Origin of the sequence: Tabrizicola sp., from assembly GCF_041913445.1 — a bacterium.
In the GTDB taxonomy this organism is placed as follows: domain Bacteria; phylum Pseudomonadota; class Alphaproteobacteria; order Rhodobacterales; family Rhodobacteraceae; genus Tabrizicola.
The window spans coordinates 357615-414145 of record NZ_JAYSFG010000001.1 but is presented as its reverse complement, the minus strand read 5'-3'; the positions used below and the strand labels follow the sequence as shown (position 1 = coordinate 414145).

Genomic DNA, 56531 nt, shown 5'->3' with positions numbered 1-56531 from the left:
CCCTACCTGACGCCGAACGTCACTGCCCGGGCCCGCGCGATCCACACCCACGGTCCCGTCGCGGGCGCGTTCCGGGGGTTCGGCGTGCCGCAAGGTGCGCTCTGGCAGGAAACGCTCTACGACCGGCTTGCCGACAAGGTCGGGATCGATCGGCTGGAATTCCGCCTGCGGAATGCGCTGCGCGATGGCGATCCTTCGGCCACCAGCCAGGTCCTGCGCGCGGTCGGCATCCATGACTGCCTCTCGGCCCTGAAACCACACTGGACCCGCGCCTTGGCCGAGGCGGCTGCGCAAAAGGGCAGGGGCGTCGGCGTCGCCTCCTGCTGGTACGGCTGCGGTAACACCGCGCTGCCCAACCCCTCGACCATCCGCATCGGCCTATCGCAGGCCGGAGAGGTTGTCCTCCACCAGGGCGCAACCGACATCGGCCAGGGGTCGAACACCGTCATCGCCCAGATCGCGGCCGAGGCTTTGGGCCTGCCGCTGACCGCCTTCCGCCTCATCGGCCCGGACACCGCTTTGACCCCGGATGCGGGCAAGACCTCGGCCAGCCGCCAGACCTTTGTCACCGGTCGCGCCGCCAAGGCCGCTGCCGAGGGACTGCGCGCCGAAATCCTGCGCCGCGCCAATGCGGGCGAGGGTGCAGTTCTGGCGCTGGAGGGTGCAGTGCTGACCGTCCGCGACCGGGGGACCCTGGCGCGGATCGATCTGTCCACACTGCCGCTGGACGCCCACGGCCATGCGCTGACCGCCGAGGCGAGCTATGACCCTCCGACCTCTCCGCTGGATGCGAACGGCCAGGGGGCGCCCTATGCCGTCTACGGCTACGGCGCGCAGATGGTGGAGGTGGAGGTGGACCGGGCCTTCGGCACCGTCCGCCTTCTGAAGATCACCGCCGCACACGACGTGGGCCGCGCGATCAACCCGCTGCTCGCCCGCGGCCAGATCGAGGGCGGCATCGCACAGGGTATCGGCATGGCGCTGATGGAGGAGTACCTTCCGGGCCGGACCGAAAACCTGCACGACTACCTGATCCCGACCTTCGGCGATGTGCCCCCCATCGAAAGCCTGCTGATCGAGGTTCCGGACCCCGAGGGCCCCTTCGGTGCCAAGGGCCTGGGCGAGCATGTCCTGATCCCGACCGCCCCCGCGATCCTGAACGCGATCCGCCACGCGACTGGGGCCGAGATCACCCGCGTTCCCGCGCTCCCGCACCGGGTACGGGAGGCGCTGGGATGACCCAGGACCCCGAGAAGATCCGCTGCGATGCCTGTCCGGTGATGTGCTACATCGCGCCGGGCCAGACCGGGGCCTGCGACCGCTATGCCAATGACGCAGGCCGGATCGTGCGGACCGATCCGGTGGTCATGCTGTCCCACACGGTCGAGGCCGGGGGCCGCATCGTCCCCTTCGCCGCGCGGGACTGGGACGGCTCTCCGGTCCCCGCCGACGCTTTCGTGACCGGTATCGGGTCCGGAACAACCTACCCCGACTACAAGCCCGCGCCCTTCATCGTGTCCTCACGGGTCGAAGGCGCCGACATGGTCACGGTGGTCACCGAGGCGATCTTTTCCTACTGCGGCGTCAAGGTGAAGATCGACACCGACCGCTTTCTCGGCCCCGAGGGGGCGGTGGTCCGCGCCGAGGGCGAACCCATCGGCCACGTCACGACCGCGGAATACGGGTCGCAGATGCTGTCCCTTGGCGGCGTCCACCACCTGACCGGCGGCAGCAAGGCCGAGGGCCGGGTCACCTGCGCGGCGATGCTGGCCTTGTGCAACGGTGAGGCGGTGGAACTGGCCATCGATGGCGGCTCCACGGTCGTCGTGCAGGCGGGCCAGGCCCCCATCGTCGACGGAGTTCGGGAACGGCGGATGCGGGTCGGCTGCGGCTCGGCCACCATCGGGATGTTCGCGGTGCAGTGGCAGGGCCTGGTGGACGAGGTGGTGGTGGTAGACGACCACATCACCGGCGTCGTCAGCGAACATCAGGCGGGCAAGGTGATCGGTTGGCAGCCGACCGGCATCAAGATCAAGGGCCACCGCTCGACCCCCGGCCGCTATTTCCGCGTGTCCGAGCCCGGGCAGGGCTGGGGCGGCACGCGGCTGACCGACCCGCTGGAGATCCTGGGCGAGTGGAACCCGAAGAAGGGCGCACGGCCCGGCCTGAGGCTCCTCATGGTCTCCACCACGGGCGAGCAATACGCCTACTATGTGCTGGATGACGCCCTGCGGCCCATCGTGCAAGAGTTGCCGCAGAACCTGAAGAAAACCGTCGAACTCATTGACGAGAATTGCGAACCTTCTCTTTGCACCGTGCTGTTCGTCGGTGGCGCGGGCGGTTCGCTGCGCGCCGGGGTGGCCAAGAACCCGGTGCGCCTCACGCAATCGGTGCAAGGGGGCGTGACCCGACTCACATCTGGCGGGGCAGAGACTTACGTCTGGCCCGGGGGCGGGATCACCTTCATGGTCGACGTCACCCGCCTGCCGAAAGGCGCCTTCGGCTATGTCCCGACGCCCGCGCTGGTCGCACCGTTGGAGTTCACCCTGCCGCGGTCCGATTACCTGGCGATGGGCGGGCATGAGGATGCGATCCGCACGCTGGATCAGTCGATGGCCGAGGGGGGCGAGTACCCCACGGCTGCGAGGGTAGAGCCATGGCCCTGACCGCCGCCGCCCCGACCGGAGCCATCGCGGCGCTTTTGCCGGGGAACCGCCTGCATTTGCAGCATGGCCCCATCGACATCGTGGCCGAGGCCTTTGGCGACCCACCGGCCGTCCGCGCCGCCTATGCCCGCGCGGCCCGGCGCTTTGCCACGGTGCTGGACGAGCTGGTCGCCGAACTTCCCGCGCTACGGTCGCCGAAAGCGGAAGTGACGGGAACCATTGCCTGCCGCATGACCGCCGCTGTCGCCCCGTTCCGCCCGGCCTTCATCACTCCGATGGCCGCGGTCGCAGGATCCGTGGCCGAGGAGGTCGTGAGTGTCCTGCGCGGTCCGGGCATTACCCGCGCCTATGCCAACAACGGCGGCGACATTGCGCTGTGGCTTTCTGCAGGGGATTTGACCTGCGCCCTGGCGGCCTCGGGTGGGGTGGACCGGGTGACGGTGGATACCGCCAGCCCGATCCGGGGGATTGCCACCTCGGGCTGGCGAGGCCGCAGCTTCTCGCTGGGGATCGCCGACGCGGTGACGGTGGTGGCGCGGACGGCGGCGATGGCCGATGCGGCGGCGACGATCGTGGCGAATGCGGTGGACCTGAGCCACCCCGGCATCCGCCGCCGCCCGGCGCGCGAGGTGCAGTGTGACAGCGATCTGGGCGACCAGATGGTGACTGTCGCGGTCCCGATCCTGTCAGCGGCGGACCGGACCCAGGCGCTGGAAGCGGGCTTGCGCACGGCAGAGGCGTTCCGGGCGCGCGGATTGATTGAAGGTGCGGCACTTTTCCTGCAGGGTGAGATGCGGGTGACGGGCGCGTTGGCGCTGCAACAAGGGGGCGCAAGTGGCTGATTTCGCTGTCAGGAAGATCGTGGTCCAGCTTGAGGAGATCCGCCATGAAGGCGGGCCGCTGGTCACTCCGCCCCCGGTCCGGGGTGCGATCTACGCCATCTGCGCAAACCCCTACGCCGGCCGCTACGAGCCCGACCTGCAGCCCGCGATGGAGGACCTGAAGCCGCTGGCGCTGGACCTGACGGACCGTCTGGTCGCGCTGCTTGGCGGGCGCGAGGGGATCGACGCCTATGGCAAGGGAGCCATCGTGGGTGAGGGCGGGGAAAGCGAACATGGAGCGCTCTGGCATGTCGCGGGCGGCTACGGGATGCGCGAGAGGCTGGGGGAATGCCGCGCCATCGTGCCTTCGGTGATGAAGGTGGGAGGTCTTGGCGCGACGCTTGATCTGCCGCTCGGCCACCTCAACGCGGCCTATGTCCGGTCGCGCTTCGATGCGATCACGCTATGCTGTCCGGATGGGCCACGGGCGAACGAAGTGATGTTCGCGCTTGGCATGGCGCGCGGCGGGCGGGTCCACAGCCGCATGGGCGGGCTGGAAATCCATCAGGTCAAGGGAGAGGACGGACTCAGGTGACGCGAGACCCAAAATCCTTCGAAGGATTTTGCCCAAAGTTTTCGAAAACTTTGGGGGCCAGCGGTCTGGCCGTGTTCCTCACTCCGGGTTTCGCCTTCGCTTGCGCCCTGCCGCCGTCGGTCATCCTGACCCTGCCGACGGGGCATTACATCACCGCCGCCGCCCTGACCGTCGCGCTGACCGCTCTGATGGGCGCCGCGGCCCATCGCCTGCCCGAGATGCAGGCGCGCCTTCTCTGGGACCGCCGAACCCTGATCCCGCTGGCCGCAAGCTCGTACCTGTCGTTCCTGGCCTTCCTCGGCCTGGTTTTCGTCGGCCTCTACGGCGAGCGCGACCCGATGCACAACCTGATGACGCTGGTCTTCTGGACCGTGGTCTGGATCGCCATCCCGCTTGGGTCCTTGCTTCTTGGCAACCTCTGGCGTCCGCTGAACCCCTGGACCGGCCCGGTCCGCATCGCCCGGACGCTTCTGGGCCGCACCGGCAGCGTCGGCCTGGCCCGCCTGGGGCACTGGCCTGCCGTCGCGGGCTATGCAGGCTTCGTCTGGTTCCAGATGGTCTCGCTTTACCCCGACGACCCGGCCGTCCTGGCAAAGGTCGCGCTGGCCTACTGGGTGGTGATCTTCGCCCTTGCGGTCCTGGAAGGCGACGACTGGCTCGACCAGGGCGAGTTCCTGACCGTCCTTTTCGCCTTCATCGCCAAGGTCGCGCCCCTGTGGCACGAGACGGACGGGCAAAGGACCCGCCTCATGCGCGGCTGGCCCGGCACGCAGGTCCTGGCCATGCCGCCGCTCACCCCTTCGGCCGTGGTCTTCGTCAGCCTGGCGTTGACGGCGCTTACCTTCGACGGGCTGGCCGAGACCTTCTGGTGGCAGGCGCTGATCGGAGAGAACCCGCTGGAACCCACGGGCCGGAGCGCCGTGCTGTGGGAAAATACCGCGGGCCTTGTCGCGGTCTGGGTGCTGACGCTTGGCTTGATCCTGGGCGCGATCCTTCTGGGGCGCCGGATCGGCGGAGGCTTTGCCACGGGGCCGGTGATGCTGAGTTTCCTCGCCATCGCAGCCGGCTACCATGCGGCGCATTACCTGGTCATGCTGCTGACGGCCGGGCAGTACACGCTGGCCGCACTGAACGATCCGCTGATGACCGGGGACAGCTGGCTGGGTCTGCCGCCCTTCTTCGTGTCCTACGGCTTCCTCACGGACCCGAACGTGATGCCCGTGATCTACGGCCTCCAGTTCGCCGCGATCCTCGGGGCGCATGTCCTGGCGGTCCTTCTGGGGCTGAAGCTTGCAGGGCAGGGCGCCAGACCGGTGGCGCACCTGCCGATGACGGTGTTGATGGTGGCCTATACCGTGTTGGGTCTCTGGCTTCTGTCCACGGCCAGAACCGGATGAAAAGACTGGACAATTCGGGGGCGATGGCGCCCCAATGAAACCGAAGGCCCGATGAGAGGCCGCAACAGTGGAGAGACGGACATGACGAACGGATTGCTTCACCCCACCCGCCGCGGCCTGCTGATGGCCGGGGGCGCGGGCCTTCTGACCGCCGCGCTGCCGGGCTATGTGGCCGCACAGGCCGCGCCGATCAAGATCGGCTTCCAGCTCCACCGCACAGGGATCGGCGCGGCCTATGGGCGCTGGTACGAACGCACCGCGCAAGCCGCGCTGAAGGCGATCAACGATGCGGGCGGCATCGCTGGGCGGCCCGTGGAAATCCTCTTCGAGGATGACGCGACCGATCCCAAGCGCGGGTCCGAGGTCGTCGACAAGCTGACCCAGTCCGATGGCTGCGATCTGGTGATGGGAACGCTCTTCTCGCACGTCGTCATGGGGTCGGCGCCCCGGGCGGGTGAGTTGAAGGTGCCGTATCTCGTCTGCTCGGAAGGTTACCACGTCGCGAGCGGAGCCTTGAACCGCTGGACCCTGCAGCCCGGAATCACCGACGTGCGGGCCCAGATCTCGACGATGGCGCCCTGGGTCAGCCAGAACCTGGGGAAGAAGGTCACGATGGTCTTCCCGGACTATGCCTTCGGCCACGACCACCGCGACTTCTTCACCGCCGCGATCCAGGCGCAGGGCGGCGAGGTCATCGCCCAGATCGCCGTGCCGCCGACCGAAACCAGCTTCACCCGCTACTTCCCGCAGATCCCGGCGGAAACCGAAGTGCTTTACCACGTCATGGTCGGCCCCGCCGTCCTGACCTTCGTGAAGGAGCTGGGCGAGTTCTACGGCACTGGCGCGAAACCGCAGCTCTTCGGCTTCATCGACAGCCTCGAGGCCGTGGACACCGCCACGCCGGGCCTGGAATTCCTGGAAGGCAGCCATTTCTGGGAAGCACATCCCCGGGTGAAGGCGGCGGATGCGGGCGAGCATGAGGCCGCCTACCGCGCCGCCGTGGGGGTGGACGACAACGGCGCTTCGGTCAGCGATGCGGCGGATGTGTCGACCTACAGCCACATGTTTTCGACCTGGGAGACGCTTTTTTTCATCAAGCAGGCAATGGAGGCCGCGGGCTACACTGGCCCGGCCGACCGGCAGAAATTGGTCGAGGCGATGGAGGCGATCAGCGATCTGCCCTACGGCATCGAACGGCCGCAGGGGGACAAACGCTTCAACGGCAAGACGCACCAGGTGTTCGGCAGCCAGAACATCAGCCAGGTGCAGGGCGGGAAACTCGTGAAGGTCCACACCACGACCATCGACGAGGGGCTTTACGAGGACGCGGTCGACTACACGACCATGTCCTTCTGACGGAAGCCTGCAATGATGGGGGGTGGGCGGATCGCCCACCCTGCCGCGCCGCCCCTCGTAGGGTGGGCGATCCGCGCACCTTCCTCACCCACGGACAGCCATGGCCTTCGGACCCTTCCTGCTTCTTGCCCTGATGGAGGGCCTCGTGACCGCCGCCGTCCTGGCCCTGGCGGCAGCCGGTCTGTCGCTCGTCTTCGGCGTCATGCGCGTCGTCAACGTGGCCCATGGCGAATTCTACATGCTGGGCGCTGTCCTCGCCTGGGCCGTCACCACGATGATCCCCGGGCCTCCCGCGTTTGTCTTCCTCGCCGCCGTCCTGATCGCGCCACTTCTCGTCGCGGCCCTGGCCGCCGTCGCCGACGGGCTGATCCTGAAGCGGCTCAACTACGACCCCGAGGCGACCATCGTCGCCACCATCGGCCTGCTCTACATCCTGCAGCAGGCGGCGCTGTCACTTTACGGCCCGAACGCCAACCCCGTCACGGCCCCCTTCGAGTGGCGCATCCAGCTTCCGTGGTTCGGCTATTCCGGCTACAAGCTTTTCGTCGTCCTCGCCGCTGGCCTCGTTCTTCTCGCTCTCTGGCTCTTCATGAGCCGCACCAAGGCGGGGCTCATCATGCGCGCGACGCAAGTGGACCGCACCACGGCCCGCGCCTTCGGGATCAACGTCGATCGGGTCTACATGGGCACCTTCGCGCTTGGCGCGGGACTTGCCGCACTGGCCGGAGTGCTGATCGTCCCGATCCAGCAAGCGCAGTACCTGATGGGGCATGACCCGCTCTTGCTGTCCTTCATCGTCGTCATCATCGGAGGCCTTGGGTCCTTGCGCGGCACGCTGATCGCCGCCTTGGTCATCGGCCTGTCCGACGGCGTGATCTCGATGTTCTTCACCCCCACGCTGGCGAAGATCCTGGCGACGTTGCTGGTGGCAATGGTCCTCGTCTTCCGCCCGCAGGGCCTTTTTGGGGACAGGGCGTGAAAGTCTGGACCCTGCACCTTGCGCTGATCGCGGTCCTCTTCACCGCCCAGTACTGGCTGTCGCCCTATCTCGCCACGAACCTTGCCCGCATCATGGTGCTGGCAGTCTTCGCCATGGGCTACAACCTGGCCTTCGGCTACACGGGCCTTCTCAGCCTGGGCCACGCCCTTCTGCTCGCCGCCGGTATGTATGCCGCGGGTCTTCCGGCCCAGCTTTGGGGGTGGACCGCCGGTCCCGCCTTCATCGCCGGGATTGCCGGAGGGGGCCTGGTGGCGGCCGCGCTGGGCCTTCTCGCCCTGCGCACCGCAGGCGTAAGCTTCATGATCGTGACGCTGATGTTTGCCCAGGCCGGGTTCCTGACACTCCTCTACTTCGCCCCGATCACGGGCGGAGACGACGGCTTTGCCGTGGCCGCTGCCAGCCGGACGCTTCTGGGCTTCGATCTTTCCGCCGACACCCCGCGCTTCCTGGCGGCACTCCTGATCTTCGCGGCGGGCCTTCTGGCCAGCCTGGCGCTTGTCCGTTCGTCCTTCGGCCGCACGATGGTCGCCATGCGCGAGAACGAGGAGCGGAGCCGGATGCTGGGCTACAACCCCTTCACCGTCAAGCTCATCGCCCTCACGATCTCGGGCCTTTATGCCGGGGCGGCGGGGGCTGCCTATGCCATCCTCTTCGGCTATGTCGGGGCAAGCTTCGCGACGATCCAGTATTCCATCCTGCCGATGCTTTACGTCCTGTTGGGTGGGGCAGGCACCACGCTTGGACCCTTCCTCGGGGCGCTTCTGATGTTCGCGCTGATCGAGGCCGCGACGGGGCTGACGACCGCGCACCAGTTCATCATCGGTGCGGCGCTGGTGGCGCTGGTCCTCTTTGCGCCGAAGGGCATCCTTGGCACGATCCGGGAAAGGTGGCTGCGATGGCTTCCCTGATCGAGACGCGCGGCCTGACCCGGCATTTCGGCGGTCTGAAGGCCGTGGACGGGGTGGACTTCGCCCTGACCCCTGGCGAGATCCACGGGCTCATCGGTCCGAACGGGGCCGGGAAGACCACCTTCGTCAGCCTCCTGTCCGGTCGCATTCCGACCCAGTCGGGGACCATCCTGCTGGCGGGCGAGGACATTACCCGCCTTCCCGCCCATGCCCGGGTGCGCAAGGGGATCGCCTATACCTTCCAGATCACCTCGATCTTTCCAAGGCTCAGCGTCTTCGACAACGTGGCGCTGGCTGTCCAGTCGCAGGGGGCCGCGGACCTGGCCGCCCGAACCCGCGCCGCGCTGGCTCGCGTGGGGTTGCAGGGGCTGGAGGCGCAGGAGGCGGAAACGCTGTCCTACGGCCACCAACGGCTTCTGGAACTTGCCATGGGCCTGGCGCTGAACCCGAAGCTTCTGATCCTGGACGAGCCGACCCAGGGCCTCGCGGCCTCCGAGATCGAGGGCTTCAAGACCCTGGTCCGCAGCCTTGTGCCGGAGACCACGGTGCTTCTGATCGAGCATAACATGGAGGTGGTGATGGACCTTGCCACCCGGATCACCGTCCTGACCTTCGGCCGCGTCCTTGCGACCGGCACTCCGGCCGAGATCCGGGCCAACGCCGCCGTGCAGGAGGCCTATCTTGGCGCTTGAGGTCCAGGGCCTGACCGCGGGCTACGGGCCCGTCACCGTCCTGCGCGGTGTCGATTTCCGGGCCGAGGCAGGCCAGATCACCTGCCTCATGGGCCGGAACGGCGTCGGAAAATCCACCTTCCTCAAGGCCCTCATGGGCCTCGTGCCCGCCACCGAAGGTAGAATCACGCTTGACGGAGCGGCGCTGCAGGGACTTCCCGCACACGAGGTCCCGAAACGTGGACTGGCCTATGTGCCCCAGGGCCGCCGCCTTTTCGGCCCGCTGACGGTGGCCGAAAACCTGGCCGTCGGCGGTCTTGTGCGCGGCAATGATCCGGCGCGGCTGGAACAGGTCCTGACCCTTTTCCCCCGCCTTCGCGACCGGTTGGGGCAGGTCTCGGCCACGCTTTCCGGCGGCGAGCAGCAAATGCTCGCCATCGCCCGCGCGCTTTGCCTTGATCCCCGGGTCCTGCTTCTGGACGAGCCGACCGAGGGGTTGCAGCCCTCGATCATCACGCAGATCCAGGAGGCGGTGATCACGCTGAAGGGGCAGGGGGTGGCCGTCGTGCTGGTCGAGCAGCGCGTCGACGCTGTGCTGAAGCTTGCCGACAGGGTGGCCTTCATGGTCGGCGGTCGGGTGGAAGAGACGCGGGACGTGGCGGGGCTCATGTCCGGCGATCCGGTGTTCCGGACCTATGTGGGGGTGTGAATGACGGGCCTTGTCGCCGGTGTCGACGTGGGCGGCACCTTCACCGATCTGGCGATCTTCGATCCGGCGACGGGGGCCGTCCGCCTGGCCAAGGTCCCGACGACGCTGCCTAACCAGGCGGGCGGGGTGCTGGCGGCCTTCGACGCCGCCGGCGCGGACCTGCCGCAGATCGACCTGATCGTCCATGGCACCACCACAACCACCAACGCCGTGCTGGAGCGCCAGCTGTCGAAAACCGGCCTCATCACCACGCTTGGGTTCCGCGACGTCCTGGAGCTAGGGCGCCGCACGCGGCCGCAGGCCTACGGGATGCACGGACGGTTCCTGCCGGTCATCCCGCGCGACCTGCGGCTGGAGGTGCCCGAGCGGATGGATGCCCGGGGCCGCGTCCTGACGACACTCGACGAGGATGCGCTGCGGCGCGCGATCATGCAGCTGCGGGACGAGGGCTGCGAGGCCCTGGTCATCCACTTCCTTCACGCCTATGCCAACCCGGCGCACGAGCGGCGGGCGGGTGAGATCGCCCGTGAGCTTTGGCCCAATGATTACATTACCTTGGGCCACGCTCTTCTGTCCGAATCGCGGGAGTACGAGCGGGGCGTGACCGCGGCCGTCAACGCCTCGGTCCAACCCTTGCTGGAGCGCTACGTGGCACGGTTGGCCGAGCAGTTGGCCGCGCAGGGCTACCAGCGCGAGCTTCTGGTGATGAACGGCAACGGCGGGATGGTCGCGGCAAAGGACGTGGCGAAGGAGGCCGTGAAGACGGTGATGTCCGGCCCCGCCTCGGGGGTGATGGCGGCGGTCGCCACGGGGCGCAGGGCCGGGACGCCGAACCTTCTGACCTATGACATGGGCGGGACCTCGACCGACGTGGCGATGATCCGGAACGGGGTGGCCCCGGTCTCGAACGAGATCGAGGTCGAATATGCCATGCCGATCCATGTGCCGATGGTCGACGTGCGGACCGTAGGGGCCGGGGGCGGGTCCATCGCGCGGATCGATGCGGGGGGGATGCTGCGCGTCGGGCCAGAGAGCGCGGGCTCCACGCCCGGTCCGGTCTGCTATGGGCGCGGGGGGGCGCGGGTCACGATCTCGGACGCGAACCTGATCCTGGGGCGGCTTCCGGCAAGCCGCTTCGGGCAGGCAGCAGAGGCGGCGCATCGGGCAATGGAGGAGCAGATTGCCCGGCCCTTGGGATTGTCGGTCGAGGCCGCGGCCGAGGCGGTGATCCGCATTGCCAACACGCATATGGCGGGCGCGATCCGGATGGTGTCGATCAGCATGGGGGCCGATCCGCGCGACTTTGCACTGTTCGCCTTCGGGGGCGCGGGGCCGTTGCATGCGGTGGCGCTGGCAAGAGAATTGAACGTTCCCAGGGTCTTGGTCCCGGCGAGACCAGGCATCACCAACGCCCTTGGCTGCGTGGTGGCCGACCTGCGGCACGACTTTGTCCGCACGCTGAACCGGCCCCTTGATGGCGTCGAAATGGAAGAGGTTCATCACGTTCTCGCCGCGCAGGAGGCCGAAGGCCGACGGCTGATCGGGCTGGAACGGATTGCGCTGACCACGGTCCGGGCCGAGTATTCGGCCGACATGCAGTTCGTGGGCCAGACACATCTGCTGCGGGTGCCGCTGCCCTCGGCCACCCCAAGCCGCGATGAGATGCAACGCCTTTTCGAGGCCGCCTATCACGCCCGGTTCCGGGTGGAACTGCCAACGATCCGGGCGAATCTGGTGAACCTCAACGTGTCGGTGATCGGTGAACGCCCGGCCTTGGACCTGTCGCGGCTGATCGATCCCGCGGGGCGGCAGGCGGTGGCGACACCGGCCTCGCGCCGCAAGGTGTGGTTCGACGGCTGGCACGACACGCCAGTCTATTGGCGGGATCATCTGCCGATGAAGATCGATCTCCAAGGGCCTGCGATCATTGAGCAAATGGATACGACCGTGGTTATCGACCCCGGGGCGCGCGTTCGCCAGGATGCGGATGGCAACCTGATCATCGAGGTTAACGAATGATTGATCCGGTCACGCTCGCGGTCATCCAGGCGGGCCTGCAGCAGGTCTGCGACGAGATGGACCTGACCTTTTCCCGCGCGGCCTTCAGCCCGGTGATCGCCGAGGCCGACGACCGGTCGGACGGGATCTATTCCGCCGAGGACGGGTCCCTGATCGCCCAAGGCTCGAAAGGTCTGCCGGTCTTTGTCGGCGTCATGCAGTTCTCCACGCGGACGATTCTGGAGCGGATCGCGGCCGGGGTGACGGCGGCTCCGGATCAGGGTGACATATACATCGTGAACGACCCCTATCTGGGCGGCACGCATCTGATGGATGTCCGCTTTGCCATGCCGGTCTGGCGGGGGGGCCGTATCTTCTGCTGGCTGTCGAACACCGGGCACTGGCCGGATACCGGGGGCGCGGTGCCGGGCGGGTTCTCGGCCAGCGCGATCAGTGCCGAGCAGGAAGGGCTGCGGATCCCGCCGGTGAAGCTGTTCAAGAAGGGGGTGCTCGATCAAGAGATTTACCAGATCATCTGCTCCAACATCCGGGTGGCCGAGCAGCGGATCGGCGACGTGCAGGCCCAGGCCTCGGCGCTGCTGGTGGGGGCCGAGCGGCTTTCGGCGCTTCTCGATCGATATGGCGACGACACTGTGATCGAGGCGATTGCCGAGATGCGGCGGCTGGCGGCCCGGCAGATGCGGGCGATGATCGGGCTGATCCCGGACGGGACCTACCGGGCGAAGGCCATCGTGGACAGCGACGGGGTGGTGAACGAACCGCTGACCATTGCCTTGGCCGTGACGAAGGCGGGCGAGGGGCTGCGCTTCGATTTCGCGGGGTCCTCGAAGCCTTGCATGGGGCCGATGAACTCGGTCCGGGCGACGACCTTGTCGGCGGTGTATCTGGCGATGCGGCATATCTTCCCGGATGTGCCGATTTCGGCAGGGGCGTTCGAGCCCTTGGAAGTGGTTGGCATTGAAGGCACATTCCTGGACGCGCAGTATCCGCGGCCCGTGTCGGGATGCGCGGCCGAGGTCAGCCAGCGGATCGCCGAGGCGGTCTTTGCGGCGCTGGTGCAGGCGGTGCCGGGGCATGTCACGGCCGCCCCGGCGGGGACCTCGGGCAACTTCGGTTTGGGCGGCCACGACCCCGAGAAGGGCCGCGATTACGTGATGTACCAGATTTCGGGCGGGGGGTATGGCGGGTTTGCCGGGGGTGATGGGATCGCCAACGGATGTTCCACCATCGGCATCTCCAAGGCCCCGCCGGTCGAGATCATGGAGCAGAATTTCCCGGTGCTTTACCGCCGCTATGCGCTGCACGAAGGGTCGGGCGGGGCGGGCCAGCATCGGGGTGGCTTCGGCATCGACTACGAGATCGAGCTTCTGCGGGGCGAGGCGCGGGCGAGCTTCGTGATGGATCATGGCCGCGTCGGGCCGCAGGGGGCGCTTGGCGGGCAGGACGGCGCGGTGAACCGGGTGGAGGTGGTCCGGGATGGCATCGTGATGGTGCCGGAGCATCTGTCCAAGGCGCAGGATATCGCGCTGAAGCCGGGGGACCGGGTGCGGGTTCGGACGCCGGGAGGGGGCGGCTATGGGCCGGCGGAGCGCCGCGATCCGGCGCTGGTGGCCGAGGATGTGCGGCTGGGGCGGTATTCGGCGGAGGAGGCGACGCGGTTGTGGCCAGCGGCGGCCAAGTCCTTGGGATCGCTGGATTAACGGCGCAAGGGCTGGCAAAATGGTTCGGCTACACCGCGTCTACACGGCGTATACAACCCATGCATACACGCGTGCATATGGAAGTGCGTTAACCCTGATGCCGAATCGCGGGGGGACGCCCCCCTCACCCTGACCCTCTCCCCCGAGGGGAGAGGGGACGCGGGGTGACGGGGGCACGGCGCTATTCTGCGGCGTGGGGGGTGGATTTCTTCCGACCCAGCGCCTCTTCCAGAAGCGAGATCCTGCCCTGGAGGAGCGCCACGTCGACCTGGTTGCGCGCGACGTTGTCGGCCAGGACCAGCGGGTCGGGAGTCTCGGGTTCCGCATCCTTCTTGCCGATGAAGCGGCCAAGGATCCAGGAGAAGAAGCGCGAAAGGTCGTCCATCGCCAGATACATCGACGGCACGACGACGAGGCTCAGGACCGTCGATACGATGATCCCGCCCATCACCGCGATGGCCATCGGCGCGCGGAAAGCCCCGCCTTCGCCCACGCCAAGGGCCGACGGGAGCATCCCGGCGGACATGGCGATGGAGGTCATGACTATGGGACGGGCGCGCTTGTGACCGGCCTCGATCACCGCCTCGATCCGGGACATGCCGCGGGCGCGCATCTCGATGGCAAAGTCGATCAGAAGGATCGCGTTCTTCGCCACGATCCCCATCAGCATCAGGATGCCGATCAGGACGGGCATGGAAAGCGGGTTCTGCGTGACGATCAGCGCGGTGGCCACGCCGCCGACCGAGAGGAGCAACGAGAAGATGATCGTGATCGGCTGCAGGACCGAGTGGAAGAGGAGGATCAGCACGAACATCATCAGGAGGACGCCCAGGATCATCGCGTTCTGGAAGCTGCCCAGAAGCTCGGCCTGGACCTCGGCGTCGCCCGAAGCTGTGACCTGGACCGACGCCGGAAGGTTCAGCGTGGGCAGGATCTCCTGGAACCGCGCGGTGGCCTGGTCAAGGACGAAGCCCGGGGCAATATCGGCCCCAAGGGTGGCGACGCGCAAGCGGTTCAGGCGTTTCACCACCGACGGGCCCTCGGCAACCTCGACCGTGGCGACGGCGGCCAGCGGCACGGGGCCGTTCGCCGTCATCACCTTCAGCGCCGAGATGCGGGCAAGGTTGTCGCGCGAGGCTTCGTCCAGCTGCACCCGGATCGGGACCAGCCGGTTGTCGATGGACAGCTTGCCAAGTGCCGCCGAGACATCGCCGATGGTGGCGACGCGGACGACGCTGGCGATCTGCGCCACGGTGACGCCCAGACGGGCGGCCTCGTCGGCCTTGGGCGTAATCTGGATTTCCGGGCGCGGCAGGGCGGCCTCGGTCGAGGTGTTGAGGAACATGGGCTCCTCGCGCAGCGCCTCTTCGATCTTCTGGATCGCGAGGGTCAGGTCGTCCTCGTCATCCGAGAGGATGTCGTAGGAGAAGGGACGCGCGCCTCCGCCCATCGTCGCGGCCTTGAAGGCGCGGACGTCGGGGATCTGTTTCAGCGCCTCGAAGACCTCGGCCTCGATCTCGCTTTGCGGGCGGATGCGGCCGGTGGACGGGATCTCGGGGATCAGAGCGCCGACGCCGGGGATCGCTTCGCCGAGGTCGATCAGCTTGCGCTGGAGGCCGTTGTCCAGCCGGTCAAGGATGATGGTGAAGGTGGCGCGGCGCACGTCGCGGTCGCCAAGGGGCGTTGAGCCGCCGATGACGAGGACGGACTTCACCCCGTCGATGTCCCGCACGACCTCGCGCATGGCGTCGGTGGTGGCGGCGGTGTCGTCCAGGGTGGAGCCGGGGGGCAGTTCGACCGAGACGACGATTCGGCTTTCATCCTCGGGCGGGAAAAGGCTGCCCGGGACCTGGAGCATGGCGATGACCGAGAAGATCACCACGATCACCGCGACGACGAGGGTGACGTAGTAGGTGGGCAGCGCGAGCCAGCGGCGCTTGGAGGAGCGGCGGACCTTGGTCGACGCGCGCACCATCCGCATGTATCCGCGCATGATGAGGCCGTCTTTCTCCTCATGCCCCTCGGCATCCTTGGAGCGCATCAGGTAGGCGGCCATCATCGGGGTGATGAGGCGCGCGACGAGAAGCGAGAAGAGGACGGCGATGGCGACGGTCAGGCCGAATTGTCGGAAATACTGGCCGGGGATGCCGGGCATGAAGGACACCGGCACGAAGACCGCGACGATGGTGAAGGTCGTGGCGATGACGGCCAGGCCGATCTCGTCCGCGGCGTCGATGGCGGCCCGGTAGGGGGTTTTCCCCATGCGGATGTGCCGGGCGATGTTCTCGATTTCCACGATGGCGTCGTCGACGAGGATGCCGGTGGCAAGCGTGAGGGCAAGGAAGCTGACGAGGTTCAGCGAGAAGCCCAGCATGTCCATCAGCCAGAAGGTCGGGATGGCCGAGAGGGGCAGCGCCACGGCCGAGATCAGCGTGGCACGCCAATTCCGCAGGAAGGCCAGCACGACGAGGATGGCGAGAAGGCCGCCTTCCAGCAGGGTGTGGATGGCGGATTCGTAGTTGCCGTAGGTGTAGAAGACGGAATCGTCGACCATCGTGATGCCGACGTTCGGATGCTGCTGGCGCAGGTCGTCCACGACCTCGTTCGTGAGTTCGGCGACCGAGACCTCGGAGGCACCCTTCGCGCGGAAGACGAGGAAAGTCACCCCGGTTTCGCCGTCAATGCGCGAGAAGCTTTTCAGCTCTTCATAGCTGTCGATGACCTGGCCGAGGTCGGACAGCTTCACGAAGCGGCCCGAGGGCAGCGCGATGGTGGTGTTGGCCAGGCTTTCGACGGTGCCCTGGTCGCCAAGGGTGCGGATCACCTGTTCGCTGTCACCAAGCGTGATCTTGCCCGCGCCGAGGTTGGCGTTGGTCTGGGCGATCTGGGCGCTGACGGCCTGGGCGGTGACGCCGTAGCTGTCGAGCTTCACCGGGTCGAGTTCCACCCGGATCTCGCGGTCGGCCCCGCCGATGCGGGTGACGCGGCCGATGCCGGGCTTGCCCTGCAGCGCGCGGGTCACGGTGTTGTCGACGAACCAGGAGATTTCCTCCATCGTCATGTCGGGGGCGGTGACGGCGAAGGTCATGATCGCCTGGCCCTCGACGTCGATGCGGGTGACGATGGGGGCCTCGATGCCGCCAGGCAGGTCGCCGCGGATTTGGTCGACGGCGTCCTTCACGTCCTGGACGGCCTTGTCGGTCGGCACTTCCATGCGGAATTCGATGACCGTGGTGGACACGCCGTCGGTCACCGTCGATGTGACGCGCTTGGCGCCCGTCAGGCCCGCCACCGCATCCTCGATCTCTTTCGTCACCTGGCTTTCCATCTCGGCCGGGGCGGCGCCGGACTGGGCGACGGAGACCGCGACGAGGGGGACGTCGATGTTCGGGAAGCGGGTGATGGGCAGGGCGTTGAAGCTTTGCCAGCCGAGGACCAGAAGCAGGAAGAAGGCCAGAAGCGGCGCAACCGGGTTGCGGATCGACCAGGCGGAGAAGTTCATGGCGCTCTCCTCAGTTCACGGCGGCGGGGGCGGGGACCGGGTTGATCCGGTCGCCGTCGCGGACGAAGGCGCCGGCCTTGGTGACGACGGTGTCGCCCTGAGCCAGGCCCTCGGTGATCTCCACCAAGCCGCCGTCGCGGATGCCAGTCTTGACGGCCACGCGCTCGACCACACCGTCGGTCACGCGCATGACGGTGGAGCCTTCCGGCGAGGAGCCAAGCGCGGTGACGGGGATCGCAAGGCCCTCGGTTTCGGCGGCCAGGATCTCGGCTTCGACGAACATGCCGGTGCGGAGCGAGGCGTTGTCGCTGTCGACGGTGATCCGGGCGCGGCCAAGGCGGGTGACCGGGTCGATCGAGGGTTCGACAAGGCGCACGGTGCCTTCCAGAACGCCCGCCATGCCGACGGCGCGGAGGCGGGCCTTCTGGCCGGGCGCGAGGCGGAGGAGGTCGGTCTCGGCCACGTCGGCGCGCAGTTCCAGCGCGGCGTCGCGGGTGATGACGAACATCGGCTGGCCCGCTGCCGTGGCAATGGCGCCGATCTTGGCATTGCGGGCGACGATCTTGCCGGACACGGGGGCCTTCACCTCGGTCCGCGCCAGGTTCAGTTCGACATTCTCCAGACGCGCCTCGGCAAGGGCAAGCTGGGCGCGGGCGCTTTCAAGGCCCTGGGTCGCGACCATGACGCGGGCATTGGCGGCCAGAGCATTGGCGGTGGCGGTATCGGCCTGGGCCTGCGGGGCGGTGCCCTGTTCGCGAAGCTTCGCGGTCCGGTCGGCGACGCGCTGCGCCTCGTCCCGGGCGGTCTGCGCCTCGACCAGCTGCGCCTCGGCCTGGGCGATGGTGGATTTCGCGGCGGCCAGAGAGGCGACAGCCTCGGTCTTCTGCAACGAAAGGGTGGTGTTCGAGAGGACCGCAAGCACCTGTCCCTCGGTCACCATGTCGCCCACGTCGACCAGAAGCTGGTCAAGGGGCTGACCTTCGACAAGCGGGGCGACCTGGACCTCTTCCACGGCGGCGATCAGGCCCGAGGCGATGACCCGGTCGGACAGCTTTGCCAGGCCCACGGTCGACACGGTGATCGCCGGAAGGACGGGTTCGGCGGCGGGGGCGCTTTCGGCGGCGACGGCTTCCTGCGCCTGGACCGGCAGGACGGGGGCGAAGGCCAAAAGGGCGGCGAGGAACAGGGACGAACGCATGGGTCTCAGCCTTCTGCTTTGTCGTTGGAGATATGGGCCAGGATCCCGTCGATCACGGCGACGACCTGGGCGGCAAGGGCGGGGCTGGCGGGGCCGCACTGGGCCGTGCGGGTGGCCATGGCCTTCACCAGCATGACAAGCATCTGGCATTGGCCTTCGTAACGGACCCGCGCTTCCTCGATGGGGCGGCGGGTGGTGTGGGCGAAGATCTGGGTCAGCAGGGAAACGATGGTCTCTTCCATCTGCCGGGCCGCTTCGCCGATTTCCGGCTTGCGGATCGCGGCGGCGGTGATTTCGGCCCAGAGCTGGCCGTCCTTCATCGACTCTTCCGAGAAGTGGTTCAGGATGCGTTCGCGCAGGCAGAGCATCGGTTTGTCCGAGGTCTGGATTTCCGCGAACTCGCCCTGGATCTCGGCCAGGTCGTAGCCGCACATCGCCTGGACGATGGCGGCCTTGGAGGGGAAGTAGCGGTAGAAGTTGCCGACGCTCATGCCCGCGGCACGCGCAAGGTCCTGCATCGAGGCGCCGTCGAAGCCCTTTTCGGCGAAGGCCTGGCGGATGGACGCCAGGATCTCGTGGCTTCGTTCCTCGGCGGCGGGGATGGGGTGGGGCAGGGGTGGCATGGTCATCGGGTGTGGGAATGAACGTTCATTCACTCCAGATAGAGAGAACGGCCGTAAGGTCAAGCGTCATTACGGGAGAAGGGGCGAATTGGATGGGTCGGGGTTCACTTTTTCCCGGTTTTGGCCCAAGGAAGCGGCAACCAGGGGGTAGGCGGCATGGCGACGGGCTTCGGATTCACAGTGGCGGCGACGGATGGCGCGGCGCGGACCGGGGTGATCTCGACCCCGCGCGGAGAGATTCGCACCCCGGCCTTCATGCCTGTGGGCACGGCTGCGACGGTGAAGGCGATGCTGCCGGAAAGCGTGGCGGCGACCGGGGCGGACATCCTTCTGGGCAACACCTACCACCTGATGCTGCGCCCGACGGCCGAACGGGTGGCGTCGCTCGGGGGGCTGCACAAGTTCATGAACTGGTCGAAGCCGATCCTCACCGACTCGGGCGGCTTCCAGGTCATGTCGCTAGGCGCGCTGCGCAAGTTGACCGAGGAGGGGGTGCGGTTTTCCTCGCACGTCGACGGGTCGAAGCACATGCTGACGCCGGAACGGAGCATGGAGATCCAGAAGCTTCTGGGGTCGGACATCGTGATGTGTTTCGACGAATGCCCGGCTCTGCCTGCGGACGAGGCGACGGTGGCGAAGTCGATGCGCCTGTCGATGCGCTGGGCGCAGAGGTCGCGCGATGCCTTTGGCGACCGGCCGGGCCATGCGCTGTTCGGGATCATGCAGGGCGGCGTCACGCGCGATCTGCGCGAGGAATCGGCCGAAGCGCTGAAAGCCATCGGGTTCGACGGTTATGCCGTGGGCGGCCTTGCGGTGGGTGAGGGGCAGGAGGCGATGTTCTCGGTCCTCGACTACGCGCCGGGCTTTCTGCCGGAAGACAAGCCGCGCTACCTGATGGGGGTGGGCAAGCCCGATGACATCGTGGGGGCCGTGGAACGCGGCATCGACATGATGGACTGCGTGCTGCCCTCCCGCTCGGGCCGCACGGGGCAGGCCTGGACGGCACGCGGCCAGGTGAATCTGAGGAACGCCCGGCACAAGGACGACCCCCGGCCCCTGGAAGAGGGCTGCCAGTGCCCCGCCTGCCGCGGCTATTCGCGGGCCTACCTGCATCATGTGGTGAAGGCGGACGAGATCATCGGAAGCATGCTGCTGACCTGGCACAACCTGCATTACTATCAGGTGCTGATGCAGGGCCTGCGTGACGCGATTGCAGGCGGGCGACTGTCGGATTTCGTGGCTGGCTTCCACGCCATGCGGGCCGAGGGTGACATCGAGCCTGTCTGAGGGGCGCAACAGGGCCAGCCTGTGCGCCGGTGCATAGCGGCCTCCCGCCTGGCGCAGGTTGTGCTTCCGGGTCCGGGCCTTAGGTTCTTGCGACGACTGCAAAACCGAAGGACCCGTCGATGACCGAAGCCCTGTTCACCCCGTTCACCCTTGGCGACATCTCCGTCAGGAACCGCATCGTCATGGCGCCCCTGACCCGCAACCGCGCGCGGCCCGAGGATGACACGCCCTACGCGCTGCACGCCGAATACTATGCCCAGCGGGCCGGAGCGGGCCTCATCATCACCGAGGGCACGCAGATCTCGCCCGAAGGGAAGGGCTATGCCTGGACCCCCGGCATCTATTCCGACGCGCAAGTCGCCGGGTGGAAGGCCGTGACCGAGGCGGTGCACGCCAAGGGCGGCAGGATCGCCGCGCAGCTGTGGCATGTGGGCCGGGTCAGCCACACCTCGCTGCAGGAAGGCGGGGCGGCACCCGTGGCGCCCTCGGCCATCGGGGCGGCGTCGAAGACCTTCGACGGCACCAGCTTCGTGCAGACCTCGGTCCCCCGCGCGCTGGAACTGGATGAGATCCCGCGCATCGTCGAGGACTATCGCCGTGCGGCCAGGAATGCGGATGCCGCCGGGTTCGACGGGGTCGAGATCCATGCTGCGAACGGCTACCTCATCGACCAGTTTCTGCGCGACACCTCGAACACCCGGACCGATGCCTATGGCGGGTCGGTGGAAAACCGCGTGCGCTTCCTGCGCGAAGTGGTCGAGGCGGTGACGGGCGTCCTTGGCGCGGGCCGGGTGGGCGTGCGGCTCAGCCCGTTCTCGAACGCGAACAACGTCGGCATCGACAGCGACACCCTGGCCACCTTCAGCGCGGCGATCGACGTGCTGAACGGGGCGGGCGTGGCCTTCCTGCACATGGTCGAGGGCCAGACCGGCGGCCCGCGCGACTGGCCCGAGGGTGCGCTTGAGGCGCTGCGCGACCGCTTCAAGGGGGCCTACATCGCCAACAACGGTTACACCCGCGACACGGCCATCTCGGCGGTGGCGTCGGGCAAGGTGGACCTTGTGGCGTTTGGCAAGCTCTACATCTCGAACCCCGACCTCGCCGAGCGTCTGGCGCTGGATGCGCCCCTGAACCCCCTGCCGACCGACGGGCTTTATGGCGGCGGGGCTAAGGGCTATACCGACTATCCGATGCTGGCCCGGACGGCGGCCTGACCTGTCGGCGTCGCGCTATCCGCGCGCGGCGCCTTCCGTACTTTCTCGCCTTGCACCCGGTCACGCAGAGGTTCATTCTGACGAACCAAACCGGAACTTGAATCCCCCGCCCGGGGACCACAAGTTAACAATTCTGAAGACGGAGCGGGCAGGGTTGCCGATGGTCGGGACCCCGTATCGCTGCCGCGAACGAAGGTAGACACATGAGCACCCAAAGCTATCCCGTCCTGCCCCTGCGCGACATCGTGGTCTTCCCCCACATGATCGTGCCGCTCTTCGTCGGACGCGAAAAATCGGTCCGCGCGCTGGAAGAGGTGATGCAGGATGACAAGCAGATCCTCTTGTCTTCGCAGAAGGATCCGACGGCCGATGATCCGGCCTCGGACGGCATCTTCCGCGTGGGCGTCCTGGCCAACGTGTTGCAACTCCTCAAACTTCCCGACGGCACCGTGAAGGTGCTGGTCGAAGGCAAGTCGCGCGTGAAGATCACCGGCTTCGTCGAGAACCCGGCCTTCTTCGAGGCGACGGCCGAAGTGCTGCCCGAAACCGAGGGCGATGCCACCGCGGTCGAAGCGCTAGTCCGCGCGGTCAGCGAGGAATTCGAGCGTTACTCGAAGGTCAAGAAGAACATCCCCGAAGAGGCGCTGGCCGCCGTTTCGGACACGCGTGAGCCTGCGCGGCTGGCCGACCTTGTGGCCGGGCACCTTGGCGTGGACGTGGGTCAGAAGCAGGCCATCCTCGAGACGCTGGATATCTCCGAGCGGCTGGAGAAGGTCTATGGCCACATGCAGGGCGAGCTTTCGGTCCTGCAGGTCGAGAAGAAGATCAAGTCTCGCGTCAAGACGCAGATGGAGAAGACCCAGCGCGAGTACTATCTGAATGAGCAGATGAAGGCCATTCAGAAGGAGCTTGGCGACGGCGAGGACGGCCAGAACGAGGTCGCCGAACTGGAAGAGCGGATCAAGAAGACCGAACTTTCCAAGGAAGCGCGCGAGAAGGCCGAGGCGGAGCTGAAGAAGCTGAAGTCGATGTCGCCGATGTCGGCGGAAGCGACCGTGGTGCGCAACTACCTCGACTGGCTTCTGGGCGTGCCATGGGGCGTGAAGTCGCGGGTCAAGAAGGACCTGGGCGCCGCGCAGAAGGTGCTGGACACCGACCACTATGGCCTCGAGAAGGTCAAGGAGCGGATCGTCGAATACCTGGCGGTGCAGGCACGGTCGACCAAGCTGAAGGGGCCGATCCTCTGCCTCGTCGGCCCTCCGGGCGTCGGCAAGACCTCGCTGGGGCGGTCGGTCGCCAAGGCCACGGGACGCGAGTTCATCCGTATCAGCCTTGGCGGCGTGCGGGATGAATCGGAAATCCGCGGTCACCGGCGGACCTATATCGGGTCCATGCCGGGCAAGATCATCCAGTCGCTGAAGAAGGCCAAGACGACCAACCCGCTGATCCTTCTGGATGAGATCGACAAGATGGGCCAGGACTTCCGGGGCGACCCGGCCTCGGCGCTGCTCGAGGTTCTGGACCCCGAACAGAACAACACCTTCGTCGACCACTACCTGGAGGTGGAGTACGATCTGTCGAACGTGATGTTCATCACCACGTCGAACTCGTACAACATGCCGGGGCCGCTTCTGGACCGGATGGAGATCATCCCTCTGGCCGGCTACACCGAGGATGAAAAGCGCGAGATCGCGCGTGGGCACCTGTTGCCCAAGCAGATCGCTGCGAACGGGTTGAAGAAGGGCGAATTCAGCGTCAGCGACGACGCGCTCAACCATGTCATCCGCTACTACACCCGCGAGGCCGGCGTGCGGAACCTGGAGCGCGAGATTGCCAAGCTCGCCCGGAAGGCCGTGACCGACATCCTGAAGGGCAAGACCAAGAAGGTGGCGGTCGATCCGACGGTGGTCGAGGAATACCTTGGCGTCCGCCGGCACCGCTATGGCTTGGCCGAGAAGGAGGACCAGGTCGGCGTGGTCACGGGCCTCGCCTGGACCAGCGTGGGCGGCGATCTGTTGCAGATCGAAGCGCTGAAGCTGCCGGGCAAGGGCCGGATGAAGACGACCGGGAAACTGGGCGACGTGATGAAGGAATCCATCGACGCCGCCGCCAGCTACGTCCGCTCGGTCTCGCCCCAGATCGGGGTGAAGCCGCCGAAGTTCGAGACGATGGACATCCACGTCCACGTCCCGGATGGCGCGACGCCGAAGGACGGACCCTCGGCGGGCCTGGCGATGGTGACCTCCATCGTCTCGGTCCTGACGGGGATCCCGGTGCGGAAGGACATCGCCATGACCGGCGAGGTCAGCTTGCGCGGCAACGCCATGCCGATCGGCGGGCTGAAGGAGAAGCTGCTCGCCGCGCTGCGCGGGGGGATCAAGACCGTCTTCATCCCGGAGGAAAACGCCAAGGACCTGGCGGAGATTCCGGCGAACGTGAAGGAAGGGCTGAAGATCATCCCCGTGACCCACGTCCGCGAGGTCCTGGCCCAGGCGCTGGTGCGCCAGCCCGAGCCGGTGGAATGGGACGAGGCGGCAGAGGAAGCGGCCGCGGCGGCGCGTGCCGCGCAGGCGGCGGCTCCGGTGCAGACGGCGCACTGAGCGCAGTCCAGAGAGAAGCAGCGGCGCGTCCCTTCGGGGGCGCGCCGTTTTCGTTCAGGCGACCTGTTTCAGGTCCAGGCCAAGGCGGGCATAGTCCACCGCCATGTAGCCCTGCGGCATTTGCCGGATCGCGGCGGGGTGCATCACCGCGACCTCTTGCGCCATGACGCCTTCCCAGACCCCGGACAGCCCCTTGTAGCGGAAGCGGTAGACGCCCAGGCCCAGGTGGTTGGTGCCGATGCGCTGGATGTCTTCCTTGAAGCGGATGTCGCTCGGGCCTGGAGGCGGCGTATCGTCGTCGTTTCCGCCGGCCACGGCAACGGCCACGGCGGCCAGAAGCAGGATGGGGATCAGTATACCGGCCGAGGAGGCGGGTTTCGCCTCGGCCACGACCGGTTCTTCGGCCACCACAACCGGCCCCCCGGCAAGCGCGGGGTTCATGGCGCCCAGGGTCAGGGCCGTGGACAACAGCAGGGTCTTGCGCATCGTTCCTCTCCACAACGCTGGGGGATGATCCCCGAACGTCCAGGCGAGCACCGCCGGGGCGATCTTCGGCAAGCTATCTTCGGAGAATCCTTGGCAGCGGCTTCGCGCCCGCACTAAGGTCGCGGCGCAGCAACCGTCAGTCAGAGGCATCATGGCCCCGCGCAAATCCAAGGACCCGGAGGCGAAACCCGCCGAAAAACCGAAGAGAGCCAAGCCTGCGAAGGCCATGGCAGAGAGTGCGGAGAAGCCCGCGCTCCGGGTGGTCGAGGCCGGATCGACGCCGCCTTTGGCCGGTGGCAGCCTTAAGCTGAAGGACTTGATTGACCAGGTCGCCGAGGCCACGGGCCAGAAGAAGCCCGAAGCCAAGCGGGTGATCGAGGCGACGCTTACCGCGCTGGGCGAGGCCCTTGCCACGGGCAAGTCGCTGGCCATTCCCCCCTTGGGCAAGCTGCGCGTGGTGAAGAACCGGGGTTCGGCGCTGACCTTGAAGCTTCGCCTTGCTGATGGAGCGAAAGCCACTGGATTGGCCCTTGCGGACGACGGTGAGGACGACTAAAAGCCCCCGCATCGGGCGATTAGCTCAGCGGTAGAGCGCTTCGTTCACATCGAAGATGTCAGCGGTTCAAATCCGTTATCGCCCACCATCATTCCCAAAGGCGCGCCCGACCGGCGCGCCTTTGTCATTCCGCCTTGCCAGGCGCCGGCTCTCGGGTTACGCACCGGCCAGGGGCGGTTAGCTCAGTTGGTAGAGCGTCTCGCTTACACCGAGAATGTCGGGGGTTCGAGTCCCTCACCGCCCACCAGTCCCTGCAATTGACCCGGATCAAGGCAACGTCTCCCCGCAGCGCTTAGGCTTCTCGTCCGAAAGGACCCCCGATGCCCGATGCCAGCGACACCGTCTTCCGTGCCACGGGCCTGACCAAGGTCTACCGCAACGGCGCGCTGGAGGTTCATGCGCTGAGGGGGATCGATTTCACCGCGCGCAAGGGCGAGTTCATCGTGATCCTGGGACCCTCGGGGTCGGGAAAATCCACGTTCCTGAACATCGTCGGCGGGCTGGATCGTGCCAGCGCAGGCGAGGTCTGGTTCGAGGAACACCAGCTGACGAGCCTCGACGAAGCCGGGCTGACCCAGTACCGGCGCGACCATGTGGGCTTCGTGTTCCAGTTCTACAACCTGGTGCCCAGCCTTACCGCGCGCGAGAACGTGCAGCTGGTGACCGAGATTGCCCGCCGCCCGATGCGGGCCGAGGAGGCGCTGGCACTGGTGGGCCTGCAGGACCGGGCGAACCATTTCCCGGCGCAGCTTTCGGGCGGCGAACAGCAACGCGTCGCCATCGCGCGGGCCATCGCCAAGAACCCCGAGGTTCTTCTCTGCGACGAACCCACCGGGGCGCTGGACAGTACCACCGGCATCAAGGTGCTGGAGGCGCTGACGCAGGTGAACCGGGCGGTCGGGGCCACGACGCTGGTCATCACCCACAACGCCGCCATCCGCGACATCGCCGACCGGGTGATCCGCTTCGCCGATGGGCGGATCGTCGAGGAAAGCGTCAACGCCACGAAGAAGCAGCCGTCAGAGGTGGCCTGGTGATCCCGCCGCTGCGCCGCAAGGTCCTCCGCGACCTCAGGCGCCTTTGGGCGCAGGTGCTGGCGATCGCGCTGGTGCTGGCGGCGGGCGTGGCGACGCTGATCCTGGGGAACGGGGCCTATTCCTCGCTCTATGAGACGCGGGCGCGCTACTACGAGGAGAACCGCTTTGCCGATGTCTTCGCCGACGTGACGCGCGCGCCGCGGGCGCTTCTGGGCGAGGTGCAAGCCATCGAGGGCGTCCTGGATGCCGAGGCGCGGATCGTGAAGTTGGGGCTGCTGGACCTGCCTGGAATGGTCGAACCGGGCTCGGTCCTTTTCGTGGCCCTGCCCGAGACGGGGGGTCTGAACCGCCTCTACCTGCGGCTCGGCCGCCTTCCCGACCCGCTGTCGGCCGAGGAAACGGTCATCAGCGACGGCTTCGCCAAGGCGCACAAGCTGGGGCCGGGTGACAGGCTTCCGGTCCTGATGAACGGACAGCGGCGCGAGTTGCACATCACCGGTGTCGCCCTTTCGCCCGAGTTCATCTATGCGCTCGGCCCCGGTCAGATGATGCCCGATCCACGGCGGTTCGGCGTGGTCTGGATGCCGCGCGCAGGCCTGGAGGCGGCCTATGACCTTGAGGGCGCGTTCTCCAACCTTGTCCTGAAGCTGGCGCCCGGGGCCAATCCCGACCGGGTGATCGAGGCGCTGGACCGGCTCACCGAACGCTATGGCGGGACGGGGGCCACGGGGCGGACGGACCAGATCAGCCATGCCTTCCTGGACGCCGAGTTGAAGCAGCTTTGGGCGATGGTGCGGGTCCTGCCGCCGATCTTCCTCTTGGTCGCGGCGATGCTGGTCAACATGACGCTTTCGCGCCTCATCACCCTGGAACGCGAGCAGATCGGGCTTCTGAAGGCCATCGGCTACACCTCGCGCGCGGTGGCGCAGCACTACGTCGAATTCGTTGCCCTGATCGCGGTGGTGGGGATCGGGATCGGCTTTGTCGCCGGGGCCTGGCTCGGCGTGGGTCTGGCGCAGATGTATGCGCGGTTCTTCACCTTCCCCTACCTCGTCTTCACCCGCGACCCCCAGCTTTACGGGCTCGCGGCGCTCGTCACCCTGGCCGCGGCCATTGGCGGCGCCCTTTACGCCGTGCGCTCCGTGGTGACGCTGCCTCCGGCTGTCGCGATGGCCCCGCCGGCCCCCGCGGTCTACCGAGAGCGCGGCACCTGGGCGCGGCGGCTTCTGAACCTGCGGCAAACCGGGGTCATGGTCCTGCGCCACCTGATGCGCTGGCCGTTCCGCACGGTGAGCTCGACCCTTGGCGTGGCAATGGCGGTGGCGATCCTGGTGGCCTCGCTCTGGTCCTTCGGGTCAATCGACCGGATGATCGACATCACCTTCTTCCGCACCGAACGCCACGACGCCCAGATCGTCTTCGGCACACCGGAACCGATGCCCGCCGTCTTTGCCGCCCGCAAGTTGCCGGGCGTGCTGGTGGCCGAGCCCTTCCGGCAGGTGGCCGCCAAGATCAGCCACCGGGGGCGCGAGAAGACGCTGGCGATCATGGGCCGCCCGACCGAGCCGCGGCTGTCGCGCGTTCTTGACCCCCTCTTGCGTCCCATGGCGATGCCCGAGGCGGGGCTGATCCTGTCCGAGGCGCTCGCCGAGGCGCTGGATGTCCGGCCCGGCGACCTTGTCACTGTCGCCGTTCAGGAAGGCCGCCGTCCGACCGTGACGCTGCCGGTCAGCGGGCTTTCGGTGGGCTATGTGGGTCTTGGCGCCGCGATGGAAATCGGCGCGCTGAACCGGCTGATGGGGGAGGGGGCGCTGGTGTCGGGGGTCAGTCTCTCGATTGACGAGGCGCAGTCCGCCGCCTTCTATGCCGCCGCTCGCACCACGCCGAAGACGGAAATGATCAGCGTCACCAGCCTGATGCTGACGCGCTTCCGCGAAACGCTTGCCGAGAACATCACCGTGATGATTACGGTCTATGTCGTCCTGGCGGGGATCATCGCCGTGGGTGTGGTCTACAACTTCTCGCGCATCGCACTGTCGGAACAGGGGCGCGAGCTTGCGAGCCTGCGGGTCCTGGGCTTCACCAATGCCGAGGTCTCGGGCGTGCTCTTCGGCGAGCTTGGCACCGTGGTCCTTCTGGCGCAGCCCCTGGGCTGGGCCATTGGCTACGGGATCGCGGCGGCGATGGCGGCGGCGTTCTCTTCGGACCTTTACCGCGTGCCCTTCGTCGTCCAGCGCGACGTCTATGCCATCGCAAGCCTTGTCGTCTGCGCCGCCGCCCTGATCTCGGCCTTCCTGATCCGGGGCCGGATCAACAATCTCGACATGATCGAAGTCCTGAAGACACGGGAGTAGCCCCATGCGCCGCCTCATCCCTATCGCTGCCGCCCTTGCCGTGCTGGCTTTCCTGGTCTGGGCCTTCCTGCCCCGCCCGGTGGAGATGGAACTGGCCGAGGTGGCTCTGCGCCCGCTGGAAGTGGCGGTCGAGGAAGAGGGCGAGGCCCGCATCCGCGAGGTCTTCACCGTGTCGGCCACCATCGCGGGCAAGTTGCAGCGCATCGGGTTGCACGCAGGCGACGAGATCACCGAGGGCCAGCCCGTCGCCAGCATCGGGTCGGCGGCCCCGGTGCTCCTGGACAGCCGGTCGCGGGCGGTGGCCGAGGCGACGGCGGCCGCGGCGCAGGCGGCGACGGATCTGGGGCGGGCGCAGCTGGAGCAGGCGCAGGCGACGCTGGACTTCATGACTGCCGAGGCGGCGCGTGCAAAGGAGCTGAACCGCAAGGGCACCCTGTCGCAGCGCGCCTATGACAACGCGATCCGAGAGGAACGGACGGCGCGGGCGGCGGTGTCAAGCGCGGTGGCGAACCTGGCCGTGCGGGAAAAGGAACTGGAAAGTGCGCTGGCCGTGCTTCGGTCGGACACCGGCAACGGCGCGTCCTGCTGCGTCGAGATCCTGGCGCCGGTCTCGGGCAAGGTCCTGCGGGTGCTTACCGAAAGCGAGCAGGTGGTGCAGCCCGGCACGCCGATCCTGGAACTGGGCGATCCGGGCAACCTGGAGATCGTCGTGGACCTTCTGTCCCGCGACGCGGTGCGGGTGGCCGAAGGGGCGGTGGCGACGGTCAGCGGCTGGGGCGGTCCCCCGGTGGCGGCGGTGGTGGACCGGGTGGAGCCCTCGGCGGTGACGCGCGTCTCGGCCCTGGGGATCGACGAACAGCGCGTGACGGTGGTGCTGCGGCTGACCGGTCCGGCCGAGGAGTGGCAGGGTCTGGGCCACGGCTTCCGGGTCATCGCCCGCATCGCGCTCTGGCGCGAGGAGGCGGTGCTGACGATCCCGGTGGGCGCGCTGTTCCGCGACGGATCGAACTGGGCAACCTATGTCCTGCGCGACGGACGGGCGGCGTTGCAGCACATCACGCTTGGGGAACGGAACGAGGATCACGCGCAGGTGCTGGAGGGGCTGGCTGAGGGGGACCGGGTGATCCTGCATCCGTCGGATCAGGTGGAACCGGGGGTCAGCCTGGCGGCGCTGCCAGGCTAGAGCATCGACCAGAGCGCGGCGAGACCCGCGACGACGAAGACCGCGCCGGCGCCGAAGACATAGCCCATGTAGTCCTGCAGGATCCCGCCCCGCTGGGCCGGGACGTGCCGGGTCAGGGGGCGCGTCTTGGGGGTCGGCGGTTCCTCTGTCGCCGCGCGGGGCAGGGGGCCGCCCGCTTCGATGATGCCGATCCAGTCGAGCCAGTCCTGCGCCGACTGGATGCGGTCGCGCGGCATGACGCGGACGGCCTTGTCGATCAGTTCCAGGAATCCCGGCGGATAGCCCGCGAAGCGGCCTGCAAGCGGCACATAGGGGTCTGGCTCGCCCTCGGCGACTCGGGCCAGGCGGCGCTGGCTTTCCGGCGGGGCCTCGCCCGTGATGACATGGTAGAAGGTCGCACCCAGGGAATAGAGATCGCTGGCCGGGCTTTGTTCGGCACCGGTCAGGTAGAATTCCTGCGGCGAGTAGCCTTCCTTGATGACGCGGCGGCCGGTCAGGATGCGGGTCGCGCGGGCGACCTGTTCGCTTGCCGCGCCGAAGTCGATCAGGATCGGATTGCCGCTCTTGTCCACCAGGATGTTGTCGGGGCTGATGTCGCGGTGCAGGATGCCGACCTGGTGGATGAAGTCCACCGCGCCAAGCATCTTCTTCAGCATCGCCACGATCTGGTCGGGCGTGAACGCCTGGTCGGTCGAATCCAGGATATCGTGCAGGTCGCGCCCGTCGACGAAATCGATCGCCATGTAGGCGGTGTCATTGTCCTCGAACACCTGGTGGACACCGACGATGTTCGGGTGGACCAGCCGGGCAAGGCTTTTCGCCTCGGCCAGGAAGCTCTCGACGAAGCCGCGGAAGTCTTCCTGATGCTTGCGCGACCGGGCGCGAACGACACTGGTCGACCGGCGGCAGAGCGCGTTCGGAAAGCACTCCTTGATGACCACGGTCCGGTCGAGGCTGTCCTTGGCCAGGTAGGTGATCCCGAAACCGCCCGAATTCAGGAAGCCGATGATGGTATAGTGCCCGCCCAGAAGCTTGGTGCCCGGTTTGAGGTCGTCCGCAAAGGCGTCGGGGTCGACGCGGCCCAACTCTGCCTCGAGCTGATTGCTGATCTGTGTCCGCCCCTGCGCCACGTCTCATCCCACCGTCTGGTCACTTGTCACCACGACACCGTTGCGCGGCCCTGCAACGGTCATACTTGTCAAACCGGGTTTCCCCCGGGTTAATCCGCGCCGGACGCATCCCGGCGGACCTTCCCTGCGGACAGTGTAAGGCGTCAATGCCCGCCCGCGCAAACCTGCTGCAAGCGCCGGAGCGTTCCGCCCGTCGCAACTTTGCGCATGGTGCCCGCCAGATTGGCCCGGGCGCCTGGTCTAACAAATTGATTTCAAATGCATTGAATCCACTCTGCGCAAAATTGCACAGCCGGCGCCGTCCCCCGCACTGTGATAAAAACACCAGTGATACCAGTGGGATGCGCCGTGGTATTGCCTTATTTCAACCTAGGTCTCCCCCGAGGGGACGCAGCGAAAAGGCTTTTTCAACCCTGGGTAGATAATCGCATGTGCGCAAAATCACCCTGACCGATTCGCGCCCTCATCCGGGTTGCCAGGGCTCTGCGGCCCGTCCTGGGCGCAGGATCTGGAAGCTTTGCGCGGGAAGGGTCTGCCAGTCCCCAGCGGTGCCGTCGGGCCAGATGACGCGAAGCTCGGCCTCTGCGGCGGCGCCCAGGCCGAAATGCAGCCAGCCGACCGAGCCCGAGACATGTCCCCCGCCCGAGGCGATCTCGTGCCGTTCGACCTTGTCGCCACGGCGGATCTCGATCACCGAGCCGATGGCGTCGCGGTTCGGGCCGTCCTGCTGCAGGCGGACCTGAACCCATCCGCCCGCAGCGGCACCTGTCTGCCTCCAGATCTGTGCGGGTTCCCAGCGGTTCACCACCACAAGGTCGAGAAGCCCGTCGAGGTTGAAGTCCACCACCTGCGCGCCCCGCGCGATGCCAAAGCTTGCCACGCCTGCTCGGTCACCCGCTTCCACGAACACCCCGTCGGGCTGGCCCAGAAGCAGGTTGTTCGGGTCCTTCTCGGCGAAATCCGGCATCTTCGCCACGTTGCCTTTGGCAACAAACAGGTCCAAAATCCCGTCATTGTTCACATCCGCGAATTGCGGATGCCAGGCGGTCGAGGGTTTGAGGTCCCCCCCGGTATAGGGCCGGTGCGCAGTGATCCCGGATTTGAACGCGATGTCGGCATAGTCGGGCAGGCCGGTGGCCGGGTCCTTCAGGACCTGGAGCTTGTTGTCGGCCATCGAGGTCAGGTAGTAGTCCGGGTAGCCGTCCAGGGTCACGTCGGCGCTCGCGATCCCCATCCCCCAGATCCGCAGCCGTTTCCAGCCGTCGTCCTTTTCGGTGTAAAGCCGGGGCGGCTGGCCGGGCTCCAGATGCCACATCTGCTCTTGCCCGCCCTTGTAGTATTCGCGGTCGTTCGACACCCGCAGGGACGGCGTGCCCGACCGGTTCCAGTCGGTGAAGAGCATCGACAGCGCGCAGAAGGATGGCGTGAGCGGGATCGGCGGCGCGAAGCCTTCGCCCGCAGGCCGGTGCAGCCAGTTGTCTGTGCAGGAGCCCCAGGGGAAGGCTTCTTCCTTGCGGTCGACGTAATTGCCGATGGCCAGCGTGGGCCAGGTCTGCCCGCGTTCCCAGGTCGCGGCGAAGGCGGTCGACCAGGCGTCGCCGCCGTCGAAACCCCAGGCCGCGGTCGCGTCCTCGAACCGGCACTGGCCCAGCCCGCGCAGAAGCCGGTTCTCGCCCAGCCGCAGGACGACGAGGTCCAGAATGCCGTCGCTGTCGATGTCCAGAGGATAGGCGCCGAGGACGGCGTCCAGCTCGACCGCATCGGTCTTCTGAAAGGCCAGCGCCCCGCCCAGCGGGCTGCGGTTCAGATAAAGCGCCGACGGCCTTTCGCCGCCCGACAGGAAAAGTTCGGGGAACCCGTCGCCGGAACAGTCGAAGGTCGCGGCCCCGCCTCCGACCATGTATTCCCACTCGCCGTCGAACACGGTGTCGATGCCGGAGGTTGCGGTTTCCTCGGTGAAGGTCGGCACCACAGGCTCGGCGCAGACGGGGGCCGCAAGCGCCAGGGTCAGGACAAGCGCGCGCATCAGGCTTCGGTCTTCAGCTGGGCGGCCACGGCACCGATGGCCCGGCCCTGGGCAAGGCCTGCCTCGTTCCCGAAACGGAAGTGGATGCCGCCGTAAAGGCGTGAGATCGCGGCCTCTTCCGCCGCCGCCGCAAAGGAGGGGAAGCTGCGGACGGGCAGCCCCTCATCCTCATGCGTGGCATCGTCAAAGGCGAAGTTGTCGCCGAAGATCGCGGTCAACACGGTCGAGGCCGCGCCCGACTGCGTCGAATGGCCCGAGGTGTATTCGGGGAAGGGCGGCGTGATCAGCAAAGGCTCCCAGGCCTTGTCGATGTGGCGCTTGATGTAGGTTACGGGGCGGAGAAGGTTGTATTTGAACTTCGTGGACCAGCAGGACACGAAGGCATCCGACTGCGCGCAGCCAAGCTTCGCGAGCGTGGCCGAGATCACCTCGACCGGCAGCGCATCGCGGTCGGCGATCTGCATGACGATGGAGATCCAGTGCCCGGCCGGGGTGGGGGTCAGCATCGCGTCATCCGACCAGAAGCGGGCGATCAGCTTCTGCTCGTCGGTCAGGGCCTTGCCCACGTCGTGCACTTCCTGGGCAAAGCCGTGGAAGGCCGATCCCGGCGCTTCGTCATAGGCCGGAGGCGCGGGGGCATCCATCGCGGCCATGTCCTTGACAGCAAAGGGCCGCAGCACGCCCCAGCCGGGCAGAAGCGGCGCCTGCTGCAGCCGGATCGCGCTGGTCGGGACCCAGTCCTGCGGGCGGGTGCCGGGCGTGTAGTCCATCGGGAAGCCCAGGTTCTCGATCACCGCGCCGCCGTCCCTGGAGGCCCAGTCGAGGATATGCGCCGCCACCGCCTGGCCATGCGCGACGCTGCGGCTCACCACGTCTTCGGCCATGCCTTCGCTCGCGGTGCGGCCCATGATTTCGCCCAGCTTCTGCATCGCACGTTGGCCGGTGGGACCGGTGTTGGCGAAAAGCCCGTTCACCGCGGCGTTCAGCGCGGCGTGAAGGACGCAAGGCTCATCAAACTCGCCCTCGCCGCGGGCGGGAAGGGGGGTCAGGTCGGTGAGCTGCCCCGCAAGGCTGCGCAAGGCGGGGTTGCCGGTGGCCAGCGCCTCATGCGCGGTGACGCCGATGTAGCCGAAGGCGCGGGCGGCCACGGGGGGCATGTAGGTCGCGGTGTGGCGGACCAGTTCCAGGATCAGCTTGTGCCAAGTCAGAAGCACCTCGCGCGAGACATCGGCGCGGGGCGCGGCCAGGGCGGGCTTCAGGGAAAGCGCGAACGGCGCGGCAACGGTGAACCCAAGAACCTGGCGGCGGTGAAATGGCATGGCGTTCCTCCAATGCCCGCGTTTCTGTCATGCGCTAACAGATCGCGCAAATCCTTTCAGTACCGCCCGGTGATCCAGTTCCCAACCGCCGCAAGCTTCGACGGCCCCGCGCCGGGCCGGTCCTCGCGCCGGTCGGCGGCGTTAAGGAGGGCATACATCCCGTGGACCCCCAGCCAGCGGAAGGGCTCCGGCTCCCAGTCCTTCACGCGGCGGTTGACCCAGGGCAGGTGGACAAGGTCGGTGTCCCGTCCAAGCGCAAGGTCCGCCAGCGTCCGCCCCGCGAGGTTCGAGGTCGAGACGCCGACCCCCACATAGCCCCCCGCCCAGCCGATCCCGGTCTTGGGGTCGAGGCCCACGGTCGCGCACCAGTCGCGCGGCACACCCAGGACGCCGCACCAGGCATGGTCGATCTTCGCCTTTGCGGCTGCCGGGAAGTGCCGGTGCAGGATGGCGGTTAGCCGCCGGATCGTCTCCTGGTCTGGCGCGCCGTTGGTGTCGAGGTTGGACCCGAACCGGTAGGGCACCCCCCGCGCGCCGACGGTGATGCGGCCTTCCCGTGTGCGCTGGCAGTAGCAATAGGCATTTGCGAAATCGCCAAGGATTTCATGGCCCTGCCAGCCGATCTGGTCCCAGACATCCGGCGGCAGGGGTTCCGTCGCGATCTGGGCGGAGTTCATCGGCAGCCACTCCCGCTTGCGCCCCGGCAGCCCCGCCGTGAAGCCTTCCGTGCAGCGCAGGATGACCGGCGCCTGCACCGTGCCGTGGTCGGTCGTCACCACGCCGGGCTCATAGCCGGTGACCGTCGTCCCCTCGACGATCCGGACCCCCAGCCGCTCCACCGCCTTGGCGAGCCCGCGGACCAGCTTCGCCGGCTGGATGCGCGCCACGTTGGTCACCACCATCGCCCCCAGCGCGCCGGGGATGCGGATGCGGTCCGCCAGGTCGCGGGCGGACATCTCGAACACCCGGTCCTCCTCGCCCCAGAAGCGGCGATGCCGGACCTCGGCCTGCATCCGGCCGACCTGCGACGGCTTCGTGGCTACCATCAGCTCGTCCGTACGGTGGATGTCGGCGTCGATCGCCTCGGCCCCGGCCACGCGGATCACCTCGTCCACCGTGCCGTTCATCGCCTCGACCATCGCGCGGACGGCGTGCTCCGACGAGGTCTCAAGGTACCGCGCATGATTCCAGGCGAAGCCGCCCGTCAGCCAGCCGCCGTTCCGACCCGAGGCGCCGAAGCCTGCAAAGTCCTTCTCTATCACCAGCACGTCCAGCGCGGGCATCGCCTGCTTCAGGTAATAGGCCGTCCAAAGCCCGGTATAGCCCGCGCCGATGATCGCCACATCCGCCGTCCGGTCGCCCTCCAGGGCTGCGCGACGGTAGGGCAGGCCGATGTCGGCATACCAGAACGAGACGTCTCCGATCCGCATGGTTCCCCCCGTTTTCCGGCCAAGGGGCCACAGGCCAGACGGCTTTTCAAGGCCGAATGCCGGTTGCCAAGGCCGCTTCCCCCGCCGATGCTGCCGGAAAACCACGAGGCGAGAGATGCAGGGCTTCTTCATCCCTGGCCCCTACGACGACGGCGATCCGGTCACCGGGCATTATTACGAGACAGCCTCCGCCGACCCGACCCGCCCGCAGGTCTGGGGTTACACCGCTGCACTCTCCTACCGACCGGGCGAAACCCTCCGCCTCCACGCCATGTCCTCGGCGCCGGAGGCCCGCCTGACCATCGCCCGCGACGGCCTCAGGCCCAACATACTCCTCGACACGACCATCCCCACTCGCTTCGCGCCCACGCCGCCCGACTGCTCGGTGAAAGGCTGCGGCTGGCCCAAGGCCTTCGAGCACGAGATCCCGTCCCACTGGCCCTCTGGCGTCTACACCGTCACCCTCGCCATCGACGGCCACAGCTCCCAAGGCCTCTTCGTCCTGAAACCCGCCCAGCCCGCCGCGAAGCTGGCCCTGATCCTCGCCACTGGAACCTGGTGCGCCTACAACGACTGGGGCGGGTCGAACCATTACCAGGGTCTCACCGGTCCCACGGGCGGGGACTTCGCCGCCGAGGTCAGCCTCCTCCGCCCCTGGGCCAAAGGCTTCGTCCGCTGGCCCGAGGATGCCCCACGCATCCCGCACGCTTCACCTTTGCTGACCCGCCCGCGCTATCCGCACATGAACTACGCCCGCGCGAACGGCATCTCGAAGAAATACGCCTCCTCCGGCTGGGCAGCCTTCGAGCGCCCCTTCGTGCTTTGGGCCGAGGATCAGGGCATCGCACTTGACTACCTGACCCAGCACGACCTCCACGCCGACCCGGATCTCCTGACGGGCTACCGCCGGGCCGTGATCGTCGGCCACGACGAATACTGGACCTGGGAGATGCGCGACTACCTCGACGCCTGGGTGGACGCCGGCGGCCAACTCGCTCGCTTCGGCGGCAACTTCTTCTGGCAGACCCGGCTCTCCGACGACCTCCTGACCCAGACCTGCCACAAGTCCCGCGCCGAGGCCGAGGATCCGCTTGCCGCCACTGACCGCATCACCAGCTACTGGGACCACCCGCGCGCCCGCCGCCCCGCCGTGGCGACGATGGGCCTGACCGGGTCGATGGGCGTCTATGCCGGGTGGAGCCGCTGCGCCGCCCACGGTTCCGGCGGCTTCACGCTATACCGCCCCGACCACTGGTCAATGGCCGGGACGGGGCTTGGCTACGGCGATGTCCTTGGCGCGCAATCGAAAATCTTCGGGTATGAGGTCGACGGGATCGACTATGAAATCCGCAAGGGCCTGCCATACCCCGCGCCGGATACCGGGCTGGAAGGCGACCTCACCATCGTCGCGCTCTCCCCCGCCACCACGCTCGCCCATCACACCGGGCGGCACGACATGGACTATTTTATCGGCACGCTCGACGCCGAGGAGGTCGCCCAGACCATCTACGGTGCCGTCACGCCCGACACGCTGGGCCTCGCCAGCCGCGGCAACGGCTGCATGGCCGAATACCGGCGGGGCAGTGGGGCCGTGTTCAACGCCGCTTCCTGCGAATGGGTGGCGGGCCTGATCGCCCGGGAACGCCCGGTCGAGGTGGTGACCCGCAATGTCCTCCTGGGCGACTGGCACTGACCAAGCCCCTTTCCCCGCGCGCCCCCATCGGCTAGGCCTTCGCCCATGTTGAGCACGTCCAATCTGGCAGTCGCGCGCGGCGGGGTTACGGTCCTGCAGGGGCTGACCTTTGCCCTGATGCCCGGCCAGGCGCTGATCCTGCGCGGACCGAACGGGTCGGGGAAGACGACGCTCCTGCGGACGCTGGCCGGTTTGCAACCCCCGGCCGAGGGCACCTACCAGCTGCCCCCCGATAGCGTTGCCTATGCCGCCCATGCCGACGGGTTGAAATCCACCCTCACAGTCACCGAAAACCTGAGCTTCTGGTCGCAAATCTACGGCGGCCCCGCCATCGACCACGCGCTCACCGCTCTCAACCTCACCCAACTCACCCGTCGCCGCGCCGGGGAACTGTCGGCGGGGCAAAAGCGCCGCCTCGGCCTCGCGCGCCTTTTGGTGACCGGCCGCCCCATCTGGCTCCTCGACGAACCCACCGTCAGCCTCGACGTAGCCTCCGTCGCGCTTTTCGCCGAAGTTGTCCGGGCGCATCTGGCCAAGGGCGGTCTCGCCGTCATCGCCACCCATGTCGACCTCGGCCTGCCCGAGGCCACCACCCTCGACCTCGAACCCTTCCGTGCCCGGGTGATCCAGAGCACCGGCTTCGACGAGGCTTTCGCATGAAGGCCCTCCTCCTCCGCGACCTGCGCCTCGCCTTCCGCTCCGGCGGGGGCTTCGGGCTGGGCCTCGCCTTCTTCTTAATCCTCTCTGTCCTCGTCCCCCTCGGCGTCGGCCCAGAGGGCGGGACGCTCGCCCGCATCGCCCCGGGCATCCTCTGGGTCGGCGCTCTCCTCGCCTGCCTCCTCTCCCTAGACCGCATCTTCGCGCTGGACCATGAGGACGGCTCGCTCGACCTCCTCGCCACCGCCCCGATCCCCTTGGAGGCCGTGGTCGCCCTCAAGGCGCTCGCCCACTGGATCGTCACCGGCCTGCCGCTGACCCTGATTGCCCCCGGCCTTGCGATCTTCCTGAACCTGCCCCCCGCCGGCTACCCCTGGCTGGTCCTGAGCCTCCTCCTCGGCACCCCGGCACTGTCGATCATCGGTGCCTTCGGCGCGGCGATCACCGTCGGCCTCCGCCGGGGCGGCCTCCTCCTCAGCCTCCTCGTCCTGCCGCTTTACGTCCCCACCCTGATCTTCGGGGGCGAGGTCGTCCGCCGGGGGGCCGAGGGCATGGCGCTGGCGACCCCCCTGGCGCTGTTGGCGGCGATCAGCCTCGGCGCGGCGGCGCTTCTTCCCTTCGCGGCCGCCAGCGCGATCCGCGTCAATTTGCGCTAGGGTCTCGCGCGATGGTGTGTTGAGCGGGAAACGGGAACAGGATAGGCGAACGCGCATGTCGATCTGGGAATATGCGAACCCGAAGAAGTTCATGGCCACCTCGGCCTGGATGCTCCCCTGGGCGGTGGGGCTGACGGTGATCCTCCTGATGGTGGGCCTCGTCTGGGGCTTCTTCTTCACGCCCGACGACTACAAGCAAGGGTCGACCGTCAAGATCATCTACCTGCATGTCCCGTCCGCGATGATGGCGATCAATGCCTGGGTGATGATGCTGGTGACCTCGCTCATCTGGATCATCCGCCGCCACCACGTCAGTGCGCTCGCCGCCAAGGCCGCAGCCCCCGTGGGCCTGACCTTCACCCTGATTGCGCTGGTCACCGGCGCGCTTTGGGGCCAGCCGATGTGGGGCACCTGGTGGGCCTGGGACCCGCGGCTGACCTCGTTCCTGATCCTGACCCTGTTCTACTTCGGCTACATCGCGCTTTGGGCGGCGATCGAGGACCCCGATACCGCGGCCGACCTGACCTCGATCCTCTGCCTGGTGGGGTCGGTCTTCGCGCTCCTGTCCCGCTACGCGGTCAACTTCTGGAACCAGGGGCTGCACCAGGGGGCCTCGCTGTCTCTGGACAAGGAAGAGAACGTTTCTGACGTCTTCTGGGTCCCGCTCCTGGTCTGCATCGCTGGCTTCGTGCTGCTGTTCGTGACGATGGTCCTCCTCCGGACACGGACCGAGATCCGGGCCCGGCGGCTGAAGGCTCTGTTGGCGCGGGAGAGGGTGGCGTGATGCCGGATCTGGGGAAATACGCCTTCGCGGTGCTGGGGTCCTATGCGGCCACGGCGGTGCTGATCGTGGCGCTGGTGGGGCTGACGCTGTGGCAGTCGGCCCGGATGAAACGCGCGCTGGCCGAGGTCGAGGCGCGGCAGGGGAAGTCGGATGGCTAGATGGCTGATGGTGCTGCCCCCGGTCCTGTTCGCGGGGCTGGCGGGGCTTTTCTACGCAGGCATGTACCGCGAGAACCCGGGCGAGCTGCAGTCGGTCTTCGTCGGGCGGGCCGCCCCGGTCCTGCCGACCACGACGCTGCCGGGCATCCCGGGGCTGACCGACGCCGACCTGCGGACGGGGGAGGTGACGGTGGTCAACTTCTGGGCCACCTGGTGCCCGCCCTGCCGGGCCGAGCATCCGATCCTTCTGGAGATGGCCGGAAAGGGCATCCGGGTCGCTGGTGTCAACATCATGGATGACGATGCCAAGGCGGTGGAATACCTGGCCGAGGAAGGCAACCCCTTCATCGGCGTCGCGACCGATCCGAACGGGCGGAACCGGGTGGAATGGGGGGTGACCGCCCCACCCGAGACCTTCATCGTCGGCGGGGACGGGACCGTGTTGTTCCGCTTCGTGGGACCTCTGGTCGGGACGGATTACGAGACCCGTTTCATCCCGGAGCTGGAGAAGGCGCTGGCCGGCGGGTCGTGAGTGTCCACGGTGGACAAGCTCTGATGGTCTATAGATTCCAAGGGTTTGGCCTCGGACGTTAGGCCTTTCTTAATCTGCTTCGGATGGTGGGCCAACCCCGCGCGAAGGAGCGCGGGAACGGCCCACCCTACGGGGCGTAGCGCGTCAGAACAGTGCAAGCGCGACGACAAAGGCCAGCGCGGCGAGGAGCGTGAGATCGACGGGCGCCGGGAGGGGCAAGGCGCGGGTGCTGGAGCGGGACATCTGCATCAGCTGGTCCTGAGGGCGAAGCGGCGGGAAGCGGTCGGACATGGGTCAAGCCTTCTGGCTGTTGGATATGGCCAGACTGCGCGCAAAGATCGGAACAAAAAGTGAAGGCCCGGGGGTTGCCCGGGCCCTCCTTGGAAACAATCGGTTTCCGAAATCAGGACGCCGCGAGGTTCCGCAGCACGTAGTGCAAGACGCCCCCGTTCTCGACGTATTCGATCTCGATGGCGGTATCGATCCGGCACTTGAGCTGGATCACCTTCTCGGTCCCGTCGGCGTAGCGGATGGTGCAGGGGACGGTGCTGAGGGGTTTCAGCCCGCCCTCCAGCCCGCCGATGCTGACCACCTCGTCCCCCTTCAGGCCGAGGGTCTTGCGGTTCTCGCCGGGCATGAACTCGAACGGGATGACGCCCATGCCGACGAGGTTCGACCGGTGGATGCGCTCGAAGGACTCGGCGATCACGGCCTTGACGCCCAGAAGCGCGGTGCCCTTGGCCGCCCAGTCGCGCGAGGAGCCCGCGCCGTATTCGATGCCGCCGAAGATCACCAGCGGCGTGCCCTGCGCCTGGTAGGCCATCGAGGCGTCGTAGATCGAGGTCTGCTGCCCGTCCGGCCCCTTGGTGTAGCCGCCTTCGACGCCATCCAGCATCTCGTTCTTGATGCGGATATTGGCGAAGGTGCCGCGCATCATCACTTCATGGTTGCCGCGCCGGGCGCCGTAGGAGTTGAACTCGCTGACCGGAACTTGCCGTTCCGTCAGGTACTTGCCGGCCGGAGTTGAAGCCTTGAATGAACCGGCAGGGGAGATGTGGTCGGTGGTGATCATGTCGCCCAGAAGCGCCAGCACCCGCGCGCCGGTGATGTTCTTGATCACGCCCGGCGTCGCCGACATGCCCTGGAAGTAGGGCGGGTTCTGGATGTAGGTCGAGGTCGGCGGCCAGTCGTAGACCTCGCTATCGGTGATCTGCACGCCCTGCCACTTGGCATCGCCCTTGAACACGTCGGCGTATTTCTTCTGGAAGTCTTCGCGCGTGACGACCGCGTGGACGATGTCGGCGATTTCCTTGTTCGTGGGCCAAATGTCCTTGAGGTAGACCGGCTGGCCGTTCGACCCGGTGCCCAGGGGTTCGGTGGTCAGGTCGATGTTCATGTCCCCGGCCAGCGCATAGGCCACGACCAGGGGCGGCGAGGCGAGGTAGTTGGCTCGGACGTCGGGCGAGATGCGGCCCTCGAAGTTGCGGTTGCCCGACAGGACGGCGGCGGCCACGAGGTCACCCTCGTTGATCGCTTTGGAGATCTCGGGCTGCAGCGGGCCGGAGTTGCCGATGCAGGTGGTGCAGCCGTAGCCCACCAGGTTGAAGCCCACGGCGTCGAGGTCCTCCTGCAGGCCGGCGGCGTTCAGGTATTCCGACACGACCTGGGACCCGGGGGCGAGCGAGGTCTTCACCCAGGGCTCGCGGTTCAGACCCAGGGCACGGGCCTTCCGCGCGACGAGGCCCGCGCCGATCAGCACGTAGGGGTTCGAGGTGTTGGTGCAGGAGGTGATCGAGGCGATCACGACCTTGCCCGACGACAGCTTGTAGTCCTGGCCTTCCACGGCGACTTCCACGCCCTGCGGGCGCTTGAAGCTGGCGTCCATCTCCTTGGCAAAGCTGGATTTTGCCTCGGTCAGCGGCAGGTAGTCCTGCGGGCGCTTCGGGCCCGAGATCGCCGGGACGATGGTCGACATGTCGAGATGCAGCGTCGAGGTGTAGATCGGATCATAGTCCGGCCCCCGCCACATGCCGTTCGCCTTGGCATAGGCCTCGACCAGCGCGATGCGGGCGGTGTCGCGGCCCGTCATGTGCATGTAGCGCAGCGTCTCGTCGTCGATCGGGAAGAAGCCGCAGGTGGCACCATATTCCGGTGCCATGTTGGCGATGGTCGCGCGGTCGGCGAGGGGGAGGTGGTCGAGGCCCTCGCCGTAGAATTCGACGAATTTGTTCACCACGCCGTGCTTGCGCAGCATCTGGACGACCTTCAGGACGAGGTCGGTGGCCGTGGTGCCTTCGCGCATGGCGCCGGTCAGCTTGAAGCCCACGACCTCGGGGATCAGCATCGACACGGGCTGGCCCAGCATCGCCGCCTCCGCCTCGATCCCGCCGACGCCCCAGCCGAGGACGGCGAGGCCGTTGACCATGGTCGTATGCGAGTCGGTACCGACAAGGGTGTCGGGGTAGGCCACGAGGTTGCCGTCCTGGTCGGTGTCGGTCCAGACGGTCTGGGCCAGGTATTCCAGGTTCACCTGGTGGCAGATGCCGGTGCCGGGGGGCACGACGCGGAAGTTGTTGAAGGCGTTCTGGCCCCATTTCAGGAAGACGTAACGCTCCATGTTCCGCTCGTATTCGCGGTCCACGTTCATCTGGAAGGCGCGGGGGTGGCCGAATTCGTCGATCATCACCGAGTGGTCGATCACCAGGTCGACGGGGACCAGCGGGTTGATCTTCGCGGCCGAGCCCTTCAGGCCCTTGATGCCGTCGCGCATCGCGGCCAGGTCCACGACGGCCGGCACGCCGGTGAAGTCCTGCATCAGCACGCGGGCGGGGCGGTAGGCGATCTCGATCGGGTTCTGGCCCTTCTGCTTGCCCCAGGTCGAGAAGGCCTTGATGTCGTCGACGGTGACGGTCTTGGCATCCTCGAACCGCAGCATGTTCTCCAGCACCACCTTCAGCGAGGCAGGGAGGCGCGAGAACTCACCCAGTCCGGCCTCTTCGGCGGCGGGGATGGAATAGTAGTGGACCGTCTGGCCCCCGGCAGTCAGGGTCTTGCGGGTCTTCGACAGGTCGTGTCCAACGGTGACGGTCATCTATGGCTCCTTCGGAAGGCGGCTGGCCCGGCTTGTATACCATTGTATGCCGAATATCCAGCCCCGGTTTGCGGCTTTCCTACAGCATATGACAGGTCTCTCGCAAAACCTTGATTGGCTCGCGCCACCGCGGCTTCCTATAACGAGGCGGGGATAAAGGATCAGGATAGGAACCATGCGACATTTCGTCAGCGCCGCTTGCGGGTTGTGGCTTGCGGCCGTGGCGCAGGTCCAGGCCGAGCCGGTGGTGGTGGTCGAGCTTTACACGTCGCAAGGCTGTTCCTCCTGTCCGCCGGCGGATGAGTTCGTGTCGATGCTGGCCGCGAATCCTCAGATTCTGCCCCTGGCGCTGCATGTCGACTATTGGGACTACATTGGCTGGGCCGACAAGTTCGCGCATCCGAAGTTCACCGACCGCCAGCGCGCCTATGCCAAGGCGGTGGGGTCGCGGACGATCTACACGCCGCAGCTGATCATCGGCGGGGCCGACCGGATCGAGGGCTTCGCGCCCGAGGAGACGGCGGAACGGCTGCGGGCGCATCTGGAAGCGGGGACGCCGGTGCGGCTGACCGTCACGCGCGAGGGGGACAAGCTGGTGATCCGGGCCGACGCCGATCCGCCGCTGGACGAACCCGTGCGGGTGCAGCTTGTCCGCTACAAGCCCGAAGAGACGGTGACGATCGAGCGGGGCGAGAATGCCGGCAAGACGGTCACCTACACCAACATCGTGACCTCGTGGGAGCGGATCGGCGACTGGTCGGGCCGCGAACCCCTGGAACTGACGGCGCCCTTCCCGGGCGACGAGCCGGGCGCGGTGATCGTCCAGCACGAGGGGCCGGCGGCGATCCTGGCGGCGGCGCGCGTCGATTGACCTGGGGTAGGGTGGGCGATACCGCTCACCTTACGACTGCGATCCCTTCCAGCGCCGGTGGATCCAGAACCACTGCCCGGGCTGCGCGAGGACCCGCGCCTCGAGCGCCTTCGTCACCGCGCCCATCATCGTCTCCGGGTCGCTGTGCGGCACGGGCGCGTCGAGCTCGACCCGGAAGCCCAGGCCGTCCGGCTGGCGGATGGCGAAGAAGGGGATGAGGTCGGCCTTGAACCGCAGCGCAAGTTCCGCCGCCGACAGCGCGGTGCGTGCCGGCTGGCCCAGGAAGTCCAGCGGCGGGGCGCGGGACACGTCCTGATCGAAGAGCAGCACCAACTGCCCGCCCGCCTTCAGGTGGCGCACGAAACCCGCCGTTCCGGCGCGACCCTGCGGGAAGACCGGGCCGCCGAAGGCCTCCATCGTGCGGACGTAATGCGCGTTGAAATAGCGGTTCGACAGGTTGCGGTAGAGCCCGCCGATCTGGAACCCGCGCGCAACGAGGGCGGCCCGCGCCGCTTCGTAATTGCCGAAATGCCCGGACACCAGGATCACCGGCCGCTTCGCCTGCTGTGCGGCCTTGAGTGCCGCGTAGCCCGGCCCGGTCGGCTCGACCCCCGAGGCGCGCCTGGTGAAGGCGCGGGTGGAGTAGTTCTCGATCAGCGTCCGCCCGGCGTTGTCGAGCGAGGCTGCGGCGATTGCCTCCCGCTCGGCCAGCGGGCGGTCCGGCCAGACCAGCGCCAGGTTCTCCAGCGCGCGGTCGCGGTAGCCCGCGAACGGGCCGATCACGCGGCGCATCATCCAGCCCATCAGACCGACCCGCCAGGCATAGGGCAGGGCGAGCGCGATGCCGATCAGCCCGCGCGCGGCGAGGTTGACCAGGAAATGGTCGGGACGGAAGGGGGGCTCGGCGTCGTCTGACATGCTGCCTACACTTCGCCGGTCCCGCGCGGGGCCCGGTTTTCTCGATGCCAGACATAAAGTCCCGCCCCCACGATCACAAGCGCACCGATCACGGTCCAACGGTCGGGCCATTGGTCGTAAAGCACCGCGCCCCAGAAGGTCGCGAAGACGATCCCGAGATAGGCGAAGGGCGCCACGACCGAGGCTTCGGTGATGGAAAAGCTGCGGATGATGCAGAGCTGCGCCCCGGTCCCCAGGCAGGCGATGAGGCCGAACTTCCACAGATCGCCGGTCGCCACCGGCTCCCACACGAAAGGGAGCGCAAGGCCCGCGACGATGGTCCCGAAAAGGGCCGCATAGACCATCGAGGCCCAGACGCTTTCCTGCGCGCCGATCTTGCGGGTCAGAAGCGCCGAGGTCGCGTAAGAGAGCGCGCAGAGAAGCGGCAGGACCGCCCACCAGGTGAAGACCCCCGCGCCGGGCCGGATCACGATCAGCGCGCCGATGAGCGCGACGACGACGCCCGCGATGCGTCTTGGGCCAAGTCTTTCGCCCAGGAACAGCGCCGCGCCAAGGGTGATCAGGACCGGGTTGATGTCGGCGATGGCGGTGGCTTCGGCAAGGCCGATGAAGGGCAGCGACAGGAAGAAGAAGGTCGTCGCACCGAACTGCGAGGCCGAACGCCAGAAGTGCAGCACCGGAAAGCGCGTGCGCAGGACCGCGCCAAGCTGGTGGCGGAGGATCAGAAGGACGAGGAGCAATTGCCCTGCGAAGCGCACCCAGATCACCTGCGGGGCCGGGTAGCGCTCGATCAGTCCCTTGGCGGTGGCATCCATCGCGGTGAAGAGGAAGATCGCGAGGATCATGAGCGCCACGCCGCGCGTGACTTGGGATAAGGGGGCGGCGGACATGGGGCGGTTCTAGTGGGTAGCGCGGGCGGGGACAAGGGTGGCAGGCACAGCTGCCGGGACCCGCAAGACCCCGGCGGGTGGGGAATTCATGGCTTGGAATGTCACATGGTTGTGCGACGATGCCGCCATTCAGGTTCTTCAGGAGATTGCGTCATGAAACATGTCTTGGCTGCAGCATTCGTCTTTTCCGCGGGCGTTGCCCAGGCCGGTGGGCCGGTCGTCGTGGCCGATGATCCGGTGGTCGAGGCCCCGGCGGAGATGGCGTCCGACTTTGACTGGACCGGGGTCTATGCCGGTGTTTCCGTCGTGAGCGGCAGCTTCTCGGATGGCTTCACCGACTATGACACCTCGGGCTACGGCCTTCAGGCAGGCTATCTGCGCGACTTCGGCAAGTGGGTCATCGGCGGAGAGCTGTCCTATTCCAAGGGCGATTACGGCGACCTGGCCCCGGCGTCGGACTGGGACGCAACGCGGCTGAAGCTGATCGGCGGTTACGGCGCGGGGCGGCTGATGCCCTATGCCTTCGTCGGTGCCACCAAATACAACGTCAACCAGGCGACGCCCTACTCGGATACGATGGCGAATTACGGCATCGGCGCCCGCTACGCCTTCGGGGCCAGTGGCAAGGTCGTCGTGGGGCTGGAGTACATGGTCGAGAACAAGACGGCGTTCGACGACAACTTCGACCTCGACAACCGGGAAGTGGCGCTGCGGCTGGACTACCGGTTCTAGACCGACTGCCTTCGCATCCGGCCAGCGTTCGCGGCATGGCCGCGGCCCTTGGCCAAGTCGCCGGGCCGGGCGGGCTATTCCTCCTCCTCCTGGATGAGGGTGATCTCGCCCGAAGTCTCCAGCGTGCGGATCGCGCCGATGATGGCGTTCATCGCCTCTTCGGCGTCCTTGTCCTTGATCTTGCCGCGCGCGCCCATCTCTTCGCGCAGGCCCTGGGCCAGGCGTTGCGATATGTTGGCCAGGATGAACTCGGCCGCCTCTTCCAGTCCGGGCTTGCCCATGGCGGCCGCAAGCGCGGTGACGAGCTGCGGCTGTTCCACGAGGCGGGTGATCTTCGGCGTGTCGCGCGGGTTCAGGCGGGCGGGGATGTGGACGAAAGTGAAGATCGCCTTCCTGACCTCGGCCGCGAAGGCCGCGTCTTCAGCCTCAAGCCCCTGCAGCACTTCATCGCGGGTAAGCGAGGGCGAGACGTTCAGGATCGCGCCGACCCGTTCCACCGGGCCCTGGTCGAAGGCCTTGGGCGGCTGGTTGTCCAGCTCGGCCAGGAGCGCCGCCCCGATGCGGCGGACGGTTTCGGGATCGACGTTGCCGGTCATCGAGACCGCATAGGCCACGCGGCGGGCGCGGTCGCCGGGAAGCTTGCCCAAAAGCTCGGCCGCCTTGCCGACGGGCAACTTCGACAACATGACGGCCCCGACTTCCACCGCTTCGTTCACCAAGATCGGGAGGAGCCGGTCGGGCGGCAGCTGGGTGATCCGCTCCCACGGGTCGATCTTGGAGGAGGTGGAGGACATCCGCCGCAGCCGCTGGGCGGCGGATTGCGAGATATGGCCATCCATCATCGCAAGCGCCCCTTCGATGCCGCCGGGGAAAGCAAGGCCCACGGCTTCAAGCTCGGCGAGGAATTCGCCCACCACCTCGTCCAGAGTGGTGCGATCGACAAGGCGCATGTGCCCCATCTGTTCGGCGAGCGCGGCCTGCATGTGTTCGGGAAGGGATGACAGGGGCAGCGAGGTGCCTTCGGTCAGAAGGTAACGCACGATCACGGCCGCCTTCTGCCGCGGGGTCAGGACCCGCTTCGGAAGCGGCGGGATCGTGGCGATCCGGCGTTCGGGGGTGATCCGGGCCAGGGGCACCATGTCTTGCGGCATCGGGTCCTCATCGATTCGACGAGGTCAGCCTAGGTGCCCCCGGTTAACGGGTGCTTGACCGGATCAGCTGGAGGGGGTCTCGACGCAGGCGCCCTTGGCGGCATCCCAGGTCGTGCCGGCCATGCAGCTGGCGGCGGTCTGTTCCATCTGCTTGCCCGCGCATTGCGCAAAGGCAAAGCCGGGGAGAAGGGCAATCGCCAGGGCGGCGAGGGTCGTCGTCGTCTTCATGGTCGTCCTCCTTTGGGTTCAGTATGTGGTGGTCACTCCGCTGGTAATGGCCTGGGCCAGCGCGGTTTCGGCCCAGGTGCCGCGACCGCCTGCGCCGCGGATGGCGTCAAGCTGGGCCTCGGCCATCTGCATCTCGTCCATCTGGACCAGAAGCTGTCCGTAGTAGCTGCGCGCGAGGATGTTCGCAGGGTCCATCGCGATGGCGCGTTCATAGGCGGCGATGCCTTCCTCGATCCGGCCGGTCTGGCGGAGAAGAAAGCCCCGGTAGGTCATGACGCGGCTCGTCTCGCCCTCGGTCATCGTGGCGAGGATCGCCAGTGCCTCGTCATGCCGGCCGGCATAGGCAAGCTCGCGGACCGCCCCGAAACGCTGGTCGTCATTCAGGCTTGAGTCCTCGGGCTTGATGCAGGCTTCGGTCTTCTCGTCCCAGACCGTGCCTTCCTCGCACTGGGTGGTGGTCTCAGTGGGGGTCGGAGGCTCGCTGTCGTCGCTGCCGGCGGCGCGGGTGGGGGCGGGCGACAGGACGAAGGCCGCGATCGACAGGGTAGCGGCAAGGATCATGCGCATCGGCGGACCTTTCGGCAATTTCCCGAAAGGTAGCATGATTGTCGCCAAGGCAAGAACGGAAAGCGCCGACCGCTCCCCCGGGGCCGATCACGCTTGCGTCAGGTGCCGAAGACGCGGGCGAAGATCGTGTCGACGTGCTTGGTGTGGTAGCCGAGGTCGAACTTCTCTTCGATTTCCGCCGGCGAGAGGGCCGCAGTGACTTCGGGGTCACCCAGAAGCTCGGTCTTGAAATCCGCGCCCTTCTCCCAGACCTTCATCGCGTTGCGCTGCACCAGCCGGTAGCTGTCCTCGCGGCTGACACCGGCCTGGGTCAGCGCCAGAAGCACGCGCTGGGACATGACCAGGCCTTTGAACTTGTTGAGGTTCTTCAGCATGTTCTCGGGGTAGACCACCAGCTTTTCAACGACGCCGGCCAGCCGGTGCAGCGCGAAGTCCAGCGTGATCGTCGTGTCCGGGCCGATCATCCGTTCCACGGAGGAATGCGAGATGTCCCGCTCATGCCACAGCGCCACGTTCTCCAGCGCCGGAACCACGGCCATCCGCACCAGGCGGGCAAGGCCCGTCAGGTTCTCGGTCAGCACGGGGTTGCGCTTGTGCGGCATGGCGGACGAGCCCTTCTGGCCGGGCGAGAAGAATTCCTCGGCCTCCAGCACCTCGGTCCGCTGCATGTGGCGGATCTCGATGGCGACGTTTTCGATCGAGGACGCGATCACGCCCAGAGTGGCGAAGAACATCGCATGGCGGTCGCGGGGGATGACCTGGGTCGAGATCGGCTCGGGCACGAGGCCAAGCTGGGCGCAGACATGTTCCTCGACGCGCGGGTCGATGTTGGCAAAGGTCCCCACCGCACCCGAGATCGCGCCCGTCGCCACCTCGGCGCGGGCCGCCACGAGGCGGTCGCGGTTGCGCTTCATCTCGGCGTAGAAGCGGGCGAAGGTCAGGCCCATCGTCGTCGGCTCGGCATGGATGCCGTGGCTGCGGCCGATGCGCACCGTGTCCTTGTGCTCGAAGGCGCGGGCCTTCAGCGCGGCCAGCACCCGGTCGAGGCCCTTCAGCAGAAGGTCGGCCGCGCGGACAAGCTGGATGTTCAGCGTGGTGTCCAGGACGTCCGAGGAGGTCATCCCCTGGTGGACGAAACGCGCCTCGTCGTTGCCGATGATCTCGGCCAGGTGGGTCAGGAAGGCGATCACGTCGTGCTTGGTCACGGCCTCGATCTCGTCGATGCGGGCCACGTCGAAGGGAACGTCCTTGGCGCGCCAGACGGCACGGGCGTTTTCCTTGGGGATCACCCCCAGCGCGGCCTGGGCGTCGCAGGCATGGGCCTCGATCTCGAACCAGATCTTGAAACGGGTTTCCGGGGACCAGATCGCCACCATCTCGGGGCGGGAATAGCGCGGGATCATCGGGGAACTCCGGAAACAGGCGTCGGTTGCGCCCCCTTAATCCGCAGACCGCCGGGGTGCAAGCATCAGGGGAAGGCGGCGATCAGCGCGGGAGGGATGGCCAGCGGCACGACCAGCCCGGCAAGAAGCGACACCAGCGCCGCGGCGACCATGGCCCCCGCGGCCAGCACCGCGCGGCCCAAGGCCGGTTTCCGGCGCGAGAGCGGGACGGACAGATGCGCGAAGACGGCCAGCACGGCCAGGCCGTAGTAGGCCGCGAAGACAGCGGGCCATGGGGCAGGGGCGTGCAGTCCGGCCGCGGCGAAGGCGAGGTCAGTTTCGGTGCCTTGCAGGCGGGCGGACAGGACCGCGGCCAGATGGATCGCCAGGAACAGCGCCAGGTAGCCGCCCGAGACGGTCTGCAGGGTCAGGCGGGGTCGCCGCGCAAGAAGCGCGATCCCCAGCGCGGCCTGGACCGCGACGGCGGCCAGGAGGATCGGCTCGACCAACGGATGACGATAGACAAGCCGCAGGATTTCCTGTGCCGCGCCGTGGGTCTCTTGCCCGGCAAGCCCGGCCAGGTGGTTGCCCAGATGCAGCGCAAGGAAGAGCCCCAGCCCGACCGCCAGCGCGCGGTGAACCCGTCTCATGCAAGCCCGACCAGCGCCAGCGCTGCGATGCTCAGGAAGGCCAGCCATTGCGGCAGGACCCAGACCGTTCCCAACCGTTTCTGGCCGTAGAACAGGAAGAGGATCGCGAAGGACAGGAAAAGCGCCACCGGCAGCGCGGCCAGCGCCCATGCGACCTGGGGCAAAAGGCCTGCCGCGATCAGGGCGAGACCGCCCAGAGCCATGACCGCAGTGGCGGCGTGCCAGACCACCGACCAGACCGCCTTTGCCGGGTCGGGCCAGCGCGCCGCGACCATAGGCCGATGAATCTCGCGCCCACCGGGGAAGATATGGACAAGATCAAGAACAAGTGCGGCAAGGCCGGCGGTCATGAGCCAGGGGTTCATCGCAACCTCCATACGGTTGCGTATGGTCTAGCCGAGCCGCTGGACCTTTTCCATACGCCTGCGTATGTTCGCCGCATGAGCAAGGCCGACGCGAAATCCCGACTGGGCCGCACCGACTGGGTGCTGGCCGCGCTGCGCGCGCTGGTGCGGGGCGGGATCGGTGCCGTCAGGGTCGAAGCGCTGGCGCGTGACATCGGTGCGACCAAGGGCTCTTTTTATTGGCATTTCAAGGATCTCCGCGAACTTCATCAGGTGATGCTTGAGCTGTGGGAAGATGTCGCCACCCATCGGATCACGGGCGCGGTGCAGGCGTCCGGCCTTGATCCGCGGGGGCAACTGATGCTTCTGGCCGACATGGTCTCGGTCCGTCCGGGCGAGGCGATGGGCGGGATCGAGATCGAGCCAGCCCTGCGCGACTGGGGCCGCAATGACCCCCGCGCCCGGGCCGTGCTCGAGCGGGTGGACCGTCAGCGGCTAAAGGATCTGACGGGGTTCTTGCGCGCGGCCGGTGTCGCGGACGGCGAACTGTTGCCAAAGGCGCAACTCATTTATGCCGCAGTGATCGGGTTAGAGCAGTTGAGACTGACAACCGGGGTTGAGATGGGGCCCGCCTTGCGCGGTTTGGTGAAACGGTTGGTGGAGTGACGGGATGCGGCGCGGACGAGTGGTGGAAGACGAGAACAGGGGCTGGCAGCAGGCGATCGGCATTGCGCTGGGCCTTTCGGTGCTGGCGTTGGTCGCGGGCTACCTGGGCTTTCTGCATCCCCTCGGCGATTCGCTGTCGGTCGGACGGGGCATCGCGGCGGTTGCTGTCCTGATCCTTGCGGTCTTCGCCAGCTTCGCAGGGCTGCGGATGGCCGCCTTCGTCTCGATGCTGCTGGCGCTTCTGGCCTGCGTGCAGGTGATGCTGGCCTATTCCTGGCCGGGGGTGCCAGGGCGCTATACGGTCTATCAGAAGAACATGCTGTACCGGAACGCCGAGCTTCCTGCGCTGGAGGCTGACATCCGTGCCACCGATGCGCAGATCGTCACCCTGCAGGAGGTGTCGACCGCGAACCAGGCCCTGGTGGAGGCCTTGAGTGACATCTATCCGACGCGGCACGTCTGCCCCGGCGGCACCGTGGGCGGGCAGGCGATCCTGACCCGGCTGGACCCGGTCGCCGGGACAGCCTTCTGCGGGCCGAACATGGCGGCGCTGCAGGTGGTCGCCGGTGAGGAACGGTTCTGGCTGGTGTCGCTGCACCTCTACTGGCCCTGGCCCTACCGGCAGGCGGACCAGGTCGAACTGTTGCTGCCGATCCTCGACCGGCTGGAGGGGCATGTGGTGATGGCGGGGGACTTCAACATGGTGCGCTGGGCGAACTCGGTCACGCGACTGGCCGCCATCGTCGAGACTCGGCCGGCGGGACCGACCTTCGGCAGCTACATCGGCCTGTCGAAACTGGCCCCGCTGCCCATCGACCATGTCTTCGCCCCACAAAGCGGCCGCGTCACCCCCCGCCCGGCGCTGGGGTCGGACCACCTGGGCCTTCTGGCCGAGGTCGAGCTTTAAGAGTGTGCGGCGCGTCGCGGGTCGCGGACGGGATCAGCCCATGAGACGCGTGTCGAAGGGATAGCGGGTCAGCGTCTCGCAGCCCGTGGCGGTGATCAGCACCTGGTCTTCAAGCTTGATCGAGAAATCGCCGCCCTCGGGCGAGACCAGCGCCTCGACGCAAAGCACCATCCCCGGCTCCAGCGCCGCATCGAAGGCGCCCGGGATCCAGCCGTCGGGGTAGTGGACGTAGGGCCATTCGTCGCAAAGCCCGACCCCGTGCATCTTGCAGGAATATTTCTGCACCCAGTATTCCGGGGCAAGCTGGTGGCCCTGCATGACCAGTTCCTCGATGGTGACGCCGGGTTTGAGCCGCGCCTTGTGGTCGGCGATGTGGTCGAGCGCGTGGTGGAAGGCCGAAACCATCGCATTCGAGGGCCGCGCGTCGCCGACCCACCAGGTGCGGGAGATGTCGATGCAGAAGCCGTAGGCGCCGATCAGGTCGGTGTCGAAGGCGACGATCTCGTTGTTCTGCACCAGCCGCGGCCCGCATTCCTGGAACCAGGGGTTGGTCCGGGGGCCAGAGGCCAGGAGGCGCGTCTCGATCCATTCTCCGCCTCGCCGGATGTTGGCGGCGTGGAGTTCCGCCCAAATCGCGTCTTCGCTGACCGTCCCTGAGGGCACGTTGGCCCGCGTGAAGGCCTCCATCTCGGCAATCCCCGCCTCGCAGGCGTGGTGCGCACAGCGCATCGCCAGGATCTCGTCCGGGGTCTTCACCGCGCGGACGCGTTCGGTGACCTCCTCGCCTTCCTCGACCGTGAACCCGATCGCCTCCAGCGCGCGAAGGCCGTGGACCATGATCTTGTCCACCGCCAGCCGCCGGTTGCTCCCGGCATGGGCGCGCATAACCTCGTCCACCTGCCGCGCGAAGCCCTCGGCCGCCTGCTTCCCCGCGTCGCCGGTGGAGTTGTAGAAGAACGTCGCGCCCGACCGCAGCTCCTTCACCAGCGGGTTGAAGGTCACCAGGAAGGGCGAGTTCTTGTATTCCCACATCACCATATGCCCGTCTGCGCAGAGAAGGCAGGCCCGGAACGGGTTGTGCGTGTTCCAGAGCTGCATGTTCGTGGTGTCGGTCGCGTAGCGGATGTTGAGCGGGTCGAACATCAGCAAACCGCCATAGTCCCGCGCGACCAGCCCGGCCACGAGCCGCTTCCACCGGTCCTCGCGCATCCGGGCGAGGTTCGGGAGTTCCAGCCCCGCCGCCGCCCATTCCGCGAAGGCCAGCTGCGTCGGCCCGATTTCCACCCGGTCGTTGTCATTGGGGGTGCCGTCGCCCAAGGTCCCCCCGCGCGAAGGGTCGATCTTCCGGCGGTCGCGGTGATAGTCCATGAGGCCCCCCTGGTTCCCGTCCAGACTGCCCCGGCGGCAAGACCCCGCCTAAGCCAGCCGCGACGCATCTGGTCGCAAACGTGTTGGTTGCACCCCCGCGCGACCCGTGGTCAAAAGCCGCCCATGGCTGACCCGATGCAAGACGCCCCCATATTGCAGGACCGCCTGCCGCACTTGCCGTGGGTCGACCCGCGCACTCGGCGGCTGCCCGGGATCCTGCCGGTGGAGGGGCGGGACTGGCTGCGGATCGACGAGGCTTATGCACCCCAGATGGCCCTCAGGGACCGCCTGATCGCCGCGCGAGCCCCTGTCGTCCATGCGCTTCTGCCCGAGGCGCGGCCTGCGGCGGATGAGCTTTACGAAGCGGTCCTCGACTGGCTGCGCGAGGCCCCCGGATTCACGGTGTCCGCCACCAGCGTCACCCGGCCCGACGGCGTGACCGTGCCCTTGGACCCCACCCAACCGCTCCTGACCCTGGGTCGGCTGGTGCAGGAGGACCTTTGCCTGATGGAGGCGAGGGGCGAGGAATATGTGCTGACCGGCGGCATCCTCTGCTTCCCGGCGAGCTGGAGCCTGACCCAGAAGCTCGGCCGCCCGATGACCAGCATCCACGAGCCGGTGCCGGTCTATGACGCCGACATCGCCAAGCGCGTGGCGCGGCTTTTCGATGCGATCCGGCCCGAGCAGGCGCTGTGGCGGATGAACTACCTGACCTATGACGACTTCGTCCTGCACCAGCCGCGGGTCGAAGGCGACAAGCGCCCGCAACCCACGGACCACGTCTTCATCCGCTGCGAACGCCAGTGCCTTCTCCGTTTGCCGGTGACCCGCGCCGTGGTCTTCACCATCCACACCTACGTCGTCGATGCCGCCTCCGTGACACCCGAGGAGCTCTCCGCCCTCCGCGAGGCCGTGCATTGACCCGCTGCCTGATCGTCACAGCGCATCCCCTGCCGCGCAGCCTGACCACGCGGCTGGCCGCAACGGTCGAGGCCGAGGTGCGGGCGAAAGGGTGGGAGGTCACGCGGCGCGACCTTTATGACGGGTTCGACCCGGTCCTCAGCCCCGAAGAGCGCGCAGGCTACTACACGACGCCCGCCGCGACGCTGGAGACAGAGAAGCGCGAACTGGCCGAGGCGCAGGTAGTGATCCTCGTCTTCCCGACCTGGTGGTTCGGCTTTCCGGCGATCCTGAAAGGCTGGTACGACCGGGTCTGGACCCCCGGAATCGCCTTCGACCATTCGCCCGGCTTCGGTCCAATGATCCCGCGCCTGCACGGTCTGCGCGAGGTGCTGGCGGTGACCACGATGGGCGCGCCGCGCTGGATCGACTGGCTGGTCCTGCGCCAGCCGGTGAAACGGGTCCTTCGCTGGGCCATCCTGAAACCCTGCGCGCCGAAGGCTCGGCTGACCTGGCGCGTGCTCCACAATGCCGAACAGGTGGAAGAGCCGCGCCTTGCCGCGCTGGAAGCCCGCCTCAAGGCCGACCTCACCCGCATGGAACGGAGACTGTAATGCCCGGATTGATCCGCCGCACGCTTCTGATCGGAGGTGCCGCCGCTGTTGCGGCCGGAGGGATCGCCTTCTGGCGGCGCGGCTCGGCAGCCAGCGACATCGCCTATGGCGAGGATCCGCGGCAGGTGATGGACGTGACGCTTCCCGCCGGAGAGGGTCCGTTTCCCGTCCTGATGCTGATCCACGGGGGGGCCTTCAAGGTTGGCGACAAGACCGAGATGCCGATCTGGCTGGACCTTGTGGATGCCGGGATTGCCGTCGTCCGGATCAACTACCGCTTCTCCACTACAGCGAAATGGCCCGCGCAGGGTGAGGATTGCCTGGCCGCCGTCGTGCACCTCCAGCGCGAGGGAATGGCCCTGGGCCTTGACCCGTCGCGGCTGGTGCTGATGGGGTCATCCGCAGGGGCCTTCCTGGCGGTGTCGACGGCGCTGAGCCTTGTCGAGGTCGGGCTGAAGCCGCGGGGGGTGGTCAGCCTTTTCGGGCCGATGGATTTCTCGACGATGGACCAGGACATGAAGACATTGGGCCGGACGCCGCAGATGGGCTGGACCGATGCGGCGGACAGCGCGGAAAGCCAGCTTCTGGGCTATGCTGTGGGCGAGAAGCGCGAGGCGGCGCGGGCGATGGGCCCGGTCGGGCGGCTGTCGCGGCTGAAGGAACCGCTGCCGCCGATCCTGATCCGCCACGGCGACGCCGATCCCCTGATCGCGGACCTGCAAGCGAAGCGCCTGCGTGAGGCCTGGGTTGCCGCCGATCCGCAGGCCGAGGTGGACTACAAGCTTGTCCCCGGCGCGGGCCACGGCGGCGAGGCCTTCGAGACCGATCCGGTCAAGGCCGAGATCATGGCCTTCGTGCAGAAGGCGCTGGCCTGAGGTCAGTCCTCGGTCCCGATCCGCCGCAAGTCGCGCCCGCTGATCCAGAGCCAGAGCGCCCAGACCAGGGTGACGGGAAGCGCAAGGATGATGCTGGCCCAGCCGATCAG

51 protein-coding genes and 2 tRNA genes (1 of these 53 only partly in view) are annotated in these 56531 nt (G+C 67.4%); 34 read left to right on the top strand and 19 right to left on the bottom strand.

Annotation, left to right across the window (positions count from 1 at the left end):
- The 12 genes from ACE3Q6_RS02100 to ACE3Q6_RS02045 form a co-directional block, all read left to right on the top strand.
- Window positions 1-1239: the 3' portion of a molybdopterin-dependent oxidoreductase gene (locus ACE3Q6_RS02100; RefSeq protein WP_374427433.1), read on the top strand. It extends 1422 nt beyond the left edge of the window; the window shows 1239 of its 2661 coding nt (coding positions 1423-2661); its start codon lies beyond the left edge, outside the window; it ends in the stop codon at window positions 1237-1239.
- A complete protein-coding gene (locus tag ACE3Q6_RS02095; protein WP_374427430.1) occupies window positions 1236-2666 on the top strand; it encodes a 6-hydroxynicotinate reductase in 1431 nt (476 codons plus the stop codon). The genes ACE3Q6_RS02100 and ACE3Q6_RS02095 overlap by 4 nt, the downstream gene beginning before the upstream one ends.
- Window positions 2657-3508: a UPF0280 family protein gene (locus tag ACE3Q6_RS02090; protein WP_374427427.1), complete on the top strand. Its 852-nt coding sequence runs from the start codon at window positions 2657-2659 to the stop codon at window positions 3506-3508. The genes ACE3Q6_RS02095 and ACE3Q6_RS02090 overlap by 10 nt, the downstream gene beginning before the upstream one ends.
- Window positions 3501-4082, top strand: coding sequence for an amino acid synthesis family protein (locus tag ACE3Q6_RS02085; RefSeq protein WP_374427424.1), 582 nt, complete (start codon window positions 3501-3503; stop codon window positions 4080-4082). Before ACE3Q6_RS02090 ends, ACE3Q6_RS02085 begins: the two co-directional genes overlap by 8 nt.
- Before the next feature lie 71 nt (window positions 4083-4153).
- Window positions 4154-5479, top strand: a complete 1326-nt coding sequence (locus tag ACE3Q6_RS02080) for a hypothetical protein (RefSeq protein WP_374427421.1) — start codon at window positions 4154-4156, stop codon at window positions 5477-5479.
- Between the two features lie 81 nt (window positions 5480-5560).
- Window positions 5561-6835: an ABC transporter substrate-binding protein gene (locus tag ACE3Q6_RS02075; protein WP_374427418.1), complete on the top strand. Its 1275-nt coding sequence runs from the start codon at window positions 5561-5563 to the stop codon at window positions 6833-6835.
- A gap of 100 nt (window positions 6836-6935) precedes the next feature.
- Entirely contained in the window at window positions 6936-7814 is an 879-nt protein-coding gene (locus ACE3Q6_RS02070) for a branched-chain amino acid ABC transporter permease (protein ID WP_374427417.1), read from the top strand.
- A complete protein-coding gene (locus ACE3Q6_RS02065) occupies window positions 7811-8743 on the top strand; it encodes a branched-chain amino acid ABC transporter permease (protein ID WP_374427414.1) in 933 nt (310 codons plus the stop codon). Before ACE3Q6_RS02070 ends, ACE3Q6_RS02065 begins: the two co-directional genes overlap by 4 nt.
- Complete coding sequence (locus ACE3Q6_RS02060) at window positions 8731-9435, top strand: ABC transporter ATP-binding protein (RefSeq protein ID WP_374427411.1); 705 nt, start codon at window positions 8731-8733, stop codon at window positions 9433-9435. Before ACE3Q6_RS02065 ends, ACE3Q6_RS02060 begins: the two co-directional genes overlap by 13 nt.
- The gene (locus tag ACE3Q6_RS02055) at window positions 9422-10123 is read left to right on the top strand and encodes an ABC transporter ATP-binding protein (RefSeq protein WP_374427652.1); all 702 of its coding nucleotides are present in this window, start codon (window positions 9422-9424) and stop codon (window positions 10121-10123) included. Before ACE3Q6_RS02060 ends, ACE3Q6_RS02055 begins: the two co-directional genes overlap by 14 nt.
- Window positions 10124-12142, top strand: a complete 2019-nt coding sequence (locus ACE3Q6_RS02050; RefSeq protein ID WP_374427408.1) for a hydantoinase/oxoprolinase family protein — start codon at window positions 10124-10126, stop codon at window positions 12140-12142.
- Window positions 12139-13842, top strand: a complete 1704-nt coding sequence (locus ACE3Q6_RS02045; protein WP_374427405.1) for a hydantoinase B/oxoprolinase family protein — start codon at window positions 12139-12141, stop codon at window positions 13840-13842. The genes ACE3Q6_RS02050 and ACE3Q6_RS02045 overlap by 4 nt, the downstream gene beginning before the upstream one ends.
- 181 nt (window positions 13843-14023) lie before the next feature.
- Here the strand turns inward: ACE3Q6_RS02045 and ACE3Q6_RS02040 are convergent, their stop codons facing one another.
- From ACE3Q6_RS02040 to ACE3Q6_RS02030, 3 genes are read right to left on the bottom strand one after another with little or no spacing between them, the layout of a single operon-like run.
- Window positions 14024-17344: an efflux RND transporter permease subunit gene (locus ACE3Q6_RS02040; RefSeq protein ID WP_374427402.1), complete on the bottom strand. Its 3321-nt coding sequence runs from the start codon at window positions 17342-17344 to the stop codon at window positions 14024-14026.
- A gap of 10 nt (window positions 17345-17354) precedes the next feature.
- Window positions 17355-18542 (bottom strand): efflux RND transporter periplasmic adaptor subunit, encoded by a 1188-nt coding sequence (locus tag ACE3Q6_RS02035; protein ID WP_374427399.1) that lies wholly within the window; start codon window positions 18540-18542, stop codon window positions 17355-17357.
- Between the two features lie 5 nt (window positions 18543-18547).
- Window positions 18548-19171 (bottom strand): TetR/AcrR family transcriptional regulator, encoded by a 624-nt coding sequence (locus tag ACE3Q6_RS02030; RefSeq protein ID WP_374427396.1) that lies wholly within the window; start codon window positions 19169-19171, stop codon window positions 18548-18550.
- Between the two features lie 150 nt (window positions 19172-19321).
- Between ACE3Q6_RS02030 and tgt the strand changes: the two genes are divergently transcribed.
- From tgt to lon, 3 genes are all read left to right on the top strand, one after another.
- Window positions 19322-20452, top strand: coding sequence for a tRNA guanosine(34) transglycosylase Tgt (gene tgt, locus ACE3Q6_RS02025; protein ID WP_374427393.1), 1131 nt, complete (start codon window positions 19322-19324; stop codon window positions 20450-20452).
- Between the two features lie 119 nt (window positions 20453-20571).
- Complete coding sequence (locus ACE3Q6_RS02020; protein WP_374427386.1) at window positions 20572-21666, top strand: alkene reductase; 1095 nt, start codon at window positions 20572-20574, stop codon at window positions 21664-21666.
- 203 nt (window positions 21667-21869) lie between these two features.
- Complete coding sequence (gene lon, locus ACE3Q6_RS02015; protein WP_374427381.1) at window positions 21870-24266, top strand: endopeptidase La; 2397 nt, start codon at window positions 21870-21872, stop codon at window positions 24264-24266.
- A gap of 54 nt (window positions 24267-24320) precedes the next feature.
- Here the strand turns inward: lon and ACE3Q6_RS02010 are convergent, their stop codons facing one another.
- The gene (locus ACE3Q6_RS02010) at window positions 24321-24752 is read right to left on the bottom strand and encodes a tail fiber domain-containing protein (RefSeq protein WP_374427376.1); all 432 of its coding nucleotides are present in this window, start codon (window positions 24750-24752) and stop codon (window positions 24321-24323) included.
- 226 nt (window positions 24753-24978) lie between these two features.
- Here ACE3Q6_RS02010 and ACE3Q6_RS02005 point away from each other — a divergent pair, with 226 nt between their 5' ends.
- The 6 genes from ACE3Q6_RS02005 (at window position 24979) to ACE3Q6_RS01980 (ending at window position 29882) form a co-directional block, all read left to right on the top strand.
- A complete protein-coding gene (locus ACE3Q6_RS02005; protein ID WP_374427373.1) occupies window positions 24979-25308 on the top strand; it encodes an HU family DNA-binding protein in 330 nt (109 codons plus the stop codon).
- Between the two features lie 13 nt (window positions 25309-25321).
- Window positions 25322-25396, top strand: a tRNA-Val gene (locus ACE3Q6_RS02000).
- A gap of 83 nt (window positions 25397-25479) precedes the next feature.
- A tRNA-Val gene (locus tag ACE3Q6_RS01995) sits at window positions 25480-25555 on the top strand.
- Window positions 25556-25628: 73 nt separating this feature from the next.
- On the top strand, window positions 25629-26345 hold the full coding sequence (locus ACE3Q6_RS01990) for an ABC transporter ATP-binding protein (protein WP_374427370.1): 717 nt from the start codon (window positions 25629-25631) through the stop codon (window positions 26343-26345).
- Window positions 26342-28699 (top strand): ABC transporter permease, encoded by a 2358-nt coding sequence (locus tag ACE3Q6_RS01985; RefSeq protein ID WP_374427367.1) that lies wholly within the window; start codon window positions 26342-26344, stop codon window positions 28697-28699. The genes ACE3Q6_RS01990 and ACE3Q6_RS01985 overlap by 4 nt, the downstream gene beginning before the upstream one ends.
- A gap of 4 nt (window positions 28700-28703) precedes the next feature.
- On the top strand, window positions 28704-29882 hold the full coding sequence (locus ACE3Q6_RS01980) for an efflux RND transporter periplasmic adaptor subunit (RefSeq protein ID WP_374427364.1): 1179 nt from the start codon (window positions 28704-28706) through the stop codon (window positions 29880-29882).
- Here the strand turns inward: ACE3Q6_RS01980 and ACE3Q6_RS01975 are convergent.
- From ACE3Q6_RS01975 to ACE3Q6_RS01960, 4 genes are all read right to left on the bottom strand, one after another.
- On the bottom strand, window positions 29879-31012 hold the full coding sequence (locus ACE3Q6_RS01975; RefSeq protein WP_374427361.1) for a serine/threonine-protein kinase: 1134 nt from the start codon (window positions 31010-31012) through the stop codon (window positions 29879-29881). The genes ACE3Q6_RS01980 and ACE3Q6_RS01975 overlap by 4 nt on opposite strands.
- Window positions 31013-31475: 463 nt before the next feature.
- Entirely contained in the window at window positions 31476-33038 is a 1563-nt protein-coding gene (locus tag ACE3Q6_RS01970) for a CRTAC1 family protein (RefSeq protein ID WP_374427358.1), read from the bottom strand.
- Window positions 33038-34357 carry a phosphatase PAP2 family protein gene (locus ACE3Q6_RS01965; protein ID WP_374427355.1) on the bottom strand — a complete coding sequence of 440 codons (1320 nt, stop codon included), beginning with the start codon at window positions 34355-34357 and terminating at the stop codon, window positions 33038-33040. The genes ACE3Q6_RS01970 and ACE3Q6_RS01965 overlap by 1 nt, the downstream gene beginning before the upstream one ends.
- A 56-nt stretch (window positions 34358-34413) precedes the next feature.
- Window positions 34414-35787 (bottom strand): NAD(P)/FAD-dependent oxidoreductase, encoded by a 1374-nt coding sequence (locus ACE3Q6_RS01960; protein ID WP_374427352.1) that lies wholly within the window; start codon window positions 35785-35787, stop codon window positions 34414-34416.
- A gap of 115 nt (window positions 35788-35902) precedes the next feature.
- Here ACE3Q6_RS01960 and ACE3Q6_RS01955 point away from each other — a divergent pair, with 115 nt between their 5' ends.
- From ACE3Q6_RS01955 to ACE3Q6_RS01930, 6 genes are read left to right on the top strand one after another with little or no spacing between them, the layout of a single operon-like run.
- Entirely contained in the window at window positions 35903-37480 is a 1578-nt protein-coding gene (locus ACE3Q6_RS01955; RefSeq protein WP_374427350.1) for a N,N-dimethylformamidase beta subunit family domain-containing protein, read from the top strand.
- Between the two features lie 45 nt (window positions 37481-37525).
- Window positions 37526-38140 carry a heme ABC exporter ATP-binding protein CcmA gene (ccmA, locus tag ACE3Q6_RS01950; protein ID WP_374427347.1) on the top strand — a complete coding sequence of 205 codons (615 nt, stop codon included), beginning with the start codon at window positions 37526-37528 and terminating at the stop codon, window positions 38138-38140.
- The gene (ccmB, locus tag ACE3Q6_RS01945) at window positions 38137-38793 is read left to right on the top strand and encodes a heme exporter protein CcmB (protein WP_374427344.1); all 657 of its coding nucleotides are present in this window, start codon (window positions 38137-38139) and stop codon (window positions 38791-38793) included. Before ccmA ends, ccmB begins: the two co-directional genes overlap by 4 nt.
- A 55-nt stretch (window positions 38794-38848) precedes the next feature.
- Window positions 38849-39577, top strand: coding sequence for a heme ABC transporter permease (locus ACE3Q6_RS01940; protein WP_374427341.1), 729 nt, complete (start codon window positions 38849-38851; stop codon window positions 39575-39577).
- Window positions 39577-39735 (top strand): heme exporter protein CcmD, encoded by a 159-nt coding sequence (ccmD, locus tag ACE3Q6_RS01935; protein ID WP_374427644.1) that lies wholly within the window; start codon window positions 39577-39579, stop codon window positions 39733-39735. Before ACE3Q6_RS01940 ends, ccmD begins: the two co-directional genes overlap by 1 nt.
- On the top strand, window positions 39728-40267 hold the full coding sequence (locus ACE3Q6_RS01930; RefSeq protein WP_374427338.1) for a DsbE family thiol:disulfide interchange protein: 540 nt from the start codon (window positions 39728-39730) through the stop codon (window positions 40265-40267). Before ccmD ends, ACE3Q6_RS01930 begins: the two co-directional genes overlap by 8 nt.
- Before the next feature lie 144 nt (window positions 40268-40411).
- On the opposite strand, the gene ACE3Q6_RS01925 is transcribed toward ACE3Q6_RS01930, so the two are convergent.
- Window positions 40412-40558, bottom strand: coding sequence for a hypothetical protein (locus ACE3Q6_RS01925; RefSeq protein ID WP_374427335.1), 147 nt, complete (start codon window positions 40556-40558; stop codon window positions 40412-40414).
- 112 nt (window positions 40559-40670) lie between these two features.
- Window positions 40671-43358 (bottom strand): aconitate hydratase AcnA, encoded by a 2688-nt coding sequence (gene acnA / locus ACE3Q6_RS01920; RefSeq protein ID WP_374427332.1) that lies wholly within the window; start codon window positions 43356-43358, stop codon window positions 40671-40673.
- Window positions 43359-43533: 175 nt separating this feature from the next.
- Here acnA and ACE3Q6_RS01915 point away from each other — a divergent pair, with 175 nt between their 5' ends.
- Window positions 43534-44229 (top strand): DUF1223 domain-containing protein, encoded by a 696-nt coding sequence (locus ACE3Q6_RS01915; protein WP_374427330.1) that lies wholly within the window; start codon window positions 43534-43536, stop codon window positions 44227-44229.
- A 30-nt stretch (window positions 44230-44259) separates the two neighbouring features.
- Here ACE3Q6_RS01915 and ACE3Q6_RS01910 read toward each other — a convergent pair whose 3' ends face one another.
- Window positions 44260-45147 carry a lysophospholipid acyltransferase family protein gene (locus ACE3Q6_RS01910; RefSeq protein ID WP_374427327.1) on the bottom strand — a complete coding sequence of 296 codons (888 nt, stop codon included), beginning with the start codon at window positions 45145-45147 and terminating at the stop codon, window positions 44260-44262.
- A 5-nt stretch (window positions 45148-45152) separates the two neighbouring features.
- Window positions 45153-46037 carry a DMT family transporter gene (locus ACE3Q6_RS01905; RefSeq protein WP_374427324.1) on the bottom strand — a complete coding sequence of 295 codons (885 nt, stop codon included), beginning with the start codon at window positions 46035-46037 and terminating at the stop codon, window positions 45153-45155.
- Between the two features lie 153 nt (window positions 46038-46190).
- Here ACE3Q6_RS01905 and ACE3Q6_RS01900 point away from each other — a divergent pair, with 153 nt between their 5' ends.
- On the top strand, window positions 46191-46769 hold the full coding sequence (locus ACE3Q6_RS01900; RefSeq protein WP_374427321.1) for an outer membrane beta-barrel protein: 579 nt from the start codon (window positions 46191-46193) through the stop codon (window positions 46767-46769).
- 74 nt (window positions 46770-46843) lie between these two features.
- Here ACE3Q6_RS01900 and ACE3Q6_RS01895 read toward each other — a convergent pair whose 3' ends face one another.
- From ACE3Q6_RS01895 to ACE3Q6_RS01870, 6 genes are all read right to left on the bottom strand, one after another.
- The gene (locus ACE3Q6_RS01895) at window positions 46844-47920 is read right to left on the bottom strand and encodes a flagellar motor switch protein FliG (RefSeq protein ID WP_374427316.1); all 1077 of its coding nucleotides are present in this window, start codon (window positions 47918-47920) and stop codon (window positions 46844-46846) included.
- A 63-nt stretch (window positions 47921-47983) separates the two neighbouring features.
- Window positions 47984-48148: an adenylosuccinate lyase gene (locus ACE3Q6_RS01890; protein ID WP_374427313.1), complete on the bottom strand. Its 165-nt coding sequence runs from the start codon at window positions 48146-48148 to the stop codon at window positions 47984-47986.
- Window positions 48149-48166: 18 nt separating this feature from the next.
- Entirely contained in the window at window positions 48167-48715 is a 549-nt protein-coding gene (locus tag ACE3Q6_RS01885; protein ID WP_374427310.1) for a tetratricopeptide repeat protein, read from the bottom strand.
- A 98-nt stretch (window positions 48716-48813) separates the two neighbouring features.
- Entirely contained in the window at window positions 48814-50118 is a 1305-nt protein-coding gene (gene purB, locus ACE3Q6_RS01880) for an adenylosuccinate lyase (RefSeq protein WP_374427303.1), read from the bottom strand.
- Window positions 50119-50183: 65 nt separating this feature from the next.
- On the bottom strand, window positions 50184-50747 hold the full coding sequence (locus tag ACE3Q6_RS01875) for a hypothetical protein (protein ID WP_374427300.1): 564 nt from the start codon (window positions 50745-50747) through the stop codon (window positions 50184-50186).
- A complete protein-coding gene (locus tag ACE3Q6_RS01870) occupies window positions 50744-51112 on the bottom strand; it encodes a hypothetical protein (protein ID WP_374427297.1) in 369 nt (122 codons plus the stop codon). Before ACE3Q6_RS01870 ends, ACE3Q6_RS01875 begins: the two co-directional genes overlap by 4 nt.
- Window positions 51113-51187: 75 nt before the next feature.
- On the opposite strand from ACE3Q6_RS01870, the gene ACE3Q6_RS01865 reads away from it, so the two are divergent.
- Window positions 51188-51757 carry a TetR family transcriptional regulator gene (locus ACE3Q6_RS01865; protein ID WP_374427294.1) on the top strand — a complete coding sequence of 190 codons (570 nt, stop codon included), beginning with the start codon at window positions 51188-51190 and terminating at the stop codon, window positions 51755-51757.
- Window positions 51758-51761: 4 nt separating this feature from the next.
- On the top strand, window positions 51762-52664 hold the full coding sequence (locus ACE3Q6_RS01860) for an endonuclease/exonuclease/phosphatase family protein (protein WP_374427291.1): 903 nt from the start codon (window positions 51762-51764) through the stop codon (window positions 52662-52664).
- 33 nt (window positions 52665-52697) lie between these two features.
- Here the strand turns inward: ACE3Q6_RS01860 and dddP are convergent, their stop codons facing one another.
- On the bottom strand, window positions 52698-54032 hold the full coding sequence (gene dddP / locus ACE3Q6_RS01855) for a dimethylsulfonioproprionate lyase DddP (protein WP_374427288.1): 1335 nt from the start codon (window positions 54030-54032) through the stop codon (window positions 52698-52700).
- 123 nt (window positions 54033-54155) lie between these two features.
- On the opposite strand from dddP, the gene ACE3Q6_RS01850 reads away from it, so the two are divergent.
- Genes ACE3Q6_RS01850 through ACE3Q6_RS01840 form a run of 3 tightly spaced genes read left to right on the top strand, consistent with a single transcriptional unit; the run spans window position 54156 to window position 56421 of the window.
- Window positions 54156-54953 carry a DUF3445 domain-containing protein gene (locus ACE3Q6_RS01850; RefSeq protein ID WP_374427285.1) on the top strand — a complete coding sequence of 266 codons (798 nt, stop codon included), beginning with the start codon at window positions 54156-54158 and terminating at the stop codon, window positions 54951-54953.
- A complete protein-coding gene (locus ACE3Q6_RS01845) occupies window positions 54950-55546 on the top strand; it encodes an NAD(P)H-dependent oxidoreductase (RefSeq protein WP_374427282.1) in 597 nt (198 codons plus the stop codon). The genes ACE3Q6_RS01850 and ACE3Q6_RS01845 overlap by 4 nt, the downstream gene beginning before the upstream one ends.
- On the top strand, window positions 55546-56421 hold the full coding sequence (locus ACE3Q6_RS01840; protein ID WP_374427279.1) for an alpha/beta fold hydrolase: 876 nt from the start codon (window positions 55546-55548) through the stop codon (window positions 56419-56421). The genes ACE3Q6_RS01845 and ACE3Q6_RS01840 overlap by 1 nt, the downstream gene beginning before the upstream one ends.
- The last annotated feature ends 110 nt before the right edge of the window (window positions 56422-56531 follow it).

Coding starts and splice junctions, on each gene's coding strand:
- ACE3Q6_RS02045 (WP_374427405.1), top strand. CDS start 12,139: ATGATTGATCCGGTCACGCTCGCGGTCATCCAGGCGGGCCTGCAGCAG.
- ACE3Q6_RS01890 (WP_374427313.1), bottom strand. CDS start 48,148: ATGAAGACGACGACGACCCTCGCCGCCCTGGCGATTGCCCTTCTCCCC.
- dddP (WP_374427288.1), bottom strand. CDS start 54,032: ATGGACTATCACCGCGACCGCCGGAAGATCGACCCTTCGCGCGGGGGG.
- ACE3Q6_RS02090 (WP_374427427.1), top strand. CDS start 2,657: ATGGCCCTGACCGCCGCCGCCCCGACCGGAGCCATCGCGGCGCTTTTG.
- ACE3Q6_RS02030 (WP_374427396.1), bottom strand. CDS start 19,171: ATGACCATGCCACCCCTGCCCCACCCCATCCCCGCCGCCGAGGAACGA.
- ccmD (WP_374427644.1), top strand. CDS start 39,577: ATGCCGGATCTGGGGAAATACGCCTTCGCGGTGCTGGGGTCCTATGCG.
- ACE3Q6_RS01960 (WP_374427352.1), bottom strand. CDS start 35,787: ATGCGGATCGGAGACGTCTCGTTCTGGTATGCCGACATCGGCCTGCCC.
- ACE3Q6_RS02010 (WP_374427376.1), bottom strand. CDS start 24,752: ATGCGCAAGACCCTGCTGTTGTCCACGGCCCTGACCCTGGGCGCCATG.
- ACE3Q6_RS01910 (WP_374427327.1), bottom strand. CDS start 45,147: ATGTCAGACGACGCCGAGCCCCCCTTCCGTCCCGACCATTTCCTGGTC.
- purB (WP_374427303.1), bottom strand. CDS start 50,118: ATGATCCCGCGCTATTCCCGCCCCGAGATGGTGGCGATCTGGTCCCCG.
- ACE3Q6_RS02095 (WP_374427430.1), top strand. CDS start 1,236: ATGACCCAGGACCCCGAGAAGATCCGCTGCGATGCCTGTCCGGTGATG.
- ACE3Q6_RS01875 (WP_374427300.1), bottom strand. CDS start 50,747: ATGAGACGGGTTCACCGCGCGCTGGCGGTCGGGCTGGGGCTCTTCCTT.
- tgt (WP_374427393.1), top strand. CDS start 19,322: ATGGCGACGGGCTTCGGATTCACAGTGGCGGCGACGGATGGCGCGGCG.
- ACE3Q6_RS01870 (WP_374427297.1), bottom strand. CDS start 51,112: ATGAACCCCTGGCTCATGACCGCCGGCCTTGCCGCACTTGTTCTTGAT.
- ACE3Q6_RS01925 (WP_374427335.1), bottom strand. CDS start 40,558: ATGTCCGACCGCTTCCCGCCGCTTCGCCCTCAGGACCAGCTGATGCAG.
- ccmB (WP_374427344.1), top strand. CDS start 38,137: ATGAAGGCCCTCCTCCTCCGCGACCTGCGCCTCGCCTTCCGCTCCGGC.
- ACE3Q6_RS01970 (WP_374427358.1), bottom strand. CDS start 33,038: ATGCGCGCGCTTGTCCTGACCCTGGCGCTTGCGGCCCCCGTCTGCGCC.
- ACE3Q6_RS02005 (WP_374427373.1), top strand. CDS start 24,979: ATGGCAGAGAGTGCGGAGAAGCCCGCGCTCCGGGTGGTCGAGGCCGGA.
- ACE3Q6_RS01915 (WP_374427330.1), top strand. CDS start 43,534: ATGCGACATTTCGTCAGCGCCGCTTGCGGGTTGTGGCTTGCGGCCGTG.
- ACE3Q6_RS01885 (WP_374427310.1), bottom strand. CDS start 48,715: ATGCGCATGATCCTTGCCGCTACCCTGTCGATCGCGGCCTTCGTCCTG.
- ACE3Q6_RS01850 (WP_374427285.1), top strand. CDS start 54,156: ATGGCTGACCCGATGCAAGACGCCCCCATATTGCAGGACCGCCTGCCG.
- ACE3Q6_RS01990 (WP_374427370.1), top strand. CDS start 25,629: ATGCCCGATGCCAGCGACACCGTCTTCCGTGCCACGGGCCTGACCAAG.
- ACE3Q6_RS02060 (WP_374427411.1), top strand. CDS start 8,731: ATGGCTTCCCTGATCGAGACGCGCGGCCTGACCCGGCATTTCGGCGGT.
- ACE3Q6_RS01905 (WP_374427324.1), bottom strand. CDS start 46,037: ATGTCCGCCGCCCCCTTATCCCAAGTCACGCGCGGCGTGGCGCTCATG.
- ACE3Q6_RS01965 (WP_374427355.1), bottom strand. CDS start 34,357: ATGCCATTTCACCGCCGCCAGGTTCTTGGGTTCACCGTTGCCGCGCCG.
- ACE3Q6_RS02035 (WP_374427399.1), bottom strand. CDS start 18,542: ATGCGTTCGTCCCTGTTCCTCGCCGCCCTTTTGGCCTTCGCCCCCGTC.
- ACE3Q6_RS01955 (WP_374427350.1), top strand. CDS start 35,903: ATGCAGGGCTTCTTCATCCCTGGCCCCTACGACGACGGCGATCCGGTC.
- ACE3Q6_RS01930 (WP_374427338.1), top strand. CDS start 39,728: ATGGCTAGATGGCTGATGGTGCTGCCCCCGGTCCTGTTCGCGGGGCTG.
- ACE3Q6_RS01840 (WP_374427279.1), top strand. CDS start 55,546: ATGCCCGGATTGATCCGCCGCACGCTTCTGATCGGAGGTGCCGCCGCT.
- ACE3Q6_RS02040 (WP_374427402.1), bottom strand. CDS start 17,344: ATGAACTTCTCCGCCTGGTCGATCCGCAACCCGGTTGCGCCGCTTCTG.
- acnA (WP_374427332.1), bottom strand. CDS start 43,358: ATGACCGTCACCGTTGGACACGACCTGTCGAAGACCCGCAAGACCCTG.
- ACE3Q6_RS01940 (WP_374427341.1), top strand. CDS start 38,849: ATGTCGATCTGGGAATATGCGAACCCGAAGAAGTTCATGGCCACCTCG.
- ACE3Q6_RS02050 (WP_374427408.1), top strand. CDS start 10,124: ATGACGGGCCTTGTCGCCGGTGTCGACGTGGGCGGCACCTTCACCGAT.
- ccmA (WP_374427347.1), top strand. CDS start 37,526: ATGTTGAGCACGTCCAATCTGGCAGTCGCGCGCGGCGGGGTTACGGTC.
- ACE3Q6_RS02020 (WP_374427386.1), top strand. CDS start 20,572: ATGACCGAAGCCCTGTTCACCCCGTTCACCCTTGGCGACATCTCCGTC.
- lon (WP_374427381.1), top strand. CDS start 21,870: ATGAGCACCCAAAGCTATCCCGTCCTGCCCCTGCGCGACATCGTGGTC.
- ACE3Q6_RS02070 (WP_374427417.1), top strand. CDS start 6,936: ATGGCCTTCGGACCCTTCCTGCTTCTTGCCCTGATGGAGGGCCTCGTG.
- ACE3Q6_RS02075 (WP_374427418.1), top strand. CDS start 5,561: ATGACGAACGGATTGCTTCACCCCACCCGCCGCGGCCTGCTGATGGCC.
- ACE3Q6_RS01900 (WP_374427321.1), top strand. CDS start 46,191: ATGAAACATGTCTTGGCTGCAGCATTCGTCTTTTCCGCGGGCGTTGCC.
- ACE3Q6_RS01980 (WP_374427364.1), top strand. CDS start 28,704: ATGCGCCGCCTCATCCCTATCGCTGCCGCCCTTGCCGTGCTGGCTTTC.
- ACE3Q6_RS01860 (WP_374427291.1), top strand. CDS start 51,762: ATGCGGCGCGGACGAGTGGTGGAAGACGAGAACAGGGGCTGGCAGCAG.
- ACE3Q6_RS01895 (WP_374427316.1), bottom strand. CDS start 47,920: ATGCCGCAAGACATGGTGCCCCTGGCCCGGATCACCCCCGAACGCCGG.
- ACE3Q6_RS01865 (WP_374427294.1), top strand. CDS start 51,188: ATGAGCAAGGCCGACGCGAAATCCCGACTGGGCCGCACCGACTGGGTG.